Genomic DNA, 43,858 nt, shown 5'->3' with positions numbered 1-43,858 from the left:
AAGAACCGTTCCCAGCTGATCCTCAGCGCGCTCGACGAGGTGAGTCCGGTGGACAGCATCACCGGCCTGTTCCAGCAGGGCCTGCAGGCGTTCCGCCAGCCCGAGCAGCAAACGGCGGCAGGCTGATGCCGGTATAACGCGGTCAATCCGCAGGCGGTCGATCCGGGGCGTGTCCGGGTGCGTGCGGCATGGCCAACAGCAACGGATACGGACTCTAGAAGGCGATCACGCCCTGTGCCTTGCGCTGTATCAGCAGCAGGTCTGCTGCGTTGAATGTGTCAGTGGGCAGGGTTTGGGGTATGCCGTTGACCAGCGGCGCGACATTGCCGCGCGCCAGCTGGCCTGCGTCCAGCGTCAGCAGCCCGGCTGCGGCACGGGTGGCCAGCAGCACGTCTGCATTGTCGACGCTACCGTCGCTATTGATATCACCCCACACCGGGAAGTCGGACGCGAGCAGCGGGTTGGTTCCGGCAAGAATTTCCGTTCCGTCCATGACGAGATCATTGTCCGAGTCGGCATCGAGCGGATCCGTACCCACCGCCAGTTCATCGCTGTCCGACAACCCGTCATTGTCGTCATCCGTGTCCGTGATATCCGGGATGCCGTCGCCGTCGGTGTCGATCAGATCCGTCATGCGCCAGGCGAGGGCGTAATCCCATGCGAAAATGCCCTGACCGGGTTTGGGTACGACTTCCAGCCGGTATTGCCGGCCGGCGGGCAGTATGGTCCAAATCGTTTCCGTGTTATCGACCAGGCTCGCAGAACTTGCCACGGGCACCGGCGTTCCGGTGATGTCGTAGAGGTACAGGTCCAGATCGTAGCGCGTGGCGCTGCCGGTGAAATTGGGCCCGTTGCCGGCGTTGATGTTGATGTTCCAGGCCAGGGTGGTTGCCAGGAGTACCTGCCCTGCGCCGGTCGCGAAGTGGTATGAAGCGGTGGAATTGCTGGCGCCCGCACCGCCAAAGGACGGATCGTAATCGAATCCTGCGCTGCCGATGCTGCCGGCGCCAAGGTCCTCGTTGCTGTTCTGTTCGCCGGCCTGCAGGATCTTGAAGCTGTTGTAGATGTTGACCTGTCCTGCCCCGAACCGGCGATCCAGTCCGTTGCCTGTCCGGTTGAGAGGGTCGGCGCGGTAATCGCTTATATCGGGGGCGCTGGTATTGGCGGTAGAGCGGTCGGCGCCCGCCATGAGTACGGCCTTGATGACCTCTGACCGGCCCGTGTTGTAGATGGTGTCGCCATTGCGGTTCGTGGTGGAGGCTTGCACGGGATCGGTGGCTAAGCCGGGGTTGCTGCTGCCGTATTCGAGCAGCAGGGCGGCGGCGGCGGCAACCACCGGGACCGCGTTGCTGGAAGTGCCTTTCGGCGCGACCAGCTCCGGACGGGCGCGTCCGGCGACGTAATCAGCGTCGACAGCTGTCGTACCGATCCCGTTGAGGCCGTCGCTCTTGCCGACAGCAATGACATTGTACGCGCCGCTGAGGATGGGCTGATTGACGGTGGCGGTGTTCTTTATGCCGACACAGTTGATGTATTCATCGGTAGCAATGGCCCAGTCAGCCCGCCGCAGCAGTTCCGAGTTGATTGCCGGGTCGTTCGCATCGGCGATCCAGCTGTGGTTTGCAATACGGCTCGATGAGATCAGTGGCCTGGCATTGGCGCCGTAATTGAGAAACCCGGATTGCAGCCAGTGATCGGCCCAGATCGCATCGACGTGAAGAATGCCGGGGGCGATGGAGGATGTGCTGCCGTAGAATGTCTTGCCGACATTCGTTGCATGTGCAGAGTATGTGCCCGCCTCGATGCCGCTGCGGGCAATGATCGTCTTGCCTGCGAACTCGGGGGTGTTGCCATCCGGCAGGTAGACGGGGTAGTCGATCAGGCCGATGGGGACGACAGCCGTGGCGGCTTCGGCCTGTGTGACGGGGACGCCGCTGCCATCCGGGGTGTTCGCGCCCAGTTCCTGCGACAATCGGGTGTATCCGATATCAGCCTTGTAATCGGCCCGAACGGCAGCAGTGATGCCGAGGAGCGCGCAGCACAGCAGGCAAGCGAAGCGGTGCTTGGGAACAGGTCTGTCGATTGCTGGCACGACGATACAGGTAATTATTATAGTGTTTACCGGAGATTATCACGGCATTCCCCGAAAGCCAATCGGTTTCGCTGCTTGCCAGGCTGGTCGGTAACCGCGCGCCGTGCCATTGTCGCAAATGGCCGCATGTCGCGGCAGCAGCGCCTGCTTCCTGCTGTAACGGGTGCCGCCCGCGCCATGGCCAGGGCGCGGCGGGTCAGGGTGCTAGCCGGTCATGGTGCAGTTCGAGCTCCCGGCTGAGACGCCCGAGCTTTGTCTTGATCACATCGCCGATGAACAGCTGCGGGTCGGATGGCTTGATGCGCTCTTCACGCTCGCGGCGCTGTATGGACTGGATGGCCTGCCGGAAGGCATCGAGAAAATTGAAGTTATGCCGCAATTGCTCTTCGAAGAGAGCCTTGCCGAAATAGGTGAAATCGCTCTTGTTGCCGCAGCCGAACGATGTCTTGTCCGCTGCCGAGGCTGTTACGACGACGGTGTACTCATTGTGCAAGGGTTCCACGAAGCCGCCGGAATAGCATGACGATACGAGCAGCACGCGGTACTTGATCCCGGCCTTATCCAGGATCTCCTTGAGTTCCTGCGGCCCGATCTGGTTGAGGCCCAGCGGCATCAGGTCTACTAACAGCTGCTGGTTTTCCGAGCCGTGGCTCGTCAGATACATGAACAGGATGTCTTCATCCGGATTCATCAGGGAGCCGATGTGCTGCACCAGCCGTTCGAGATTCCCTTTCGATGCCAGCGGCGTCTCGTTCAATGTCTTGATGTTGTTGATCAGTGCGACAGACCTGCCCTTCGTGTCGAAGCGTTCATCGAACACGTTGCGTGCATACTGCACTTCCTTCATGAAGACATCTTCCATGGCGTCGCCGCCAAAGCCGATGAAGTAGATGTCAGAGATCCCGCTGCGCTCCTTGAGCAGATCGGCTTGCAGGGATTCGATGAATTCGAATTGCCGGTAATAGGTATCCTCCTCGTTGATCGACAGGTATTTTTCGTATTCGCCGTCGTCGTCGAAGGCTTGTTGCCAGAATGGTCCGTAGGAAAGCAGTTGCAAGGGCAGCCCGGCCAGTACGGTGTAGCTGCCCAGCGCGATCAGCATCACCTTCCTGTTTGCGCCGAGCGTTCGCGCCGTCGTTGTCGCGAACACGACCGCCACCCAGGCGTGGTATAGCGTATAGCGGTACGGTTCGTCGCTGTAGAATTGCCAATAGGAGAAATTCTCCCCTGCGCCGATGATGTGCCATGCCAGGTACAGCCAGGGCCACACGCTCAACAGCGCGACCAGTAACGGCAGCAGCATCTGACCTGCCCTGGCTGTTTTTGCCGCGGTATATGCAGCGAGGAACAACAGCAGCGACTGGGTGGCTATGCTGGTGATGCCGTAAGGGTTGAATTCCGGTTCGGGCAGGCTCAGCACATAACTGACCCCAAACACCAGCAGGGCATAGGCGAGCAGCAGCAGTGCCGGCTGGTCGCCTGACACATAGGGCGAGCCCGCGAGCGGCTGCCGCAAGATCAGCAGCTGCACGCCGTACTTCAGGTTGTCGGCCAATCCGCGCACTTCCCGGATCAGGTTGTCGTTCATGGCAGGTGTCTCGAATCGAGTCTTGCTGCACGGGGATTTCCGGCGATCTTCGTCCGGAACGCGCCGCCTGCGTCAGTTGGGCCGCATTCAGCCACGGCTTTCCTATCGTCCGGCCATACGCGTCATTGAGTCTGCCTTACCCTGTCGGGCGGACGCTGCGACTACAGTCGGTACTAGAACCTATCTCAAAATCGGTCCGTTTGTTAGATGCCGGCACGTCCGCGGTGGCTGGCAGTCAGAAATGCCTGTGAATACTGGATTCCCGCCTCCGCGGGAATGACAACCGGATGCTGCTGCAAGGTGAATCGGAATTTTGTGATTGGTTCTAATGTATTGGCGCGCAACGCCGGCACCTGCGCGCGGGTGGCGCGGCCGGCCGGAACGGGCGCGCTGCAGCGCGGGACTCGTGCTCGGGAACTTCCGCATAACCGGGGAATTCCCGTCACTGCGCTCGGAGCGAGGCAATCTCCGCCGCTGCAATCGGCGGTTGGAGATTGCTGCCTCACCGCGCGCCTCGACAATCAGAAATACCGCGCCAGCTCCAGCCGTACCCGGGTGTCGTCCTCGAGGCTCTTGAAGACGTTGTTGTCCGGAACGTGCGCCACGCCGCGCGCCTCCAGCGACAGCTTCCAGGCATCGCCGATGCGCCGGCTCGCTTCCAGGTTGTAGCTCTCGCCGCCGCCGTCCAGGTCGATGACCACGCTGAGCAGCAGCTCCGAACTGTCGACGTCGTTGAACGTGAGGCGGGTCCCGAGCACGAGGTCCCGCTGGAACGGCGACAGGGAAAACGGCTGGCTCGCGAGCACGACGGCCGGGTCGATCGCGTCGCCGCGGCTGTCGTACAGGTACTCGGTGATGATCCCGATATCGAGCTGCGATTCGGCGATCCCCACGAAGGTGTACTCGTAGCCGGCATCCAGCGCATTGATGCGTTTGCCCTGGCCGCTGCGCGTGATGGCCTCGAGTTTCCACAGCCAGCCGCCGGTGATGGCCTGCAGGTCGATACTGCTCTGGTTGATCAGCTCGTAATAGGGCGTGATCTCGGCGATGCCGGTGGCAGTGATCGCGCCGGGCAGGGCGATGAAGCGCGGTTCGCGCGCGGTGCCGGCAAACTGGGCCAGTCCGATATCGAACGGGCCGATGGAGCGCGACCAGCGCGCGGCGAAATCCACGTGCCGTTCCTCGGCGCCGGACTCGTAGCGCGCGACCTTGCCGATCGGGACGCCGAAGCGCGGGCGGCCCTCGATGCCGGGGAAGGTGCGCTCGCGGAACCCCGGCAGCACGAACAGGTCGAGCACGCCCCAGTCGCGGATCAGGCTGAGCTTCGCCATCGGCTGCCCCAGCTTGTCCTCGCCGTCTTCGTTCACGACCAGGTCGGTCTGGTTGATGACGTCGACCAGGTGCACTGCCTCGGTCACGCCCCAGTAGACCTTGCTGATGCCGATATTGGTCTCCCAGTCACTGGCCGCGTGCACCCAGGACAGTTCGCGCAGGTCGCCGTGGGTGCGCCGCGCGTCCTGCGAATCGACCATGAGATAGGGTTTGAAGGTGAACAGGTCGTAACGGTCATTCCACTGGTGGAAGTACTCGGGCTCGATGCTGAGCGCGGCGTAGGCGTCGTGCTGTTGCGCCTGTTGCGGGTCCTCGACAAAACCCAGCAGTTCGCCGGCGACGTAGCCGCGCCATTCCCCGGCCCGGGTCGCGGGGGCCGCCAGCAGGCAGGCGAGCAGGGCGCAGCTTGCGACGCGCACGAGGTCGGGCCGGCCCTAGCGGGCGCGCTTGAGCGAGTTCTGGTCGAAATCGCGCTCGGTCAGGCCGACGTTGAACTGGAAGTTGGTCTGCAGCAGCCGCGTGCTCTTGCCGGTCTGGTGGTTCTCCATGTACATGTCGCCGGCGCGCCAGAATTTGTCGCCGTAGCGGTGATAGTCGGTGAACAGCAGGGTCTTGAGCAGGCTGTCCTTGCGGTCGTAATACTCGATCTTGCGTTCCTTGTAGTGTTCCTTGTCGAGCCAGATGACCTGACGGGTGTAACCGGACTTCTCGTCCTTCGGGTAGCGTTCGAACACGAACGCGTCCATGCCGTCGAAGTTCTCGTCCCGCAGATACTTGTAGGTGTACTTGTCGACCTCGCGCGAGGTGATGTCCTCGTAGGCGAACTCGCTGCCCATGAACGGGCCCGACTTGTTGTCCGAGGCGATGCGCTTGACGCGCTTGAGCGCCGGCAGGTACAGCCACTGGTCGTCGGGGCCTTCCTTGTGCGTGAAACTGAGCAGGGCGGTGCCCTGGACGTCGCGCGGCGCGTCGAAGATGGTGAGGATCTTGTCGCCGTCGTCCACTATTTCCAGCGTCTTGGAGCGGATCTCCCGCGTGCTCTCCTGGCCCTGCTTGTTGCGCAGGACCATCTTGATGTCGTTGGTATAGTCGCCGTAACCGGCATCGCGCCGGTCGGCCTCCTGGGCGATGGCGAGTCCCTGTTCCTCGGCGGTTGCGGCCAGGCCGGCCAGCGGCAGCAGGCACAGCAGCAGTGCCGGCAACGGATTCAGTCGTTTCGTCATCGCAGTTCTCCCGGGATTTGCGGGCGCGCCTTGTGGCGAGGCACAGCGGCCGCGAGCCGGCAATGTTAAGGCGATCAACCGGCATGTGCCAGTGCGTCAGCCCCGCCCGCCGACGGCCGTCACGCTCCGGCTGGCGCGTGCCGACTCGGCCGGTGCGCCGCCGCCGGGGCAGGATACCGGCTGTGACACGCCTGCCGCGCGCCGGTTCAGCCCGCGGCGCCGCGGTGTGCAGCGGTAACGGCGCCCGCGCGCCGGGCGCCGGGTGTTATATTGCTGAAAGACTTTGCAAGATTCTCGCGCCACGGACCGTCGTGGCGCTGCCGCCGGCGCCCGGCCGCACGGGGGCGCGGCACGGGATGCGCGCACCCCGCTCGCGACCCGCACCGGCAGCGGCGGGGTGCGGTGGCGCTTGGTGTCAGATGCCTGTTTGCTTTATAGTCTCAATGACTTAGAACAGGGCAGGCGGCCATGCCGGCCGACTGACAGGAACGACGATGGCGGATCGCAGATTACAGGTTTTTCATACCGTTGCCCGGCTGCTCAGCTTCACCAAGGCGGCGGAGAGCCTGCACATGACCCAGCCCGCGGTGACCTTCCAGGTGCGCCAGCTGGAGGAATACTTCAACACCCGCCTGTTCGACCGCACCCACAACCGCATCAGCCTGACCGACGCCGGCGAGCGTGTCTACGAGTACGCGGCGCAGATCTTCGACCTGTACGCCAAGATGGACAACGCCGTGCGTGACATGACCGGCGAGATCAGCGGCGTGCTGATCATGGGTGCCAGCACCACCATCGCGGAGTACATGCTGCCGGCATTGCTCGGCGATTTCCGCAAGAAGTACCCGGACGTGAACGTGCATCTCAAGGTGTCCAACTCGGACGGCATCGTGCACATGGTCGAGAACAACGACATCGACCTGGGCGTGGTCGAGGCGCCGGTGGTGAACAAGAACCTGGTCGTGGAGAACTGCCGCAACGACCGCCTGGTCGCGATCGTGCCGCCGCAGCACGCGCTGGCCGGCATGGGCAGGGTCAGCCTCGCGGATCTGCAGAACCACACCTTCATCGCGCGCGAGGAAGGTTCGGGCACGCGCGAGGTGATCGAGGAATACATCGCCGATGCCGGACTCAAGGCCACGGACCTGAATGTCGCGATGGAACTCGGCAGTCCCGAGGCGATCAAGGGCGCGGTGGAGGCCGGTATGGGCGTGTCCATCGTCTCCGAAGTGACGATACACAAGGAGCTGCAACTCGGCACCCTGGTCGCGCTGGAACTCGATCCGCCCCTCGAACGGCCCTTCTCGTTCGTGCACCAGAAGCAGAAATTCCGCCAGCGGGCCATGGACGAGCTGCTGGCATTCGCGCGCGCCTACTGCCTGTCGCACTCCGATGACGGTTAGCGGGCGCGGGGCGGGCGGCTGCGACTGAATCCGGCGCCGGCCCGGCCGACATCCCAGGAATCATGCAGACACAAAAGCACCTGCTCGAGCTGTTCGGCCGCCTCGACCCCGGGGACCAGGCCAGCCTGCTGGCGTTCGCGGAGTTTCTCGCCGCGCGCCAGCCGGCGCGGCCGTCCGCACCGCCCCCGGCGGCGCGGGAGCTGCCCGCGCCCGAGCAGATCGCGCGGCCGGAGTCCGAGTCCATCGTCGCCGGCCTGAAGCGGCTGGCGCGCACCTACCCGATGCTGGACAAGAGCGAGATGCTCAGCGCCACCTCCGACATCGTGGCGACCCATATCATGCGCGGCACCGATTCCGCACAGGTCATCGACGAGCTCGAGGAAATCTTCGCAATCCATTACCGGCAGCTGCAGGCCGCGCGGGAGGGCAGCAGTTGAACATCGTCTACGAATGGTATCACCGGACCATGTCCGATCCCCAGGCCGTGATCCTCGCCGTGCTGCTGGCGGCCGGTTTCATCGTCATGCTCACGCTGGGCCAGATGTTGGCACCGGTGCTGGCGGGCGTGGTGATCGCCTACCTGCTCGACGGCGTGGTCGAGAAGATCCACCGGCTTGGGGTGCCGCGCGTCGCGGCCGTCGTGATCGTGTTCCTGCTGTTCATGTCGTTCCTGGTCTTCGCCCTGTTCTGGCTGGTGCCGCGGCTGTCGTACCAGGTCACGCAGCTGCTCCGGCAGTTGCCGGATATCATCGGCATGGGGCAGAGCGTCATGCTGCAGCTGCCCGAGAAGTATCCGAACCTGTTCACGGTCGAGCAGGTCAACGACCTGGGCCAGACCATCCGGTCCGAGATCACCGAGCTCAGCCAGCGCGTGCTGAGCCTGTCGCTGCCGGCCGTGTTCGGCCTGATCACGATCCTGGTGTACATGGTGCTGGTGCCGGTGCTGGCGTTCTTCTTCCTCAAGGACAAGGAACGCATCGTCTCCTGGATCAACCATCGCGTGCCGCAGCAGCGCCGGCTGGTCGACGTGGTCGCGCGCGACGTCAACATCCAGGTCTCCAATTACGTGCGCGGCAAGGTGTGGGAGATCTTCATCGTCGGCGGCGCCGCCTTCGTCACCTTCCGGCTGATGGGGCTGGAGTACGCGCTGCTGCTCGCGACCATGACCGGCCTGTCCGTGATCATCCCCTACATCGGGGCGGTGGTCGTGACCTTTCCGGTTGCCATCATCGCCTGGTTTCAATGGGGCTGGAGCACGGACTTCGGCTGGATGCTGGCGGCGTACGTCGTGCTGCAGATGCTCGACGGCTACCTGCTGGTACCGCTGCTGTTCTCGGAGGTGGTGAACCTGCACCCGGTGGCGATCATCGTCGCCATCCTCGTCTTCGGTGGCCTGTGGGGATTCTGGGGGGTGTTTTTCGCCATCCCGCTCGCCACCCTGGTGCAGGCCGTCATGCAGGCCTGGCCGCGCAAGGCGCGGGACGAGACGGCGGCCGGCCCGGGCGCGCCGGAGCAGGGCGCGGGCGCCCACCACAGCTGACACGCTCCCCGCGCCGCGCCGGTTCATACTCCGCGCGCGGCGCCGATAACGGGTCATCCTGGAAGCGCGGGGACAGCGGATGTCGGGCACGGCCACACAGGTACGCGGATTCACCCTCATCGAGGTCGTGATCGTGATCGCGATCCTCGGCGTGCTCGCCGCCATTGCCGTGCCGCGCTTCATCGACCTGCGCGAGGAAGCCCAGACCGCCACCACGCAGCAGATCCACGGCGGGTTCACCAGCGCGCTCAACATCCTGCACGCCGAATGGGCGGTGCGCGGCAGCAGTGCGGTGACGACCAACAGCGCCGGCTGGCCGGTGGGTACCGGCGGCGGCAGCCTGATGAGCAATGCCCGCTGTGTCGCCGTGTGGAATGCCGTCCTGACCAGTCCGCCGCGCATCGATCCGGGTTACAACCCGGACACCGAGGGCTGGGGGCGCTGGGTTCGGGCGCGTTCTGCATCTACGTCTACGAGCCGGACCACACGCCCTTTCGCATCATCACCTACAATACCGCCAACGGGGTGACGGATTTTCTGCTGATCTGAGGTGTCCCGGTTCAGGCCGGATCGGGCTGCGACGGCAGCGCCTTGACCGCCTCGAGGACTTCCGCAACATGCCCCTTGACGCTGACCTTGCGCCATTCCCCGCGCAGGATGCCCGCCTCGTCGATGAGGAAGGTGCTGCGCTCGATACCCAGCACCTTGCGGCCGTACATGTTCTTCTCCCGGATGACATCGAACAGCCGGCAGACGTCTTCCTCGGTATCCGCCAGCAGTTCGAACGGAAACTGCTGCTTGGCCTTGAAATTCTCGTGCGAGCGCAGGCTGTCGCGGGAGATGCCGAGTATCACGGTATTGCGGCGCCGGAAGGTATGGATGCTGTCGCGGAAGTCCTGGCCCTCGGTGGTGCAGCCCGGTGTGCTGTCCTTGGGGTAGAAATACACGACCACCCGCTTGCCGCGGAAGTCGGACAGGGCGAGTTCCTGGTCGCCGGTTGCCGGCAGCCGGAAATCCGGTACCTTCTTGCCAAGCTTGATCTTGCTCATGATCGCAGACTCCCCGCGCAGGTGGATTGCCGGTCGGCGCTACCCCGGTTGCGCCGCGCCGTGACGGCGGTCCGTGCGCCTGCCGCTAGCCCTTGACCGGCTCGATGACCGCATCGAGGTTGAGCTGGTCGCAGAACTCCATGAACTCCTCGCGCAGCGCGGAGATCTGCAGGGTGGCAGGGATCTCCACGGTCAGGTGCACCGAGAACATCGGCGTGCCGGTATGCGCGGCTGCATAGCTGGTGGTGACCATTTCCTGGATGTTGATGTTTCGCCGCGAGAAAAAACGCGCCAGGTTGTGCACGATGCCCGGCTGGTCGAGCGCCACGACATCGACGCCGTAGGGCAGCAGGTCGCGCGCGGAAGCCCGCTCGTGGGTGCGGTGGGCGGTGATGGTGAGTCCCAGCCGCTGCTCCAGGCCCGGCAACTGGTCCTCCAGCTTGGCGATGTTGTTCCAGTTGCCCGCCACCTGCAGCAGCAGGGCGAAGTCCCCGCCCAGCACGGCCATGCGGCTGTCGCTGATGGTGCAGCCGCTCTGCAGGATGCAGCGCGAGAGTTCGTCGATCAGGCCGGTCTGGTCCTGCCCCAGAGCGGCCAGGACCAGGTGATGGTTATTGATTGCTGATTTGTCGTTCATTCATTCCGTTTCCACGGGCGCCGGGAACCGCCCATTATTGCCTGCCAGTCTATCACCTTTGCGGCACCGCGCGCGCTGCGCCCGTGGCGGTTGCAGGATTGCCTTGTCAGTGGCAGGTGCCGCCAGTACCATGTCGGTTTCTTGCGTGCGCGGAGAATCCTTAATGTTTCAAGGCAGTATTGTGGCGCTCGTCACCCCCATGCATGCGGATGGCGCCATCGACGAGGACAGCCTGCAGCACCTGGTCGAGTTTCACATCGAGCAGCACTCCGACGCCCTGGTTGCAGTCGGGACGACGGGCGAGTCCGCCACCGTCGACGAGGAGGAGCACTGCCATCTCATCCGCCGCATGGTCGAGATGGCGGCCGGACGCATTCCGATCATTGCCGGCACCGGCGCCAATTCCACCCGCGAGGCGATCGAGCTGACCCGCTGCGCGCATGCCGCCGGTGCCGATGCCTGCCTGCTGGTGACGCCGTACTACAACAAGCCCACCCAGGAGGGGCTGTACCGGCATCACGTCGCCATCGCCGAGGCCGTGCCGATCCCGCAGATCCTGTACAACGTGCCGGGACGCACCGCCTGTGACATGCTGCCGGAGACGGTGGCGCGGCTCGCGCCGGTCGACAACATCATCGGAATCAAGGAAGCGACCGGCAATCTCGACCGCGCGCGCGAGATCATGCAACGCTGCGGCGCGGATTTCGCTGTCTACAGCGGTGACGATGCGACGGCGATGGAGCTGATGCTGATCGGCGGCCGGGGCAACATCTCCGTGACGGCCAACATCGTGCCGGCGGCGATGCACGAACTCTGCATGGCCGCCATGCGCGGCGACCGCGCGGCCGCCACGGCCATCAACAGCCGGCTGGACATCCTGCACCGGATGCTGTTCGTCGAATCCAACCCGATACCGGTGAAATGGGCGCTCTACGAAATGGGCATGATCCCGCCCGGGATCCGCCTGCCCCTCACGCCGCTGGCGGAGAAATACCATGACACCATCAGACAGGCGCTCCGGCAGGCCGGTGTGCCGCTCAACGCAGGATAATCCTATGCAACGCAACTTCCTAACCGTCGCGATCGGCATCGTGCTGGCCGGGGCGCTGCTGGCCGGGTGCGGCACCATGGACCGGCTGGCGCCGGGGCGCGAGAAGATCGATTACCGCAAGAGCAAGGTGATCGACACCCTCGAGGTGCCGCCGGAACTGTCTTCCTCGACCATCAATGAGGCGCCGGATACGCTCGAAAGCGCCGGCGCGAGCCTGTCGGGCGCGGGTGCCGCCCAGCCGGCACGCGAGACCGGCACGGTCATGCCGGTGCCGGCCGACATGCGGGTCGAACGTGACGGCAACCAGCAGTGGCTGGTGGTGCAGGGCGATCCGGAAAAGGTCTGGCCGCGGGTGCGGGAATTCTGGCTGCAGCAGGGTTTCCTGCTCAGGCTGGAGGATCCGCGCGTGGGCATACTCGAGACCGGCTGGAACGAGAACCGCGCCGACATCCCGCAGGGTATCATCCGCAACGCGCTCGGCAAGGTGCTGGACCCGGTGTACTCGGCGGCGACCCGTGACAAGTACCGCGTGCGCCTGGAACGCGGCAGTGCAGCCGGCACCACCGAGATCTACCTGACCCACCGCGGTGTGCAGGAGGTCATCAAGGGCGGTACCGCGGATGCCTCGTCGGTCTGGGAGCCGCGTCCGTCCGATCCCGAGCTCGAGGCGGAGATGCTCAAGCGCATGCTGGTGTTCCTCGGCGTGGAGGAACACAAGGCGCAGGGCATGCTGGCGCAGCGCGCACAGCAGGAGCAGCGCGCCGAACTGGTCGACGACAGCAGCGGCGTGCTGCTGCTGGTCAAGGAGGATTACTCGCGCGCCTGGCGCCGTACCGGCGTGGCGCTCGACCGGGTCGGGTTCACGGTGCAGGACCGCGACCGTTCCAGCGGTACCTACTACGTCAAATACAACGATCCGCTGGGCGAGCAGAACGAGAAGGGCCTGCTCAGCAAGCTGGCGTTCTGGTCATCCGACGACGACAAGGCCGGCGACGAGTACCGCATCGAACTGCAGGCCGAGGGCCCCAACACCCATGTCATCGTCAGGAACGGCAAGGGTGACCGCGACAGCGGCGCCACGGCCAGGCGTATCCTGACCCTGCTCGAAGAACAGCTGCGTTAGGCGCCGGGGCCCCGGCGCATGCGCTTCGCCTCGCTGGGCAGTGGCAGTCGCGGCAACGCCACGCTGGTGGAGGCGGGCGCCACCCTGGTGCTGGTGGACTGCGGTTTCTCGGTGCGCGAAGCCGAGCGCCGTCTGGCGCGGCTCGGCCGATGCGCCCGCGACCTGGCCGCGCTGCTCGTGACACACGAACACACCGATCACGTGCGCGGCGTGGCCGCGCTGGCCCGCAAGTATGCGCTTCCGGTATGGCTGACCCGCGGCACGTGGTCCATGCTGCGCGAACGCGACCTGCCCGATGTGCGCTTCTGCGACGGCCATCAGGCCTTCGCCATCGATGACCTGCAGGTGGCGCCCTTCACCGTGCCGCACGATGCCCGCGAGCCCTGCCAGTACGTGTTCGCGGACGGCGCGCGCCGCCTCGGCGTGATAACGGATACCGGGCGCATGACACCGCATATCCGCGCCTGTCTCGACCGCTGCGATGCCCTACTGCTGGAATGCAATCATGATGCCGCGCTGCTGGCGGCGGGGCCGTACCCGCCGTCGCTGAAGCAGCGCGTCGGTGGTCCGCTGGGCCATCTGAGCAATGACCAGGCGGCGGAGCTGCTCGCCAGTCTGGACACCACCCGCCTGCAGCACGTGGTGGCCGCGCATCTGAGCGACAAGAACAACCGGCCCGAGCTGGCGCGCGCGGCGCTGGCGGACGGACTGGGCTGCGCCGCGAACTGGATCGGTGTCGCCGGCCAGGAGCGCGGCCTCGACTGGCGCCAGATCGGCTAGCGGCCGTGCGATGCGTACATACAGCGCTCGCTACCTCCCCGTCGCAGCGGACGTGTCGCGAATTGCCCCGCGGGCGTGAGAGTTACGCACGCTGGCGCCGCACCCGTAGGCCGCGCCCGGGTACCGGCCGGCCCCGCGCGCTGACTTTGCCGGGGTGATCCAGTATCATTCCCCGCTTCACGGGGGTCCTGTCCTGGAGTCGTAATGCTGTACCTGCGCGGTTGTCCCGCCCATTCCCGCTTCCGCCTCGACAAGCTGCTCGGCCTGTGCCGCGAACGGGTGCCGGGGCTGGCGGGCATCGGCGCCGACTACCTGCACATCGCCGAAGTCGATGGCGCGCTCGACGGCGGTGAACGCCAGCTCCTGGAACAGCTGCTGCAGTACGGCGCGCACGCCACGGCGGCGGCCGCCGGCACGCCCACGCTGATCGTGGTGCCGCGTCCCGGCACCATCTCGCCCTGGTCGAGCAAGGCCACCGACATCGTGCGCAACTGCGGACTGGAGCGGGTGCGCCGCGTGGAGCGGGGCATCGCCTGGACCCTGACGCTGGCCGACGGGGCGGCGCCGGACCGGAAGCAGTGCAACATCCTGGCCCCGCTGCTGCACGATCGCATGATCGAGACCGTGCTGTTCGACGTCGACGACACGCGCGCGCTGTTCCGGCACGCGGTGCCGGAGCCCGCCGAGCGTGTCGATGTGCTCGGTGGCGGGCGCGCCGCGCTGGAATCCGCGAACCGCGAGCTGGGGCTGGCGCTGTCGGCGGACGAGATCGATTACCTGGTGGAGAATTTCACCGCGCTCGGGCGCAATCCGCTGGACATCGAGCTGATGATGTTCGCCCAGGCCAACTCCGAGCACTGCCGCCACAAGATATTCAACGCCGACTGGGTCATCGACGGCCAGGCGCAGGCGGACAGCCTGTTCGCGATGATCCGCGCGTCCTACCGCGCCAGTCCTGACGGCATCCTCTCCGCCTACCGCGACAACGCAGCCGTGCTGGAGGGCTTCCCGGTGCGGCGGTTCTTTCCGCGTCCGCACGTGCACACCTACGCGGAACACCCCGAACCGGCGCACCTGGTGGCGAAGGTCGAGACCCACAACCACCCCACCGCCATCTCGCCTTTCCCCGGCGCGGCCACCGGCTCCGGCGGCGAGATCCGCGACGAGGGCGCGACCGGCCGCGGCGCCAAGCCCAAGGCCGGGCTGTGCGGCTTCTCGGTCTCCAACCTGCGCATCCCCGGCTTCGAGCAGCCCTGGGAGACCGACCACGGCAAGCCGGCGCGTATCGCCTCGGCGCTGGAGATCATGCTCGAGGGGCCGCTGGGGGCGGCCGCCTTCAACAACGAGTTCGGCCGGCCCAACCTGTGCGGCTACTTCCGTACCTTCGAGGAACGCGTGCCGGGACCGGACGGTCCCGAGCTGCGCGGTTACCACAAGCCGATCATGCTGGCCGGCGGCGTCGGCCTGATCCGGGCGGAACACGTGGAGAAGGGCAACATCCCGCCGGGCACGCCGATCGTGGTGCTGGGCGGGCCGGCCATGCTGATCGGACTGGGCGGCGGCGCCGCCTCGTCGATGTCCAGCGGCGCCAGCGCCGAGGAGCTCGATTTCGCCTCGGTGCAGCGCGGCAATCCGGAAATGGAACGCCGCGCCCAGGAGGTGATCGATGCCTGCTGGGCGCTGGGCATGGCCAACCCGATCATCTCCATCCACGACGTCGGTGCCGGCGGGCTGTCCAATGCCGTACCCGAACTGGTCAACGACAGCGGCCGCGGCGGCAGCTTCGAGCTGCGCGCCGTGCCCAACGACGATCCCGGCATGACGCCGCTGCAGGTCTGGTGCAACGAGTCGCAGGAGCGCTACGTGCTGGCAGTGGACCGCGACCGCCTCGAGGATTTCGAACGCCTGTGCCGGCGCGAACGCTGTCCCTACGCGGTGCTCGGCAGCGCCACCGAACGGCAGCAGCTGCTGCTGAGCGACAGCCACTTCGACAATTCGCCGATCGACCTGCCCATGAGCCTGCTGCTCGGCAAGCCGCCGCGGATGACGCGTGACGTGCGGCGGCGCGCGGTGACGCAGCGTGCGTTTGCGGCCGAGGGCGTCGACGTGCAGGAGGCGGCGTGGCGCGTGCTGCGCCTGCCCGCGGTGGCCAACAAGACCTTCCTGATCACCATCGGCGATCGTTCGGTCACCGGGATGGTGGTGCGCGACCAGATGGTGGGACCGTGGCAGGTGCCGGTTGCCGATGTCGCGGTCACGGCATCCGACTACCACGGTTTCACCGGCGAGGCCATGGCCATGGGCGAGCGCACGCCGCTGGCGCTGCTGCACGGTCCGGCCGCGGGACGCATGGCCGTGGGCGAGGCGCTCACGAATATCGCGGCAAGCAGCATCGACGCCATCGGCGACATCATCCTGTCGGCGAACTGGATGGCGCCGGCCGGTCATCCGGGCGAGGACGCGGCGCTCTACGACACGGTGCGCGCGGTCGGCGCCGAACTGTGTCCCGCGCTCGGCATCGCGATCCCGGTCGGCAAGGATTCCATGTCCATGAAATCGGTGTGGAGCGAGGACGGCGTCGACCACGCGGTCACCGCGCCGCTGTCGCTGATCGTGTCGGCGTTCGCCCGGGTGACCGACGTGCGCCGCACGCTGACACCGCAGCTGGAGACTGCTGCCGGTCCGACCGAGCTGCTGTTCGTCGACCTGGGACAGGGCCGCAATCGCCTGGGTGGCTCGGCGCTGGCGCAGGTGTACAAGCAGATCGGCAGCGAGCCGCCGGACGTGGACGATGCGGCGCTGCTCAAGGCCTTTTTCAACGCCATCCAGGCGCTCAACCGCCAGGGTCTGCTGCTGGCCTACCACGACCGTTCCGATGGCGGCCTGTTCGCATGCCTCTGCGAGATGGCGTTCGCCGGGCACTGCGGCGTAGCGGTGCACCTCGACGGCCTCGGCGACGATCCCGTGAGTGCGCTGTTCAGCGAGGAGCTCGGCGCCCTGCTGCAGGTCCGCATCGACGATCTGCCCGCTGTCGTCCGTATCCTGAAGTCCCATGGGCTGGAGACCGACACGCACGCGCTCGGCAGCCCGAACGACAGCGACAGCATCGAGATCAGCGCCGGCGAGAACCTGCTGTTCTCTGCCGCGCGCACCGAGCTGCAGCGGGCCTGGTCGGAGACCACCTATCGCATGCAGGCCCTGCGCGACAATCCGGCCTGCGCGCAGCAGGAATACGATGCCCTGCTCGATGCCGCAGATCCCGGCATCCGCCCCGTGCTCGGTTTCGATGCCCAGGACGACGTGGCCGCGGCGCTGATCCTCTCCGGCGAGCGGCCGCGTATCGCCATCCTGCGTGAGCAGGGCGTCAACGGCCAGATCGAGATGGCGGCCGCCTTCCATCATGCCGGCTTCGAGGCCGTCGACGTGCACATGAGCGATCTGCTCTCCGGCCGCGTCACGCTGGAGTCCTGCAAGGGGCTGGTCGCCTGCGGCGGTTTCTCCTATGGCGACGTGCTCGGCGCCGGCCAGGGCTGGGCCAAGTCGGTGCTGTTCCATCCGGAACTGCGCGACAGCTTCGCGGCGTTCTTCGCCCGTTCCGATACCTTCGCGCTCGGTGTCTGCAATGGCTGCCAGATGCTGTCCGGCCTGCAGTCGCTGATCCCGGGCGCGGAACACTGGCCGCGCTTCGTGCGCAACGAATCGGAACAGTTCGAGGCGCGCTTCTCCCAGCTCGAGATCCTTGACTCGCCCTCGATCCTGCTGGAGGGCATGGCCGGCTCGATCCTGCCGATCGCGGTCGCGCACGGCGAGGGGCGTGCCGAGTTCGGCGACCGCAGCGTCCAGGACGTGCTGGCTGGCGGCCTGGTTGCCGCGCGCTATGTCGACGGTCGCGGCGCGGCGACCGAACGCTATCCGGCCAATCCGAACGGCTCGCCGCTCGGTATCACGGCGCTGACCACGACAGACGGCCGGGTCACCATCATGATGCCGCATCCCGAGCGAGTGTTTCGCACCGTCACCAATTCCTGGCACCCGGCAGAGTGGGGCGCGGACGGCCCGTGGCTGCGCCTGTTCCGCAATGCGCGGGTGTGGGTGAACTAGACCCTGTCTCAAATATGCCTGTTGTCAGATACCGCCATGCGCGCGGCTGCGGCGTAGCCGTAGCAGCGCGCCGCAATGCGGTCGGATGTCGCAAACTCAACCGGTACCGAATGCTTGCAACCGCCTGCCGGACCCGCTGGCTGTGGCGCTGGATAATTGACGCGATGGGCGGGGCGCGGGTGACATGGCGGCTTTTGCCTGCACGGCCCTGTCCGTCTATAGTGAAGGCAAACCGCAAACGACACGAGCGCCGGCGACGTTGCGAGGGAGTCGTCAGCCGGCAGACATTCAGCACGCGCCAGCCGCCTGCGGGATACGGTGGCCAAGCGGCGCACACGGTAACCGGACCGGGCCATGCGGGGGGTATGATGACCGGGAGCGGCAGCGCAAACCGTCCGACACGACAGCATGGCCAGGGCAGCGGTCGTGCCTGCGCGCTGCTGCTCGGCGCCTCGCTCCTGCTCGGCGCCACGGCCGCACCGGCTTTCCCCATCTACTACACCCTGTGGAACAACACCTACCCGGCTTCGCAGAGCGGTGAGCGCGCGGGGGGAGAGGGGTGCCAGCTCTGCCACTGGACCACCGCCGCGACCTGGAATGCCTACGGCAACGCGCTCAAGACCCTGGTCCAGGGCGGGATCAGCATCACCATCGCCTTCACCCTGGTCGCGGGCAGCGACTCGGACCAGGATCCGGGGCAGGCCGACAACGTCAGCGAGATCAACGCCTCCACCCAGCCCGGCTGGACCAGCGGCGGCAACAATCCCGTCTACAACCGGACGGGCAACGTCATCGCCACGGTCGCGCCGCCGCTGGACACGCAGCCGCCCTATGATCCGGGCGCGGCGCCGCTGCCGCCGGTCGCCGATCCCGGCGGACCCTACGCCGCGGCGGCCGGCGCCACGGTGCTGTTCGATGGCAGCGGTTCCAGCGATCCCGACGGTGGTGCGATCGTGGCCTATGACTGGGACTTCGGTGACGGCGGCCAGGGCAGCGGCGTGACGCCGACCCACGTCTATGCCGGGGCGGCAACCTATACCGTGACCCTGACCGTGACCGACGACCAGGCCCAGCAATCGGCCCCGGCGACCACGACGGCCGTCATCAACCCGGTCGATCCGCCGGATGACGACAATGACGGCGTGGAGAACACGCAGGACAACTGCATCGACCGGCCCAACGGCCCGCTCATTCCGGATGCCGGCGGCTTCAGCCAGCGCGACACCGACGGCGACGGCTTCGGCAACGTCTGCGATGCGGACCTGAACGGCGATGGCGTGATCGATCTGCTCGATTTCGTCCTGTTGCGCAACGGCTACGGCCAGAGCGGCGAGCTCGCGGCGGACCTGGACGGAGACGGTGCGGTGAACCTGCTGGATTTCATCCTGTTCCGGGGTGATTACGGGGGGGCGCCGGGACCGTCGTGCTGCGCCCCGTAGTTTGCAGTCCGGCGGCGGCTGCAGCGGATCGCCCGGGCGCCGCGTGCAGCGGGCCCCGCGGACCGGTCAGAGTTGCAGCAGGCGCACCCGGTGCGACCCCACCCGCGCGTGCATTCAGCGTCCCTGGCCATATTGCGGCCCGCTCGTGTAGCATCGGTAACAACATCTCCCCGCGCCATGCGCCAGGATCGCCACGGTCGCGGCCGCGCGGGATGTGAGTCCAGGTATTCAGTCATGCCGCTTGCCGCATTTCATCCTGCCGTGGCGCGCTGGTTCGCAACCCGGTTCGCCGGACCGACCGCGGTCCAGTCCCGGGCCTGGCCGGCGATCCGGGCGGGCCAGTCCTGCCTGATCGCGGCGCCTACCGGCTCGGGCAAGACGCTGGCAGCGTTCCTGGCGGCGCTCGACCAGCTGCTGGTGGAAGGGCTGTCCGCGCCCCTGCCGGACGAAACCTGGGTGCTGTACGTCTCGCCGTTGAAGGCCCTGTCCAACGACATCCACAGGAACCTCGAGCTGCCGCTGAACGGCATCCGTGACCAGCTGCTGGAAGCGGGGTTGGCCGATGTGCCCATCACGGCGCGGGTGCGCAGCGGCGATACCTCGCAGGCCGAACGCGAGGCCATGAAACGCACGCCGCCCCATATCCTGGTCACCACGCCGGAATCGCTCTACCTCCTGCTCACCTCGGACTCGGGGCGGCAGATGCTGCGCAGCGTGCGCGCGGTGATCGTCGACGAGATCCATGCGCTGGCGGGGAACAAGCGCGGCGCCCATCTCAGCCTGTCGCTGCAACGGCTCGATGCCCTGTGCGGGCGGGCGCCCGTGCGCATCGGCCTGTCGGCCACCCAGAAACCGGTGACGGCGATGGCGGCATTCCTGACCGGCCATCCGCATGATGATGCAACGTCACCCTGTCAAATCATCGATACCGGGCATGTGCGCGAGCGGGATATCCGGCTGGAGGTCACGGGTTCGCCGCTCGAGGCGGTCATGGCGAACGAGGTCTGGGCCGAGATCTACGACCGCCTGGCGCAGCTGGCCGAGGCGCACCGCACCACGCTCATCTTCGTCAACACCCGCCGCCTCGCGGAGCGCGCCGCCGCCGCGCTCGCCGAGCGCCTGGGGGCGGATGCGGTCACCGCCCATCACGGCAGCCTCGCCAAGGAACACCGGCTCGATGCGGAACAGCGGCTGAAGCAGGGCCGGCTGCGGGCCCTGGTGGCCACCGCCTCGCTCGAACTCGGCATCGATATCGGCGACGTGGACCTGGTGTGCCAGCTCGGCTCGCCCCGGGCCATCGCCACATTCCTGCAGCGGGTCGGACGCTCGGGGCATGCGGTGGATGCCATGCCCAGGGGACGGCTGTTTCCGCTGTCACGGGACGACCTCGTGGAATGCACCGCGCTGCTCGACGCCATCCGCCGGGATGAACTCGATCTGATCCACATCCCCGTGCACCCGCTGGACGTGCTGGCACAGCAGATCGTCGCCGAGGTCGCCAGCCGCGAATGGGACGAGACGGCGCTGTACCGGTGCTTCGCCGCTGCCTGGCCCTACCGGTCGCTGGATCAGGCGCAGTTCGTCGCCACGGTGAAGATGCTGAGCGAAGGCTTCCATACCCGCCGTGGCCGGCGCGCTGCCTACCTGCACCGCGATGCCGTGCACGGCCGTCTGCGCCCCCGCACGGGGGCGCGCCTCACGGCGCTGCTCAACGGCGGTGCGATCCCGGACCAGTTCGACTACGACGTAATCATGCAGCCGCAGGGCGTATTCGTCGGCACGCTGAACGAGGACTTCGCCTTCGAAAGCATGCCGGGCGACATCTTCCAGCTCGGCAATCAGTCCTACCGCATGTTGAAGATCGAGCAGGGCAGGGTATATGTGGAGGACGCCAACGGCCAGCCGCCCAACATTCCGTTCTGGTTCGGCGAGGCGCCGGGGCGCAGCGACGAGCTGTCCCGCGCCGTGTCGCGCCTGCGCCAGGCCCTGGACGCGCAGCTCGAACAGGGACAGGAAGCGGCGCTGCGCTACCTGACCGGAACGCTGGCCCTGCCGCAGGCGGCGGCCACGCAACTGGCCGGGTACCTGGCCGCCGCGAAGGCGGCGTTGACCGTGCTCCCGACCCGGGAGCACCTGGTCTTCGAGCGCTTCTTCGACGAGACCGGCGACATGCATTTCGTGATCCACTCGCCCTACGGTTCGCGCATCAACCGCGCCTGGGGCCTGGCCCTGCGCAAGCGCTTCTGCCGCAAGTTCAATTTCGAGCTGCAGGCTGCGGCGACGGAGGACAGCCTGATCCTGTCGCTGGGACCGACGCACAGTTTCCCGCTGGATGAGCCGGCCCGTTATCTGCAGTCCACTACCGTGCGGGATATCCTGATCCAGGCGCTGCTGGCCGCGCCGATGTTCCCGGTGCGCTGGCGCTGGGTCACGAACACGGCGCTGGCGGTGCCACGCAACCGCGGCGGCAAACGGGTGCCCGCGCCATTCCAGCGCAACAGCGCCGAGGACCTGATCGCACTGATCTTTCCCGACCAGCTCGCCTGTTTCGAAAACATCGCGGGGGATCGCGCCGTACCGGACCATCCGCTGGTCGAGCAGGCGCTGGCCGACTGCCTGCACGAGCTGATGGATGTCGACGGCCTGATCGAACTGCTGCAGGGCATCGAGACCGGCCGCATCACCATCACCACGCGGGATCTCGCCACGCCGTCGCCGCTGGCGCTGGAGATCATCAACGCCCGGCCCTACGCCTTTCTCGACGACGGCGCCGCCGAGGAACGCCGCACCCTGGCCATCAACCAGCAGCGCCATCTCGATCCGGCGGATGCCGCCGGGATCGGTACCCTCGACCCAGCCGCGATCGAACGGGTACGGCAGGAGGTCTGGCCGCTGGCGCGTGATGCCGACGAGCTGCACGACGCCCTGCTGGTGCTGGGCTTCGTCACCGCGGCGGAAGGTAACGACGCCGGGTGGCAGCCATGGCTGCAGCACCTGCAGGACGAGCGGCGCGCGACGACCCTCACACCCGATAATGCTGCGACGCTTTGGGTCGCGGCGGAGCGTCTGCACCAGGCGCTGGCCGTCTTTGCCGGCGCGCGTCCGGAGCCGCCCATCGAGCCGACCGAGCCTGTGACCGCTGATCGGGGCGCGGCGCTGACCGAACTGCTGCGCAGCCGTCTGGAAGGACTCGGCCCGGTTACGATGACGCAGCTCAATTCCCCGCTGGGGTTGCCGCAGAACGAGATCGATGCCGGCCTGCTGGCCCTGCAGCAGGAAGGTTTCGCCATCCAGGGTCAGTTCACTCAAGGCAGCGCGCCCGAGTGGTGCGAACGCGGACTGCTGGCGCGCATCCACCGTTACACCATCCGTCAACTGCGCAGCGAGATCGAGCCGGTCAGTCCGGCGGATATCATGCGTTTCCTGTTTCACTGGCACGGCCTGGACGAGCCGGCCGCGGGGGAGGCCGCGCTGGCGCGCAGCCTGCAGCAACTCGAAGGCATCCCGGCAGCGGCAGCGAGCTGGGAGCAGGACATCCTGCCTGCACGTATCCGTGACTACACGACATTGCAGCTCGACTCGCTCTGCCAGTCCGGCCGGTTTGTCTGGCTGCGACTGCAGGTGCCGCCGGCGCCGCGGGATGCCCGGCAGAAGCAGCCAGCCGTGCGTTCGACACCAATCAGCTTCCTGTCCCGCGCGCATCTTGCCGACTGGCGGTGCAGCAATCCGCTGCCCGCTACCGCGGACATCGCGCTCTCGGGCGCCGCCGCCGCGGTACGCGCCAGCCTGCAGCAGTGGGGTGCGAGTTTTTACCAGGAATTGCTGGATGACACGCGCCTGTTGCCCACGCAACTGGAGGCCGCGCTGGGAGAACTGGTCGCCTGGGGACTGATCACATCGGACAACTTCGGGGGGCTGCGTAACCTCATCACACCGCAACAGGTCGCACGCCGGCGCGGCAGGCGCCAGCCGGGCTACCAGACCCTGGCCCGGGCCGGGCGCTGGTCGCTGCTGCGCCCGGTCCGGTCGAGCGCTGCAGACGCGGACCGGTTTGGCCCCGTCGCGCACATCGCGCGGGTATTGCTCGACCGCTACGGGGTCGTGTTCCGCAAGCTGCTCGACAACGAGACCGGTTTGCCGCCGTGGCGGGACCTGCTGTATGTCTACCGGCGCATGGAGGCGCGCGGCGAGTTGCGCGGCGGCCGCTTCGTGCAGGGATTCGCCGGCGAGCAGTTCGCGCTGCCGCAGGCCATGCAGAGCCTGCGCAGGATCCGCAACACACCGGGGCAGGGCGAACTCGTCGCCATCGCTGCATGCGATCCGCTCAATCTGACCGGAACCGTCACGGCGGGCGACCGGGTTGCCCGCCAGCCGCATAACCGCATCCTCTATCGTGACGGCGTGCCCGTGGCCGCGAGCAGCGGCGGCGAGATCGTGTATCTGCAGCAGATCGCGCCGGAGGCGCGCTGGGCGCTGCAGACCGCACTCATACGACAAACCCGTCCGGCCCGCTTGCAGGAAACGGGTTAGCAGGTCGTCCCGGCCGTTAGCGCATGCACCCTGCATGTGCGTCCACGCCAGCTGCTGTTCACGCAGATGGTCCGCTGCCCCGGTGTGCGGCCTGTGACCGGCCGCAGGCGTCACCGGAATTGCGTAGTGTCAATGCCGTGCAGGGCCATTTCGTATACAAATCTGCCGGTAACGGTGCCGGCATACGGCCGGTAACGGCCAGCAACGCCTTGCGCAGACAAGGCGAGTCTTACGGAGGAGTCCATGCGCACACATCGCACCTGCGGGTTCTGGCGTACCTTTTGCTTACTCGGTCTGTCGCTTTGCACCACGCTGAGTTCCGTCCAGGCAGCCACCGTGGTCAGCCTCGTGTCCGGCAACGCGACAGCGGCGTACTACAACAACAGCATCGGTGATCTCGGGGCGACGCAGCCGGGCGGCATCCTGCCCTGGTTCCCGGCACCGAACACCTTCAGTGGCGTACAGGATCAGGTCTTCACCACGGCGCCCGACCTCAGCGCGGCCGCGGCGGCACTGGGTGACTGGCTCACCGATCCGGCGCAGCTCAACGCCAACTGGACGCGCGTGTCAGCCGTGCCCGCGAATTGGCTGGTCAACACGGAAGTCGCCATCGTCTACAGTTTCGATGCCGGTCCCGGGCTGCGCGACATCACCGCCGCGTTCGGGAACATCGACAACGGGATCAACATCTGGCTGGATGGGGTCTGGAAATTCGGTGCCCGTGATCCCGAGGGCCGGCCCTGGAGCGGTATCGCGCTGGGCGATGTCGGGGCCGGTACGCATTACATCCAGATCCTGCTCGAGGACAGTGGCGGCGCCACGGCGTACCTGAACCCCGGCATCACGGCAACCGTCGTGCCCGTGCCGGCAGCCGCCTGGCTGTTCGTCACCGGTCTGGTGACCCTGGGCGGTATCACGCGCTACGGCAAGTAGGCCGGCAGCCGCAGTCATGACAGCGGCCCCGCGCGGGCCGTTGCGCTCGAACCGATGACACCATCCCCTGTGATGATCTTGGTTAACGGGGAGGCGCGGCGAGCGTAGTGCAGCCGTCGCTACCTGAGCGAGCGCCAGCCAGGCCAGGGGCAGGAGCGCCCGGTCCCCAAGATTGCGCCCGCAAGGCGCGCATGCCCGGCTGCAACGCGGTTGGCGCGGGATGTTGAGAACCGATCCGGTCGTGCGGCTGCCGATTTGCCGTGCGCCCGCCGCCCATGCAGGCATGCGGTCGTTCCGGTACACTCGGTCCCCCCTTTGCGTGTGACCGCCATGACGACTGAAACGGAATCCGCACGGATATCGCCCGTGCACTTTGCGCGCCATCATTTCGCTTCGCTGGCGCTGGTCATCCTGGCCGCCGGGGTACTGGTGTTCCTCGGTATTGCCGAGGAAATGCTGGAAGGCGACACGCAGCGCATCGACCGCTGGCTGCTGCTGGCCATGCGTGCCCCCGGTGACCTCGCTGATCCGCGGGGACCCGCGTGGGTGGAGGAGATGTTCCGTGACTTCACCGCGCTCGGTGGCGTCGGTGTGCTCGGCATGCTCACGCTGGCATCGGTCGGCTATCTCTGGCTGCAGGGTCTGCGGCGCATCGCGCTGTTCGTGCTGCTGGCGCTGGGCGGGGGGCTGCTGTTCGCGCTGGCGCTCAAGGGCGGGTTCGCCCGCCCCCGGCCCGAACTGGTTGCGCACGGTTCGATGGTCTACACATCCAGTTTCCCGAGCGGGCACGCGATGCTGTCGGCCGTGGTGTATCTCACCGGCGGCGCGTTGCTCGCCGTGATACACGCCGCGCGCCGGGTCCGGCTGTTCCTGATCGGTTGTGCGGTGCTGGTTACGCTGCTGGTGGGCGTCAGCAGGGTTTACCTCGGGGTGCACTGGCCCAGCGACGTGCTGGCCGGCTGGGCCGCCGGTGCCGCCTGGGCCGCCTGTTGCTGGTTGCTCGCGCAGTGGCTGCAGGCGGGCGGTTATCTCGATGACCACGCCTGAGCCGGCGCCGGCCGCGCCGTCCGGCGGCTGAATCAGTCTTTGCCCGGCTCGTACTTCGCAACCCAGGCCCCGTCCAGCCCGAGCCGCTCCTCCAGCAGCGGGACCCACTCGATGGCCTCGCGCTTGCTTTTATACCCCGTGGTGCGGAGGCGGATGATGGACTTGCCCTTGACCATGATCCGGGCCAGCTCCGCATTCACGCCCTTGTCATGGAACTGTTCCAGCTTGCGCTGCGCCATGGATTCGTAGTTGTAGGAGGCGAGGTTGACCACCCAGGTACCCGTTAGTTCGGTTTCCGACCCGGCGCCGGCATGGTTGTCCGCCGGTGGCTCGTCCCGGTTGCGACTGGCCGGTTCTGGCGCGGCCTCGGCCGGTGTCGCCGCCGGTTCGGCCGCGTCCGCGGTCGTCGCAACGACCGCGGCCTGCGTTGCCGCGGCCGGATCGGTCGGTGCCGGCCCTGCCGCGGTGCCGGGCAGTGCGTCCAGCGTCGATGCCAGCGTCTGCGCCGTGGCGCTTGCCGTGCCATCCGCCGGGTCGGGGGCTGCCGGGACGGGCGTTGGCGCGACCGTCTCTGCGGCCGTCTGCAGCACGTCAGCTGCTGCGGGCGCGGTCTCACCGGGCGGCGCCGGCAGGTCCGCGCCGGCGCTGCCGGCGTGGCTGCGGCGTACCGGCTGCGCGCTGGTCAGCGGGCGCGGCGGTGTACGCTCGGCCACCATGATGGGGGGCGGTTGCACGCCACCCGCGGCGAGTGGCGGCTGCGGGTTGAGGATGGAGACATACACCCCCGCGCTGCCGATCAGCAGGGCGAGCAGTGCCAGTTGCGCAACGCCGGTCAGCAGGCGGGTCGTGAGCGGCTTGGCCGCCGGCGCTGCGGCCGGGGCGGTGCGCCGCAGGCTGTTCATCCACACCCGATAGGTGCCGAGGCTGACGAGATCGTCCCAGTGATCCCAGGGCGCGGGTCCGGCCGCGAAGCCGGCAGCCCCTTCCTGCTGCATGCGTTGCTCGAACGCCCTGAGCTTCGCGGCATCATCCTCGGCGATGGTCGGCATCATCAACTGTCCAGTCGTTTGTACTTGATGCGGTGCGGCTGGTCGGCGTCGGCGCCGAGGCGGCGCTTGCGGTCCGCCTCGTAGTCGGCGTAGTTACCCTCGAACCACACGGTCTGGCTGTCGCCTTCGAAGGCCAGGATGTGCGTCGCGATGCGGTCGAGGAACCAGCGATCGTGGGAAATGACTACAGCACAACCGGGGAAGTCGAGCAAGGCTTCTTCCAGTGCGCGCAGGGTCTCCACGTCCAGGTCGTTGGTCGGCTCGTCGAGCAGCAGCACGTTGCCGCCGCTGCGCAGCAGTTTGGCGAGATGGACGCGGTTGCGTTCGCCGCCGGAAAGCTGGCCGACGATCTTCTGCTGGTCGTTGCCGGTGAAGTTGAAGCGCGAGACATAGGTTCGTGAATTGAGCTCGGTCTTGCCGACGGTAATGATGTCCTGACCGTCCGAGATCTCCTCCCACACGGTCTTCTTCGGGTCGAGCGCGTCGCGGCTCTGGTCGACGCAGGCGATCTGGACGGTCTCGCCGATGCGCAGTTCGCCGCTGTCCGGCTGTTCCGTGCCGGTCAACATGCGGAACAGCGTGGTTTTGCCGGCGCCGTTCGGGCCGATCACGCCGACGATGCCGCCGCGCGGCAGGTTGAAGCTGAGGTTCTCGTAGAGCAGATTGTCGCCGAAGCGCTTGCTGATGTGGTTGGCCTCGATCACCAGGTCACCCAGGCGCGGACCCGGTGGGATGAAGAGCTGCTTGGTCTCGTTGCGCTGCATCGATTCCTGCGAGGCCAGCTCCTCGAAGCGCGCGAGGCGCGCCTTGCTCTTGGCGTGGCGGCCCTTCGCGCCCGAGCGCACCCATTCCAGCTCGGCCTTCATCGCCTTCTGGCGCGCCGAGGCCTGTTTCTCCTCGGTCTCCAGACGCTTCTCCTTCTGTTCCAGCCAGGAGGAATAGTTGCCCTGCCACGGGATGCCGTGGCCGCGGTCGAGTTCCAGGATCCAGCCGGCGACGTTGTCGAGGAAATAGCGGTCGTGGGTGACGGCCACCACCGTGCCGGGGAATTCGGCCAGGTAGCGCTCCAGCCAGGCCACGCTCTCGGCGTCGAGGTGGTTGGTCGGTTCGTCGAGCAGCAGCATGTCGGGATTGGACAGCAGCAGCTTGCACAGGGCCACGCGCCGGCGTTCGCCCCCGGAGAGCTTCGTGACGTCGGCCTCCCAGGGTGGCAGGCGCAGTGCCTCGGCCGCGATCTCGAGCTTGCGTTCGAGGTTGTGGCCGTCGGCTGCCTGCAGGATGTTTTCCAGCCGCGCCTGTTCCGCGGCCAGCGCGTCGAAGTCGGCGTCGGGTTCCGCGTAGGCGGCATACACCGCCTCCAGCTGCTGCTGGGCCTCCGTGATGTCCGCCAGCGCCTCCTCGAGATTGCCGCGCACGTTCTTGTCCGGATTGAGCGGCGGCTCCTGTTGCAGGTAACCGATGCGGATGCCGGGCTGCGGGCGCGCCTCGCCCTCGATTTCGGTATCCACGCCCGCCATGATGCGCAGCAGGGTGGACTTGCCGGAGCCGTTCAAACCCAGCACGCCGATCTTGGCGCCCGGGAAGAAAGACAGCGAGATGTTGTCGAGGATCTTGCGTTTCGGCGGGACAACCTTGCCCACCTGATTCATGGTGAAGACGTACTGCGCCATTAGGTCGGGGAACTCCGCGAGCTGGATACAAGGCGCCCATTATAGGCGTCACCCGCGGTCGGGCAAGCGATGGTTCCCTGACGCCCGCGCGCGCAGGGAGCGCATCTCATCTGACCAGAGGATACTGTTGCCTGCGCCACTCCTCGACGCCGTTGCGGTACCAGTAAACACGGGTGTAGCCGCAAGCGCGGGCGATGCGGGCGGCGTGGGCCGAGCGTGCGCAGCGCACCCCGTTGCAGTAGAACAGCACCGGGCGGTCGAGTGCGGGCACCCGGATGGCGAGCGTCGCGCAGTCGGTTTCGTTATCCGGCAGGCTGATCGAGCCTTCGATATAGCCGTCCTTGCGGTCGTCGCGGATGCGGGCATCGATCAGCACGACCTCCGGTGCGCGCATCACCAGTTCGATGAGGCCGTCGGCGTCGACCGTGTGGATGCCTTCGATCCGCTCGGGGCTGATGTAAGGCGTCGCGTCCGCCACGCCCGCGGCCTGGGCGAGCACGCCCAGCAGGCAGATCAGGAGCGGTTGCCGGTGCAATCCGGTCATGGCGGGGGTTCCCGGGTCGTCTCAGGGGCATGACCTTCCGGCCAGGGCGTGCAAATGTCAACCGCGCCCGGCAAGCGGACAGGGCAGGCGTGCCGGGCGGATTGTTATGTGAATTGTGAGAAAAAGACTTTATCTATATGTGTAAAATGAATTTATTTATGAATCATCGCCGTCCAGGCCCCGCCGAACCGCGCCGCGCGGGTGCCGTACACAGACCGGGGGAGCGGTACCGTCCCGCCTGGCGGCACGCGGCCGGCGACTGCTAGGATGGGATGCCATGGCGGCTACGTGCATCTATATAGGACCCGAGCTGGCGCGCTACGGCTTCGGCCGGGGTCATCCGTTCGGTCCCGACCGGCTCGACGCCTTCTGGCAGCATGCCCGGTCACTGGGGCTGGACCGCAGGGTCAGCGTGCGTGCGCCGGTGGCGGCGACCCGCGCGGCCCTGGAGCGGTTTCATACCCATGCCTATGTCGAGCGCGTGATCCGGCAGTCGGCCACGGGTGAGGGGTTTCTCGACTATGGCGACACCCCGGCCTTCCCCGGCGTCCATGAAGCTGCCTGCTTCGTGGTCGGCAGCGTCCTGGATGGCATAGAACGCCTGCTGGACGGCAGCTGCCGCCGCGTGTTCGTGCCGATAGCCGGTCTGCATCACGCGCGGCGCGAGGGGGCCGCCGGCTTCTGTGTCTACAACGATTGCGGGATCGCGATCGAGACCCTGCGCCGGGAGCACGCGATCCGGCGCGTGGCCTACGTCGATATCGATGCCCATCACGGGGACGGCGTGTTCTACGGCTTCGAGGACGATCCCGACCTGTGCTACGCCGACCTGCACGAGGACGGCCGCTATCTCTATCCGGGCAGCGGTGCCGCCGCGGAGACCGGCACCGGCGCCGCCGTCGGCACCAAGCTGAACATCCCGCTGCCGCCGGGCGCCGGCGATGATGCGTTTCATGCGGCCTGGCAGCGCGTGGAAGACCACCTCGCGGCGACGCCCCCGGAATTCATCCTGTTCCAGTGCGGTGCGGACAGCATTGCCGGCGATCCGCTCACCCACCTTGGCTTAACGCCCGCCGCGCACCGGCACGCAGCGGCACGGCTGTGCGTGCTCGCCGATCGTTATTGCCAGGGACGCGTGCTGGCGATGGGCGGCGGCGGCTACAACCGCACCAGCCTGGCGCAGGCGTGGAGCGCGGTGGTGGAGGCCTTTGTCGCCAGCTGACCGGAGCGGACGCGTGGATTCGTTAGCCAGGCCGCGCGTTATCGGCTATCATCCCCGTCCAGCCGGTACCCGGCTAATTCTCACCACTTCATAGAGTTATCCCCTATGTTTGACAAGGACATGCGCATTGCCGGTTACGACGACGAGCTGTGGGCCGCCATCGAGGGCGAACGCCGGCGCCAGGAAGACCACATCGAGCTGATCGCCTCGGAAAACTATGCCAGCCCGCGGGTGCTGGAAGCGCAGGGGTCGGTGCTGACCAACAAGTATGCCGAGGGTTATCCGGGCAAGCGCTATTACGGCGGTTGTGAATACGTGGACGTCGCCGAGCAGCTCGCCATCGACCGTGCCAAGGCGCTGTTCCAGGCCGACTACGCCAACGTGCAGCCGCACTCCGGTTCGCAGGCCAATGCCGCGGTGTATCTCGCACTGCTCGCCCCGGGCGATACCATCCTCGGCATGAGTCTCGACGCCGGCGGCCACCTGACCCACGGCGCGAAGGTGAATTTCTCCGGCAAGCTGTTCAATGCCGTGCAGTACGGCCTGGATCCCGCGACCGGTGCGATCGACTACGATCAGGTCGAGGCGCTCGCGAAGGCGCACAAGCCCAAGATGGTGGTGGCGGGCTTCTCCGCCTATTCGCTCAAGGTCGACTGGCAGCGTTTCCGCGACATCGCCGACAGCGTGGGTGCGTGGCTGTTCGTGGACATGGCGCACGTGGCCGGCCTGATCGCCGCCGGTCTGTATCCCAGCCCGGTGAACATCGCCGACATCACCACCACCACGACCCACAAGACCCTGCGCGGTCCGCGCGGCGGACTGATCCTCGCGCGCGCCAACGAGGCGATCGAGAAGAAGCTCAACTCGCTGGTCTTCCCGGGCACGCAGGGCGGCCCGCTGATGCACGTGATCGCGGCCAAGGCCGTGGCCCTGAAGGAGGCGATGGAGCCGGCGTTCCGCGTCTACCAGCAGCAGGTGCTGGACAATGCGCGCGTCATGGCGGGCGTGATGATGGAGCGCGGCTACAAGGTGGTCTCCGGTGGTACCGACGATCACCTGTTCCTGGTCGATCTGGTCGACAAGGGGCTGACCGGCAAGGCGGCGGACGCGGCGCTCGGTGCGGCGCATATCACCGTCAACAAGAACGCCGTGCCGAACGATCCGCAGTCGCCGTTCGTCACCAGCGGCATCCGTGTCGGCACCCCGGCCATGACCACGCGCGGCATGGGCGAGGCCGAGGCGCGCGCGCTGGCGGGTCTCATGTGCGACGTGCTCGACGACCTCGATAATCCGGCCGTGATCGAGGCCGTGCGCGGCAAGGTGCTCGCGCTGTGCAAACGCTTCCCTGTCTACGGCGGTAACTGATCGCGGGGCGCGGACCATGTACTGCCCGTTCTGCGGAAAACAGGATACCAAGGTGATCGATTCGCGGCTGGCGGGCGAGGGCGCGCAGGTCCGGCGCCGGCGCGAATGCCTGGACTGCGGCGAGCGTTTCACCACCTTCGAATTCGCCGAGCTGGTGATGCCGCGCATCATCAAGAGCAACGGCGCGCGCGAGCCGTTCGACGAGAAGAAACTGATCAGCGGCATGATGCGCGCGCTGGAAAAGCGCCCGGTCGATTCCGACAGTGTGAGCGCCGCGATCAGCCGCCTGCAGCACCGGCTGCGCGCCAGCGGCGAGCGCGAGATCCCCTCGCGCATGCTCGGCGAGTGGGTCATGAACGAGCTGCGGCTGCTCGACCAGGTGGCCTATGTCCGCTTCGCCTCCGTCTATCGCAGCTTCGAGGACGTGAACGCGTTCCGCGAGGAGATCGAGCGCCTGGAGAACGAGCCGACCGCGCAGGAGCGCAAGGACCAGATCCCGTTGCTGCCGGAAGACTGAGCGTCAGGCCGGCACCGATTCCGCCCATGTCCGCCGCATCCGATCATCTGTACATGGCGCGCGCCCTGCAACTGGCGCGCCGCGGTCTGTTCACCACCGATCCGAACCCGCGTGTGGGTTGCGTGCTGGTGCGGGACGATACGGTCGTCGGCGAGGGCTGGCACGAAGTCGCCGGCGGCCCGCATGCCGAGATCAACGCCCTGGCGGCGGCCGGTACCGCCGCGCAGGGTGCCACCGCCTACGTGACGCTGGAACCGTGCTGTCATCACGGCCGCACGCCGCCATGCAGCGAGGCGTTGATCCAGGCGGGGGTGGCGCGCGTGGTCGCGGCCATGCCGGACCCGAATCCGCAGGTCGCCGGCAAGGGGCTGGCGGCGCTGGCCGCCGCCGGGATCGAGGTGCATTCCGGTATCCTGGAAACGGACGCGGAACGGCTCAACTGCGGCTTCGTCAAACGCATGCGCACGCGCCTGCCGTGGATCCGCGTCAAGCTGGCCATGAGCCTGGACGGCCGTACCGCCCTGGCCAGCGGCGAAAGCCGCTGGATTACCGGCGAGCATGCCCGCGCCGACGTCCAGCGGCTCCGGGCGCGCAGTTCCGCGTTGCTGACCGGCATCGCCACCGTCCTGGCGGACGATCCCGCGCTGAACGTGCGGCTGGATGCGGAGACGGGCGCGGTGCGCCAGCCGCTGCGCGTCGTGCTCGACAGCCGGCTGCGCATGCCCACCACCGCGCGCATGCTCGGGCTGCCCGGCATGACGTATGTGCTGACCACGGAGAGCGACATGCGCCGCATCGAACGGCTCACCGGAGACACGACCAGCGTGGTCGTGCTGCCGATGCGCCGCGACAAGCGGCTCAACCTGGACGCGGTCATGCATTTCCTGGCCGAGCAGGGCTGTAACGAAGTGCACGTGGAGGCCGGTCCGACACTGTCCGGCGCCCTGCTGCAGGCGGGACTGGTCGACGAGCTGGTGATCTACCTGGCGCCGCATCTGCTCGGCGACAGCGCGCGCGGCCTGTTCACGCTGCCGGGCCTGGAGCACATGGACCAGCGTATCGGGCTGGCGATAAGCGATATCCGTGCTGTCGGCACCGACTGGCGGCTCACGGCGACGGTGCAGGGCTAGCGGCGGAAGCCGGTTTGCCACAGAGGGCAGAGAGGACACAGAGCAACTATGCATGTGAACGCTCATACCCTAACGCGAGGGGTTTGCGGATGCCCTGCGCGGGGACGCTGATCCCGGCTTTCTGAAGCATCTGTAGGAGCGCGTAGCATGCGCGAATACGGTCCGCTCCGGCAGCGCCATGCCAGTCGTGTGGGATCAATGGGCTTAATCAGTGAGCGCTGTGCCCTGCGCGGCGGAGATAAAAATCGAAGCATGTTTACAGGCATCATACAGGCGGTAGGCAAGATCGCGGCGCTCGAGCGGCGCGGCGGCGATGTGCGCATCGCGATCCAGGCCGGCAAGCTGCCGCTGGCCGGGGTCGGGCTCGGGGACAGTATCGCGGTCAGCGGTGTCTGCCTCACCGTGGTGGAAAAGGACGCGCAGTCGTTCCAGGCCGACGTCTCGGGCGAGACGCTCGGGCTCACCACGCTCGGGGAACTTGCGCCCGGGAGCACCGTCAACCTGGAGCTGGCGCTGACCCTGGCGACCCGCCTCGGCGGCCACCTGGTCAGCGGTCACGTGGATGGCATCGGCACGGTCACGGACCGGCACGAGGACAGCCGCTCGGTGCGCTTCACCGTCCGTGCCCCGGACGCGCTGGCGCGCTACATCGCGGTCAAGGGTTCGATCTGCGTGGATGGCGTCAGCCTGACGGTGAACGCGGTCGAGGGCGCGGCGTTCGAGCTCAACATCGTGCCGCACACGCTGGCCGAGACCACGCTGCAGGCCTACCGACCCGGGCGGCGGGTCAACCTGGAGGTCGACCTGATCGCCCGCTACCTGGAACGTCTGTTGCTGGGTGATGCAGCTGCCCGCCCGGGCGGTGCGGGGGTGACGCGGGAGTTGCTCGCGGCGCACGGCTTCACCGGGCGGCACGACGGCAGTGACATCTGAGCAGGGCGCCGGACCGCTGCCGTCGCGGCAGGTTGCGCGAGGCGTGCCGTCGGCTCCCGTTTCGTGGATAATACGTTGATGGATGTACATCAGGAAAATCAGCAAGCTGCACATATGTCTTTAAACAGTATCGAAGAGATCGTCGCGGACATTCGCGCCGGCCGCATGGTCGTGCTGCTGGATGACGAAGACCGCGAGAACGAGGGTGACCTGGTGATGGCTGCCGAGAAGGTGCGGCCCGAGGACATCAATTTCATGGCCAGTCACGGGCGCGGGTTGATCTGCCTGACGCTCACGCGCGAGCGTTGCGAACAGCTGGCGCTGCCGCTGATGGTGCAGCGCAACGAATCCCAGCACGCCACCAATTTCACCCTGTCCATCGAGGCCGCCGAAGGCGTGACCACGGGCATCTCCGCGCATGACCGCGCGCGCACCATCCTGGCCGCGACCGCGCGCGACGCGCGCCCGTCCGACATCGTCATGCCCGGTCATATCTTTCCGCTCATGGCCAAGCCGGGCGGGGTGCTGACGCGCGCCGGCCACACCGAGGCCGGTTGCGACCTGGCGCGGCTCGCCGGCCTGGAGCCTGCCGCGGTGATCGTCGAGATCCTGAAGGAGGACGGCAGCATGGCACGCCGTCCCGACCTGGAGATCTATGCCCGGCGGCACGGCCTCAAGATGGGGACCATCGAGGACCTGATCCGCTACCGTATCGAGAACGAAAAGACGGTGGAGCGGGTGGCGGTCAGCGAGCTGGCCACCGAGCACGGTGTGTTCCGCGCCTACGCCTATCACGACTCCATCGACGACGCCGTGCATCTCGCCCTGGTCATGGGCGAGATCCGGCCGGACGCGCCGACCCTGGTGCGGGTGCACATGCAGAACACGCTGGGCGACCTGGTCGGGGCGCTGACCGAGGGCCACCACCTGTCACTGCGCCAGGCCCTGCAGCGCATCGCGCAGGAGGGCAGCGGGGTACTGGTCATCCTGCGCCAGAAAGAGGAAGCGCATGCGCTCGCGGAACAGGTCCGCGCGTATCATATGCCGCGCCCGGACGCGCCGCCGAGCGGCGGCAAGCCGGATGACCTGCGCACCTACGGAGTGGGCGCCCAGATCATCGCCGATGTCGGCGTGCAGAAAATGCGGGTGCTGAGCGCGCCGAAGAACCTGCACGGCATTGCCGGTTTCGGCCTGGAAGTCGTGGATTACGTCAAGTGAATTGATTGAGTTATTCAGCAAGGACAAAGACATGGGTGATATAACGGTGAAAGAGGGTGAGCTGGTGATCCGGGGCGCGCGCATCGTGCTGCTGGTCTCGCGCTTCAACGCGTTCGTGGTGGAAAGCCTGGTGGCCGGTGCGCTGGACACGCTCCGGCGGCACGGTGCCGACGAGCGCGACCTGCAGATCGTCCGCGTGCCCGGCGCCTACGAGATGCCGATCGCCGCCCAGCGGCTGGCCGCATCCAAGCGCTACGATGCCATCATCGCCTTGGGCGCGGTGATCCGCGGCGGCACGCCGCATTTCGAGTACGTCGCCGGCGAGTGCACCAAGGGCCTCTCGGCAGTATCGCTCAAGTACGACATCCCGATCGCCTTCGGCGTGCTGACCGTCGACACCATCGAACAGGCCATCGAGCGCGCCGGCACCAAGGCGGGCAACAAGGGCGCGGAGGCGGCCCTGTCGACGATCGAGATGATCAACCTGCTCCGCAACCTCGATAGCTAGGTCCCGTATCCCATGACCCCGTCTCCCCACGCCCGTGCCCGTGCACGCCGCTATGCCATGCAGGCCCTCTACCAGTGGGACATGTCGGGTACCGCGACGCACGACATCCGCAATCAGTTCCTGGAGACGGAGGACTTCTCGAACACCGACCGCGAGTATTTCGTCGAGTTGTTCAATAATATTACAAAACTCGTTGAAGATATTGATAATAATCTGGCGCAGCATCTCGACATACCGTTGCCGCGGCTGGACCCGGTGGAACGCGCCATCCTGCGCATCGGGACCTACGAGCTGCTGCACCGCCTGGACATTCCGTACCGGGTGGTGATCAACGAGGCCGTCCAGCTCGCCAAGAAATTCGGAGCCGAGCAGGGTCATACCTTCGTCAACGGGGTGCTGGACAAGGCGGCGCATGTCCTGCGGGCGACCGAGTACAACCGCCACGCCCGGGCCTAGTGTGCGGGACCCATGTCCGGCGACGAGTTCGACATCATCCGCCAGCATTTCACCCGCCAGCCGGTCGGGCGCGAGGACGTCCTGCTGGGCGTGGGCGATGACGCCGCGCTGCTGCTGGTGCCGGCCGGGGCGGAACTGGTCGTGTGCATGGATACGCTGGTCGCCGGCGTGCACTTCGACAACGCCACACCGGCGGCCGCCATCGGCCACAAGGCGCTGGCCGTCAACCTCAGCGATCTCGCGGCCATGGGGGCGGAGCCGGCCTGGGCCACGCTGGCACTGACCGTGCCGGAATACCATCCCGTCTGGCTGGCCGACTTCGCGCGCGGTTTCTTCGCCCTGGCGGACCACTACCATGTGCAGCTCGTGGGGGGTGACACCACGCGCGGGCCGCTGTCGGTCACGGTACAGGCGCACGGATTCATCCGCCAGGGCCGGGCACTGCGCCGCAGCGGTGCGCAGCCCGGTGACCGGGTCTACGTGACCGGGACGCCGGGGATGCCGGTCTTGCCCTGCAGCTGCGCGAGGCCGCCGGGGCGGACCTGCGCCGGCGGCTCGATTACCCGCAGCCGCGGCTCGAGGCCGGACTGGCGCTGCGCCGCTACGCCAGTGCCGCGATCGACGTCTCGGACGGCCTGCTCGCCGACCTGGGACACCTGCTGGAGGGCGACAACCTCGGCGCCGCCATCGACATCGATGCCCTGCCGCACTCGGCCGCCTTCCGCGCGGCCATCGATCAGCCCGGGCCGGGGCCGCACCCGCCGTATTACGAGCTGCCGCTCAGCGCCGGCGACGATTACGAACTCTGCTTCACCGTACCCGTGCAGCATTGCACAGCGGTGGAGGAGCGGCTCGGCGGCATGCGCTGCGGCTGCACGGCCATCGGCGTCATCGAGGCGGAGCCCGGCATCCGCTGCCATACCCGCGACGGTCGCGCGTATCAGCCGGCCGCCCGCGGCTACGTGCACTTCGGCAATGCCTGAGCGGCCGTCGCCAGCCCTGCTGCGCCACCCGCTGGACCTGCTGGCCCTGGGTTTCGGCAGCGGCCTGCTGCCGAAGGCGCCCGGCACCGCCGGTACCGCGGTCGGCATACCCTGCTACCTGCTGCTGCAGCCGCTGGCCCCGGCCTGGTATCTCGTCGTGACCGCCGCGCTGTTCGCGCTCGGCGTGGCGGCCTGCGCGCATGCCGCGCGCGGCCTCGGCGTGCACGATCATCCCGCCATCGTGTGGGACGAGATCGTCGGCTATCTGGTCACCATGACGCTGGCCCCGGCCGGCTGGCAGTGGATCGCCGTCGGCTTCGTGCTGTTCCGCCTGTTCGACATCCTCAAGCCCTGGCCGATCCGCTGGTTCGACCGGCGCGTGCACGGCGGCCTCGGCATCATGCTCGACGACCTGGTCGCCGGGCTGTGCGCCGCGGGTGTTCTGCAGCTCCTGGTGCGGTATGTGCCGGGCGCGTGAGGCCCGGGTCGCTGCTGCGCGGGGCTGAATATTAAAGATGGCAACCGCGCGGCCGTCACCGGCTGGCAGGCGCGGCACCGCGCGCCACTTGCGGCGGTGGCGCGGGGCGGGTCTGTCTTGCAGGCGCGAAAGGGTGCTATTTTAGGACAGCGAATTTCACTTTCGGGGCGCACGGTGTGCCCCGGCCAACTGGGGGATCAACAGCATGTCTACGCAGCATACGAACAACGAGCAGCGAACGGGGAATGTCGGCCTGAGCCGGCGCGAACTGCTGACGGGACTGGGCGCGGCAGCCGCGCTGGCCGGCAGCGGCGCTGCAGTGGCCGCGATGCCGGGCCACGATCACAGCATGCACAGTGCGCAGCAGCCGGACGTGCTGGCCGCCACCAACGAATGCCTCGACAAGGGCCGGCGCTGCATCGCGCACTGCCTGGTCAGTTTCCGGGAAGGCGATACCTCGCTGGCGCAGTGCGCCTCGAAAGTGCACGAGATGGAGGCCGTCTGTGCGGGCTTTGCCTATCTGCTGGCGGCGAATTCCTCTTACCTCAAGGCCTACGCCGATGTCTGTGCGCAGGTCTGCAAGGACTGCGAGACGGAATGCCGGAAGCACGAGGAGCACATCGAGTGCAAGGCCTGCGGCGACGCCTGTGCCGAACTGGTGGACCAGATCAAACTGCACCTGGCCTGATCCGGTGTCTCGAACTGCCGCCTGCCGCAGCGTTCCGCCGCGGCAGGCGCGGAGTGAATGACGATGACCGCCACGCCCGCAACCCATATCGAGAGTCCCTGGCTGGTGCCGTTCGATGCCGGCTTCCGGGTGGCGCAGGCCCCGACGCGCCACGCGGAGGCGCCGGATAAGAAGACCTGCAAGAAGCGGCTGGGCGCGTTGATCAAGGAAATGGGCGAGCTGCAGCGTCGGCTCTACGCCGAAGACCGGCGTGCCGTGCTGCTGGTGTTCCAGGCCATGGATGCCGCGGGCAAGGACAGCACCATACGGGCATCGCTCGGCGGTGTCGATCCGGCCGGCTTCCAGGTGTATTCCTTCAAGCAGCCTTCGGCGGAGGAACTCGACCACGATTTCCTCTGGCGCACGGCGCAGCGCCTGCCGCAGCGCGGGCGCATCGGCGTGTTCAACCGCAGCTACTACGAGGAGGTGCTGGTGGTGCGCGTGCATCCCGAGTACCTGGCCGGGCAGAAGCTGCCGGGCAGTATCGACCACGACCGGCTCTGGCAGGAACGTTACGAGTCGATCCGCGATCACGAAAAGCACCTGGCGCGCAACGGGACCGTGATCATCAAGTTCTGGCTCAACGTCTCGCGCGAGGAGCAGCGCAAGCGCTTCCTCTCCAGACTGGAAGAACCCGAGAAGAACTGGAAATTTTCCAGCGGCGATGTCGCCGAGCGCGCGCATTGGGGCAGCTACATGCAGGCCTACGAGGCTGCGCTCAACGCCACCTCGCGACCCTGGGCGCCGTGGTACGCCATCCCGGCCGACCACAAGCCCTACCTGCGCCTGTGCGTGGCCGAGACCATCGTGGAGACACTGCGCGGGCTCGATCCGCGCTACCCGGAAGTGGGCGCTGCCGAGCAACAGGAATTTTCCGGCATGCGCGAGCTGCTGGGGCGCGATTGAGCACGACGCGCCGGGCCTGGTGTCGCGGCGTGAATTTCCGAGTGCGGCTGCGGTCAGCCGTTCCACACTATCTCATCATTCCGCACGGTCGTGACCACGGCGGTTTCTGCGTCTGGCATGGTGCGGTGCGCGTAGTGTAGCCGCGGCTGTATCAGTGAGCCGCAACACCAGGTGTCAGACTCGCCCGGTCCCGCAGGATTGCAGCCAGCGACGCGGCTCGCGTGGAACGACGGGATAGATCTTATTCACTGCAAGTCGCTGGGGTTCCCCGTTGCAACATGGTTTTGCGTCGCGCCGCATGTGTGCTGCCGGTATGGCGGATGGAGCGGATTGCGCGTGCATTCGAGCCGGGCAGGGCGCCGGGCGGGGCGCGGACCGGCCCGACGCCTGTACCTAAGGACAATGTACAGGACCGCGGATTCCACATAGTCTGTGCGCAAGACTGCAGTACCAGGCAGAACCGACTCGATAACAATAAGGGGAAATCAGGAATGGACAAATCACGCTTGTTTGGCAGACTTTGCGCCGGTATCGGTTTCATGCTGGCATGCGCCGCATCACAGGCGCAGACCGTCGCCATCGACCCGGTCAGCGTTGCGGCGCCAACGGGAGACACGATCGGTATCAGCATCACGGGCAGCGACTTCGAGATGGTGGACGGCGCGTTCGATCTCAGCTGGGATGCGTCCGTGCTTTCCTACAACGGCGACTTCGCCTTCGCTGCGGGGCTGACGGAGCGCGATGCCTTTTTCGATACGATCGACTACGTCGCGCCGGGGCTGTTGACCATAGGCTGGACCACCGGTTTCGGGCCTGCGATGGTTTTCGGCGCCACGCCGCGAGCCATCGGTTCGCTGAGCTTCACCCTGATCGGTGACCCGGGCAGCGTTTCGCCGCTGACCCTGAGCGACAATCTGTTCCTGTCGTTCCTGGACGGCAGTTTCAGCCCGATTGCGATGAACTACGTGAACGGATCCGCGGCGGTCAATCCGGTGCCGGTTCCCGCCGCCCTCTGGCTGTTCGCATCCGGCGCGCTCGGCCTGGCGGGAGTGGCCAGGCGCAGACGGCTGGCATAACGGGCACGATACTCCCGAACGGCGGCTGCGGCCGCCGTTTTCGTTGCTGCCGGTCATCCGTGCGTGGCGTTGCAACCATTGCGGGTAACACGGACTCTGTTGCATGTGGTTGCCGTGGCCGGCGGGTTGTCCCCGCCTGTGGCGGCGGCTGCAAACAGCCCGCAGCCGCACCGTGGGTCAGCGCTCGAAGCGCCGCGTGTCAACACGAGCGCAGCTGGCCACCGTGCCGTCGATGGCGGCCGTGGACTTGATCCGCTGCGCGGCCTTTGCGAACCAGGGATGGCGGGTCAACCCGGTGTGCGGCATGCCGGTGTGCACACGGCCCAGCCTGCAGCCGCCGCCGACCGCCATCGCGCCAATTCACCCTGCGTGTACGCAGGATTTCGATCATTGTCATTGATCCAGTCCGGTTTCCCTGAGAATTCAACTTAATCAGCCCGCCCAATGTCTGTAACATTGGCCCCGATCCCGGTGTGGCGGTAGGCGCTGCCGGGTGCGGCGCAAGTTGCGCTGCAGGCGTGCGATGCGCCAGGTGCGCTTGTGGCATGTCGCGGAGCCTGCCGACAAACCCCTGCCGGCAATACCCCTGATCACACAGACCCGAGTACGCATGGACATTACGGTAGATCAACACGCCCGGGACACTTCAGCCTGGCGCGAGCAGCCAGGGTCCGCCGATCTTTACATCGATGCCGGTGTCCGGCACCTCAGGCTGCGTGCCTGTAGCCGTGACGGGGTGGTGCTGTTCGATGACGTGGTGCCCAATAACAGGGATCTGCGAGAACTCGTTGCCGCCTATCACATCGGCGATCGCTTCGGCACGGGTGCCGCTGCGCGGGTGTTCATTACCGGTAAGCTGGCCGGGACGGTGCGCGACAGTCTCGGCGGCGGCAAGGTTGTCCTGCCAGCGGCCCTGTTCTGGCTGGCCGCGCGGGAACTGCTCGCCCGGTCTGAGAACAGTGCCGTCAACTCGCTGGCGATGCTCGACCTGTCGGCCTCGGGCTACCTGCTCGTCGGGATCGAGCGCAGCGGTGCGCTGAAGGACGACCTGCTGCTGCTCAATCCGCGCTGCGGCGCCGGTTCCGGTATCAATCTCGATCGTGTATTGCAGAAGCTGGCGCTGCAGCGCGAGGAGGTCGACCCGCTGCTCTCCGACTACCTGGGGGAGGCCGGCCGTGTGCGGCGCGAGGCGGTGAACGTACGCGCCGACCGCTGCGGTGTGTTCGCCTCGTCGGCCACCGTCTCGGACAAGAACCAGGGCATCCCGCTCGATGTCGCACTCGCCGCGACTCTCAAGTCGGAGGTGCTGAAGGCCTGCAGGAGACTGCCGCGGGGTTTCGACAAGGTCTGCCTGACCGGGCGCATCTTCCGCTGGCAGTACGCCAGGGACTGTGCCGCAGACCTGCTGCGCGAGCGCGGCGTGCAGGAAATCACGCACGACCCGGAGAATACGCAGGTGCTGGAGGCGTTGCGCAACATGGAGCAGCGCATCGGGGCCGCCAGTCTTGTCCAGCCCGATGCGCGCCTGCTTCAGCATGCCGAGCCGGAGGAATACCCTTCCTTCGTCGATCTGAAATCACGCTACGAGGCGAATGGGCGTTACCTGCGTCTCGCGGACGATGTGTTGCCGCCAAGCAGGCCGCAACGGCTCACGGAACATCCGGTCATCCTCGGTCTGGACGTGGGTTCCACCATGGCCAAGGCCGTGCTGGCCGATGCCGCAAGCGGCGAGAGCCTGTTCATGCGGGCCTGCAGCAATGCCGGCGATACCATCGAGACGGTGAAGCGGATCTTCCGCGAACTGCGCGCGGACGGGGTTGAGCAACTGGCGCTACGCGGCATCGGTATCACCGGTTCCGCGCGCTACCAGGTGCAGCAGGCGCTTGCGCGCATTTACCCCGCGCTGGAGGAGCGCATCTCGGTGCTGGTGGAGAACTACGCGCATGCGCGCGGTTCGATCGACCACGCCAGGCAGCACATCCGCCGCCTGCAGTCGCAGGGTATCACGGGCATCAACGAGCAGTTCTGTATCCTGATCGACATCGGCGGCGAGGATACCAAGATCTCGACTATCGCCCTTGAGCAGGCCGAGCTGTTCGACAACGCGATGAACCTGAAGTGTTCGGCGGGTACCGGCAGTCTGATGGACACGCTGGGCACGATGTTCGAGAGCGACAGCATCGCCGCGGCCTGCGAGCAGGCGTACCGGGCGCCGCGTTCCTTCGCCATCAACGCAACCTGCGCCGTGTTCCTGATGGAGAATGCCAGCCGCTTGCAGGCCCAGGGTGTGCCCCGGGCGGAGATCCTGGCCTCGGCGAACTGGGCCATCGTGGAAAACATGGCGCGTTCCTTGTGGAACCAGCTCGAGCTTCCCGGCAACGCGGTGGTGTTGCTGCACGGCCAGACCATGCTCTCGGAGCCGCTGCCGCTGGCCGTGACCCACCGCCTGCAGAGCTACCTGGGCAGTCCGGTGTATGCCCTGGTGCCTCCGAATCCCGGGCACCGCGCCTGCATCGGACTGATCCGGAACCTGCAGCAGGCCGCGCTGCCGGGTTTCGCGTATATCAGGCTCGGGGATTTTATCGATACCCACTTCGAGAAACACGTGATCGTCTGCAAGGGCGCCGCCTGCGGCGACCGGTCGGCCCGCTGCAACCGCTGCTCGCTCAGATGCCAGGGGACGGATGGCGGCAGGATCGCCTTCACCCTGGGTGGCTGCACCGCGATCAACGAGCTGCTGGGCCGGAAGGTAAAACACCTGGCACCGGTCAAACAGCCGCGCGACGCCTACCAGGAGATCTGGGACTTCATCGACATCCGTCATCCCCGCAGCGAGGATCCGCGCCGGCTGGTGATACCGCGCAGTTTCGTCGTCTCCGAGTGGGCCTATTTCCTGGCGCAAATCTTTGCAGGACTCGGCATCCCGGTGCATGTCGACACCGTCCGGGAGCAGGATATCCTCGATGCACAGCCCGATTTCAACATCGACAGCTGCGCGCCGCAGATCGGTGCCGTGGGCCAGTACCGGCGCCTGGCGCGCGCCCCGCACGGCATGATCCTGGTGCCGCAGATCGAAACCCTGCCCACCGATGGCAAGAGCCGCGGTCTTGCCTGTACCACCAACCAGGGCGGGGTGGCGGTGGCCATGAACCTCGCCAGCATGGCGAACCCGGCGGCACGCTTCCACTTGTTCCATCTCAACCTGGAT

Annotated in this window: 35 protein-coding genes and 1 pseudogene (1 of these 36 cut by a window edge); 26 read left to right on the top strand and 10 right to left on the bottom strand. The window is 66.9% G+C overall.

The features are described from left to right. Nucleotides 1-214: 214 nt before the first annotated feature. From R3F42_14395 to R3F42_14380, 4 genes are all read right to left on the bottom strand, one after another. Nucleotides 215-2,092, bottom strand: coding sequence for a hypothetical protein (locus R3F42_14395; protein ID MEZ5543208.1), 1,878 nt, complete (start codon nt 2,090-2,092; stop codon nt 215-217). A gap of 196 nt (nt 2,093-2,288) precedes the next feature. After that, nucleotides 2,289-3,680 (bottom strand): C13 family peptidase, encoded by a 1,392-nt coding sequence (locus tag R3F42_14390; GenBank protein ID MEZ5543207.1) that lies wholly within the window; start codon nt 3,678-3,680, stop codon nt 2,289-2,291. A gap of 521 nt (nt 3,681-4,201) precedes the next feature. Beyond that, the gene (locus R3F42_14385) at nt 4,202-5,431 is read right to left on the bottom strand and encodes a hypothetical protein (protein ID MEZ5543206.1); all 1,230 of its coding nucleotides are present in this window, start codon (nt 5,429-5,431) and stop codon (nt 4,202-4,204) included. A gap of 15 nt (nt 5,432-5,446) precedes the next feature. Beyond that, the gene (locus R3F42_14380; protein ID MEZ5543205.1) at nt 5,447-6,235 is read right to left on the bottom strand and encodes an outer membrane lipoprotein-sorting protein; all 789 of its coding nucleotides are present in this window, start codon (nt 6,233-6,235) and stop codon (nt 5,447-5,449) included. A 494-nt stretch (nt 6,236-6,729) separates the two neighbouring features. On the opposite strand from R3F42_14380, the gene R3F42_14375 reads away from it, so the two are divergent. The 4 genes from R3F42_14375 (at nt 6,730) to R3F42_14360 (ending at nt 9,707) form a co-directional block, all read left to right on the top strand. Beyond that, a complete protein-coding gene (locus tag R3F42_14375; GenBank protein MEZ5543204.1) occupies nt 6,730-7,638 on the top strand; it encodes a selenium metabolism-associated LysR family transcriptional regulator in 909 nt (302 codons plus the stop codon). A gap of 62 nt (nt 7,639-7,700) precedes the next feature. Continuing rightward, nucleotides 7,701-8,075, top strand: coding sequence for a Crp/Fnr family transcriptional regulator (locus R3F42_14370; GenBank protein ID MEZ5543203.1), 375 nt, complete (start codon nt 7,701-7,703; stop codon nt 8,073-8,075). Then, nucleotides 8,072-9,178 carry an AI-2E family transporter gene (locus R3F42_14365; protein ID MEZ5543202.1) on the top strand — a complete coding sequence of 369 codons (1,107 nt, stop codon included), beginning with the start codon at nt 8,072-8,074 and terminating at the stop codon, nt 9,176-9,178. The genes R3F42_14370 and R3F42_14365 overlap by 4 nt, the downstream gene beginning before the upstream one ends. A 79-nt stretch (nt 9,179-9,257) precedes the next feature. Further along, complete coding sequence (locus tag R3F42_14360; protein ID MEZ5543201.1) at nt 9,258-9,707, top strand: type II secretion system protein; 450 nt, start codon at nt 9,258-9,260, stop codon at nt 9,705-9,707. 31 nt (nt 9,708-9,738) lie between these two features. Here R3F42_14360 and R3F42_14355 read toward each other — a convergent pair whose 3' ends face one another. After that, nucleotides 9,739-10,227: a peroxiredoxin gene (locus R3F42_14355; protein MEZ5543200.1), complete on the bottom strand. Its 489-nt coding sequence runs from the start codon at nt 10,225-10,227 to the stop codon at nt 9,739-9,741. A gap of 85 nt (nt 10,228-10,312) precedes the next feature. Then, nucleotides 10,313-10,864, bottom strand: a complete 552-nt coding sequence (locus tag R3F42_14350; protein MEZ5543199.1) for a glycine cleavage system protein R — start codon at nt 10,862-10,864, stop codon at nt 10,313-10,315. Nucleotides 10,865-11,027: 163 nt separating this feature from the next. Between R3F42_14350 and dapA the strand changes: the two genes are divergently transcribed. From dapA to R3F42_14310, 8 genes are all read left to right on the top strand, one after another. Then, entirely contained in the window at nt 11,028-11,915 is an 888-nt protein-coding gene (gene dapA, locus R3F42_14345; GenBank protein MEZ5543198.1) for a 4-hydroxy-tetrahydrodipicolinate synthase, read from the top strand. Nucleotides 11,916-11,919: 4 nt separating this feature from the next. After that, a complete protein-coding gene (bamC, locus tag R3F42_14340) occupies nt 11,920-13,038 on the top strand; it encodes an outer membrane protein assembly factor BamC (protein MEZ5543197.1) in 1,119 nt (372 codons plus the stop codon). 18 nt (nt 13,039-13,056) lie between these two features. Next, on the top strand, nt 13,057-13,818 hold the full coding sequence (locus tag R3F42_14335; GenBank protein ID MEZ5543196.1) for an MBL fold metallo-hydrolase: 762 nt from the start codon (nt 13,057-13,059) through the stop codon (nt 13,816-13,818). Between the two features lie 204 nt (nt 13,819-14,022). Then, nucleotides 14,023-17,919, top strand: a complete 3,897-nt coding sequence (gene purL, locus R3F42_14330) for a phosphoribosylformylglycinamidine synthase (GenBank protein MEZ5543195.1) — start codon at nt 14,023-14,025, stop codon at nt 17,917-17,919. A 365-nt stretch (nt 17,920-18,284) separates the two neighbouring features. Then, nucleotides 18,285-19,358 carry a PKD domain-containing protein gene (locus R3F42_14325; GenBank protein MEZ5543194.1) on the top strand — a complete coding sequence of 358 codons (1,074 nt, stop codon included), beginning with the start codon at nt 18,285-18,287 and terminating at the stop codon, nt 19,356-19,358. Nucleotides 19,359-19,592: 234 nt separating this feature from the next. Next, nucleotides 19,593-23,888: a DEAD/DEAH box helicase gene (locus R3F42_14320; GenBank protein MEZ5543193.1), complete on the top strand. Its 4,296-nt coding sequence runs from the start codon at nt 19,593-19,595 to the stop codon at nt 23,886-23,888. 243 nt (nt 23,889-24,131) lie between these two features. Continuing rightward, the gene (locus tag R3F42_14315) at nt 24,132-24,821 is read left to right on the top strand and encodes a hypothetical protein (protein ID MEZ5543192.1); all 690 of its coding nucleotides are present in this window, start codon (nt 24,132-24,134) and stop codon (nt 24,819-24,821) included. Nucleotides 24,822-25,151: 330 nt separating this feature from the next. Further along, the gene (locus R3F42_14310; GenBank protein ID MEZ5543191.1) at nt 25,152-25,868 is read left to right on the top strand and encodes a phosphatase PAP2 family protein; all 717 of its coding nucleotides are present in this window, start codon (nt 25,152-25,154) and stop codon (nt 25,866-25,868) included. A 32-nt stretch (nt 25,869-25,900) separates the two neighbouring features. On the opposite strand, the gene R3F42_14305 is transcribed toward R3F42_14310, so the two are convergent. The 3 genes from R3F42_14305 to R3F42_14295 form a co-directional block, all read right to left on the bottom strand. Beyond that, on the bottom strand, nt 25,901-26,920 hold the full coding sequence (locus R3F42_14305) for an SPOR domain-containing protein (protein MEZ5543190.1): 1,020 nt from the start codon (nt 26,918-26,920) through the stop codon (nt 25,901-25,903). Further along, nucleotides 26,920-28,587, bottom strand: a complete 1,668-nt coding sequence (ettA, locus tag R3F42_14300) for an energy-dependent translational throttle protein EttA (protein ID MEZ5543189.1) — start codon at nt 28,585-28,587, stop codon at nt 26,920-26,922. The genes R3F42_14305 and ettA overlap by 1 nt, the downstream gene beginning before the upstream one ends. 106 nt (nt 28,588-28,693) lie before the next feature. After that, nucleotides 28,694-29,131: a rhodanese-like domain-containing protein gene (locus R3F42_14295; GenBank protein ID MEZ5543188.1), complete on the bottom strand. Its 438-nt coding sequence runs from the start codon at nt 29,129-29,131 to the stop codon at nt 28,694-28,696. A gap of 277 nt (nt 29,132-29,408) precedes the next feature. Here R3F42_14295 and R3F42_14290 point away from each other — a divergent pair, with 277 nt between their 5' ends. The 13 genes and pseudogenes from R3F42_14290 to R3F42_14230 all read left to right on the top strand — a co-directional run bounded on the left by R3F42_14290 (nt 29,409) and on the right by R3F42_14230 (nt 40,650). Then, nucleotides 29,409-30,353: an acetoin utilization protein AcuC gene (locus R3F42_14290; GenBank protein MEZ5543187.1), complete on the top strand. Its 945-nt coding sequence runs from the start codon at nt 29,409-29,411 to the stop codon at nt 30,351-30,353. 105 nt (nt 30,354-30,458) lie between these two features. Then, a complete protein-coding gene (gene glyA / locus R3F42_14285) occupies nt 30,459-31,718 on the top strand; it encodes a serine hydroxymethyltransferase (GenBank protein ID MEZ5543186.1) in 1,260 nt (419 codons plus the stop codon). Nucleotides 31,719-31,734: 16 nt separating this feature from the next. Then, nucleotides 31,735-32,235, top strand: coding sequence for a transcriptional regulator NrdR (gene nrdR, locus R3F42_14280; protein MEZ5543185.1), 501 nt, complete (start codon nt 31,735-31,737; stop codon nt 32,233-32,235). A 26-nt stretch (nt 32,236-32,261) separates the two neighbouring features. Further along, on the top strand, nt 32,262-33,365 hold the full coding sequence (gene ribD / locus R3F42_14275) for a bifunctional diaminohydroxyphosphoribosylaminopyrimidine deaminase/5-amino-6-(5-phosphoribosylamino)uracil reductase RibD (GenBank protein MEZ5543184.1): 1,104 nt from the start codon (nt 32,262-32,264) through the stop codon (nt 33,363-33,365). A gap of 252 nt (nt 33,366-33,617) precedes the next feature. Further along, a complete protein-coding gene (locus R3F42_14270) occupies nt 33,618-34,298 on the top strand; it encodes a riboflavin synthase (GenBank protein MEZ5543183.1) in 681 nt (226 codons plus the stop codon). Between the two features lie 114 nt (nt 34,299-34,412). Further along, nucleotides 34,413-35,516 carry a bifunctional 3,4-dihydroxy-2-butanone-4-phosphate synthase/GTP cyclohydrolase II gene (ribBA, locus tag R3F42_14265; protein ID MEZ5543182.1) on the top strand — a complete coding sequence of 368 codons (1,104 nt, stop codon included), beginning with the start codon at nt 34,413-34,415 and terminating at the stop codon, nt 35,514-35,516. Nucleotides 35,517-35,547: 31 nt separating this feature from the next. Further along, on the top strand, nt 35,548-36,024 hold the full coding sequence (gene ribE / locus R3F42_14260; protein ID MEZ5543181.1) for a 6,7-dimethyl-8-ribityllumazine synthase: 477 nt from the start codon (nt 35,548-35,550) through the stop codon (nt 36,022-36,024). Between the two features lie 12 nt (nt 36,025-36,036). Further along, nucleotides 36,037-36,480 carry a transcription antitermination factor NusB gene (gene nusB, locus R3F42_14255; GenBank protein MEZ5543180.1) on the top strand — a complete coding sequence of 148 codons (444 nt, stop codon included), beginning with the start codon at nt 36,037-36,039 and terminating at the stop codon, nt 36,478-36,480. A gap of 12 nt (nt 36,481-36,492) precedes the next feature. After that, nucleotides 36,493-36,930: pseudogene (locus tag R3F42_14250) on the top strand (AIR synthase related protein). A 525-nt stretch (nt 36,931-37,455) separates the two neighbouring features. After that, entirely contained in the window at nt 37,456-37,941 is a 486-nt protein-coding gene (locus tag R3F42_14245; GenBank protein ID MEZ5543179.1) for a phosphatidylglycerophosphatase A, read from the top strand. A gap of 205 nt (nt 37,942-38,146) precedes the next feature. Then, nucleotides 38,147-38,629, top strand: a complete 483-nt coding sequence (locus tag R3F42_14240) for a four-helix bundle copper-binding protein (GenBank protein MEZ5543178.1) — start codon at nt 38,147-38,149, stop codon at nt 38,627-38,629. Between the two features lie 63 nt (nt 38,630-38,692). After that, nucleotides 38,693-39,574 (top strand): polyphosphate kinase 2 family protein, encoded by an 882-nt coding sequence (locus R3F42_14235; protein MEZ5543177.1) that lies wholly within the window; start codon nt 38,693-38,695, stop codon nt 39,572-39,574. A 491-nt stretch (nt 39,575-40,065) separates the two neighbouring features. Continuing rightward, nucleotides 40,066-40,650 carry a hypothetical protein gene (locus R3F42_14230; protein ID MEZ5543176.1) on the top strand — a complete coding sequence of 195 codons (585 nt, stop codon included), beginning with the start codon at nt 40,066-40,068 and terminating at the stop codon, nt 40,648-40,650. A gap of 177 nt (nt 40,651-40,827) precedes the next feature. Here R3F42_14230 and R3F42_14225 read toward each other — a convergent pair whose 3' ends face one another. Beyond that, entirely contained in the window at nt 40,828-40,968 is a 141-nt protein-coding gene (locus R3F42_14225; GenBank protein MEZ5543175.1) for a hypothetical protein, read from the bottom strand. Between the two features lie 292 nt (nt 40,969-41,260). Here R3F42_14225 and R3F42_14220 point away from each other — a divergent pair, with 292 nt between their 5' ends. Next, nucleotides 41,261-43,858 carry the 5' portion of an acyl-CoA dehydratase activase-related protein gene (locus R3F42_14220; protein ID MEZ5543174.1) on the top strand. 2,181 nt of this gene lie beyond the right edge of the window, so 2,598 of the gene's 4,779 nt are visible here — the first part of the coding sequence; it begins with the start codon at nt 41,261-41,263; its stop codon lies beyond the right edge, outside the window.

The organism is Pseudomonadota bacterium (genome assembly GCA_041395565.1).
In the GTDB taxonomy this organism is placed as follows: Bacteria; Pseudomonadota; Gammaproteobacteria; order UBA9214; family UBA9214; genus UBA9214.
The sequence above is the reverse complement of the archived record's forward strand: the minus strand, read 5'-3'. Positions and strand labels throughout refer to the sequence as shown.

Coding starts and splice junctions, on each gene's coding strand:
- R3F42_14390 (MEZ5543207.1), bottom strand. CDS start 3,680: ATGAACGACAACCTGATCCGGGAAGTGCGCGGATTGGCCGACAACCTG.
- R3F42_14380 (MEZ5543205.1), bottom strand. CDS start 6,235: ATGACGAAACGACTGAATCCGTTGCCGGCACTGCTGCTGTGCCTGCTG.
- R3F42_14375 (MEZ5543204.1), top strand. CDS start 6,730: ATGGCGGATCGCAGATTACAGGTTTTTCATACCGTTGCCCGGCTGCTC.
- R3F42_14370 (MEZ5543203.1), top strand. CDS start 7,701: ATGCAGACACAAAAGCACCTGCTCGAGCTGTTCGGCCGCCTCGACCCC.
- R3F42_14360 (MEZ5543201.1), top strand. CDS start 9,258: ATGTCGGGCACGGCCACACAGGTACGCGGATTCACCCTCATCGAGGTC.
- R3F42_14355 (MEZ5543200.1), bottom strand. CDS start 10,227: ATGAGCAAGATCAAGCTTGGCAAGAAGGTACCGGATTTCCGGCTGCCG.
- R3F42_14350 (MEZ5543199.1), bottom strand. CDS start 10,864: ATGAACGACAAATCAGCAATCAATAACCATCACCTGGTCCTGGCCGCT.
- dapA (MEZ5543198.1), top strand. CDS start 11,028: ATGTTTCAAGGCAGTATTGTGGCGCTCGTCACCCCCATGCATGCGGAT.
- bamC (MEZ5543197.1), top strand. CDS start 11,920: ATGCAACGCAACTTCCTAACCGTCGCGATCGGCATCGTGCTGGCCGGG.
- R3F42_14335 (MEZ5543196.1), top strand. CDS start 13,057: ATGCGCTTCGCCTCGCTGGGCAGTGGCAGTCGCGGCAACGCCACGCTG.
- purL (MEZ5543195.1), top strand. CDS start 14,023: ATGCTGTACCTGCGCGGTTGTCCCGCCCATTCCCGCTTCCGCCTCGAC.
- R3F42_14325 (MEZ5543194.1), top strand. CDS start 18,285: ATGATGACCGGGAGCGGCAGCGCAAACCGTCCGACACGACAGCATGGC.
- R3F42_14320 (MEZ5543193.1), top strand. CDS start 19,593: ATGCCGCTTGCCGCATTTCATCCTGCCGTGGCGCGCTGGTTCGCAACC.
- R3F42_14315 (MEZ5543192.1), top strand. CDS start 24,132: ATGCGCACACATCGCACCTGCGGGTTCTGGCGTACCTTTTGCTTACTC.
- R3F42_14310 (MEZ5543191.1), top strand. CDS start 25,152: ATGACGACTGAAACGGAATCCGCACGGATATCGCCCGTGCACTTTGCG.
- R3F42_14305 (MEZ5543190.1), bottom strand. CDS start 26,920: ATGATGCCGACCATCGCCGAGGATGATGCCGCGAAGCTCAGGGCGTTC.
- ettA (MEZ5543189.1), bottom strand. CDS start 28,587: ATGGCGCAGTACGTCTTCACCATGAATCAGGTGGGCAAGGTTGTCCCG.
- R3F42_14295 (MEZ5543188.1), bottom strand. CDS start 29,131: ATGACCGGATTGCACCGGCAACCGCTCCTGATCTGCCTGCTGGGCGTG.
- R3F42_14290 (MEZ5543187.1), top strand. CDS start 29,409: ATGGCGGCTACGTGCATCTATATAGGACCCGAGCTGGCGCGCTACGGC.
- glyA (MEZ5543186.1), top strand. CDS start 30,459: ATGTTTGACAAGGACATGCGCATTGCCGGTTACGACGACGAGCTGTGG.
- nrdR (MEZ5543185.1), top strand. CDS start 31,735: ATGTACTGCCCGTTCTGCGGAAAACAGGATACCAAGGTGATCGATTCG.
- ribD (MEZ5543184.1), top strand. CDS start 32,262: ATGTCCGCCGCATCCGATCATCTGTACATGGCGCGCGCCCTGCAACTG.
- R3F42_14270 (MEZ5543183.1), top strand. CDS start 33,618: ATGTTTACAGGCATCATACAGGCGGTAGGCAAGATCGCGGCGCTCGAG.
- ribBA (MEZ5543182.1), top strand. CDS start 34,413: ATGTCTTTAAACAGTATCGAAGAGATCGTCGCGGACATTCGCGCCGGC.
- ribE (MEZ5543181.1), top strand. CDS start 35,548: ATGGGTGATATAACGGTGAAAGAGGGTGAGCTGGTGATCCGGGGCGCG.
- nusB (MEZ5543180.1), top strand. CDS start 36,037: ATGACCCCGTCTCCCCACGCCCGTGCCCGTGCACGCCGCTATGCCATG.
- R3F42_14245 (MEZ5543179.1), top strand. CDS start 37,456: ATGCCTGAGCGGCCGTCGCCAGCCCTGCTGCGCCACCCGCTGGACCTG.
- R3F42_14240 (MEZ5543178.1), top strand. CDS start 38,147: ATGTCTACGCAGCATACGAACAACGAGCAGCGAACGGGGAATGTCGGC.
- R3F42_14235 (MEZ5543177.1), top strand. CDS start 38,693: ATGACCGCCACGCCCGCAACCCATATCGAGAGTCCCTGGCTGGTGCCG.
- R3F42_14230 (MEZ5543176.1), top strand. CDS start 40,066: ATGGACAAATCACGCTTGTTTGGCAGACTTTGCGCCGGTATCGGTTTC.